This window comes from Aliterella atlantica CENA595, from assembly GCF_000952155.1.
GTDB classification, from domain to species: domain Bacteria; phylum Cyanobacteriota; class Cyanobacteriia; order Cyanobacteriales; family Chroococcidiopsidaceae; genus Aliterella; species Aliterella atlantica.
The window spans coordinates 1-57,671 of sequence record NZ_JYON01000021.1 but is presented as its reverse complement, the minus strand read 5'-3'; the positions used below and the strand labels follow the sequence as shown (position 1 = coordinate 57,671).

Here is a 57,671-nt window from a genome sequence, read left to right as displayed (position 1 = left end):
CGATAGCGATCGCGGACGCTATTACCCACCTAACGATCCTAGTACCCCCGCCGCTTGCAAGCGTGTAAATGCTGCAGGTAGCGTTACGGCTACAGGCGCAGCCGCTAATACCGATGGCGCGATCGTTGTCAACATAGTTTCCGGCACAACTCAATTGCCGTCAGCAACTACAGCAGGAAACCCAACTAATTCCTACGGTTTTGTGCGCTTCAAAGCTAGAGTAAAATAACTTACATTAGAGTTGGACTTAGGCAAGTCCAACTCTACCCCTAGCGCAAATCCTGAAAAATTTCAATCTTTACCGCCATATCTAAATCGCGTATAGTCTTAATCTATCCCCAAAAACCACGACTTTTTTTATGGTGAGAGATTTAGAGCGGGTTCAAAACAGTAGCGAATTTCCTGAAACTGCCCCTGCTGGCTTACCTGTATTTTTTCGGACTTACAGCCGCCGCACAGCAAAAGGAAGGGAAACTTGGCAGCAAGTATGCGATCGCACTCTCCAAGGATTAACTCGCTTAGGCAAGCTAACCACAGAGCAAGCTGCTCTAATCGCTCTGATGCAGCAACAGCTAAAATCTCTTTCTTCCGGTCGTTGGCTGTGGGTAGGAGGCACAGAATGGATCGAAAAGCCAGAAAACTTCTCTGGCGCGTACAACTGCACCAGTACCAACGTGGTAGACTGGCGCTCTTTTGGTTTAATGATGGATTTGGCAATGATGGGCTGCGGTACGGGTGCTGTCCTCGAACCAAAATATATCAACCAACTGCCACCGATTCGCAATCGCCTAAACGTCACGGTACAAAGGGAAATTGGTGCTACTCCCGCCAATTTGCGCCGCCAACAAACAGAAGTTGCGATCGCAGGTAACAATGTCACAATTTATGTAGGCGACAGCCGCGCTGGTTGGGTAAAGTCTTATCAAACGCTTTTAGAATTTTCTAGTGACGAGCAATTTACTGATGCAGTAAATGTTTGCATCGATTTAAGAGATGTCCGCGCTGCTGGAGAGCTTTTAAAAGGCTTTGGCGGCGTTGCTAACCCAGTCAAATTACCCGAATTATACGATCGCGCTAGCGCTATCCTCAACAAGGCTGTAGGGCGACAATTAAATTCTGTAGAATGCTGCTTGTTAATAGACGAAGCGGCTGTAGTAGTCGTGGCTGGAAACGTGCGTCGTAGTGCCGGAATGCGCCAAGGAACAAGCGAAGACGAGTTATTTGCTAACGCTAAAGGTAATTTATGGCATCAAGATGAAAACGGCAACTGGCGGATCGATCCCGAACGCGATGCTTTGCGGATGGCTAACCACACGCGGGTATTTCATCGCAAACCTAGTTTAGAAGAATGTATTGATGCAGTCAGACAGCAGTATTATTCAGGAGAAGGCGCGATTCAATGGGCAGGAGAAGCGATCGCAAGAGCAAATGCAGATATCCTGAATACAATAGAACTAAAACAAGATTTTCTCAAAACCTACGCCAAATCTGAAGCAGAAGCACGTTTGTGGCTGCAAAATCATTCTTCCCAAATGCCAGAAGCAGAAATAGAACATCGCCTGTCTAGATATGCCCTAAATCCTTGCGGAGAAATCATCGGCGCTAACTTCCACTGTGTTTCTGGAGACACTTTATTAATTACCCGCGACAGCATCCACAAAATTAAGGATGTAGTAGGAGAAGAAATGGAAATTTGGAACGGTAAGCGCTGGAGCAAAGTAATTCCTTTCCAAACAAATACGGGACAAAAATTATATAGAGTCCGCTTCACTGATGGCTCTTACTTAGATGCAACAGAGTATCATCGTTTCTTTGTCAAAGATAGATTTGGCAAAGAATATCAAGAGGTACAAACAAAAGACTTACTAAATCGCAGCAAATACAGCATTCATACTGAACCATTTGTAATTGATTATCAAGATGGTGTTGCTGTCGATTCAGCTTATGCCTATACTCTAGGGCTAGCTGTGGGTGACGGAACTTTAGATAGTAATGGTAAGGCTAAAATCCGTCTTTATGACAAGAAAGCCAAACTTTTAGTTGCTGGGAAAAAGTCGCCGGAAAGAAACTATGGCTATCTACCATCATTTGTAGATGCTACAGATTTAGGGTTTTCAGGGGAACTGTTGTATCGCTTAAAGAACGATGCAGATGCGTTAAATGCGATCGCAAGTTGGAACAGACAAGCTATTCTTGCTTTTATAGCTGGACTAGCTGACAGTGATGGTTCTAATACCAGTAGCTACGGCATCAGAATATATGTTTCCGATTACCAAAGAGCATATCGTTTGCAACTACTCTTAGCTAAATGTGCCATCAGGTCGTCAGCAAATATCATGGCACGTCAAGCAGGGACAACAAATTTAGGTAAAAGAGCTAAAGACCTCTATTATCTGCAAATTACTGATTGCGCGGAGATTCCCTGTCAGCGTCTAGATACAAGCAAAGGACATCAGCCAACTGCAAAAGGTAAATGGCAAAACATCCTAAGTGTGGAAGAATTACCAGGACTGCACGACACTTATTGCTTCAACGAACCAGAATTCAATAAAGGTGTATTTGGAAATACGCTGACTGGAAATTGCAATTTGTCTGAGGTTCATATCAATCAAATTGACCCGCACAACCATCAAGAACAAGTAGATGCATTCACAGCCGGAGCATTATCTGTTGCCTCTTTATTGAACCATCAATTCCAAGAAGAAAGATACCAACAATCGCGGGAATTAGATCCAATTGTTGGCGTATCTTTTACAGGTTTATTTGACTTTTTTGTTAATGCTTTTGGTACTGAGTGGCTGCGCTGGTGGGCAGCAGGAAGACCGCATACAGTCCAAGGAATTGAATTTAAGCAACAAGAAGAAGCATATTTGACTAAATGGAAAGATATTGTGCATCAAGTAGTATGGGAATACTGCGACACGCATAATCTCAAACGTCCCAATCGTTGTACGACTATTCAACCATCGGGAACAAAATCTCTTCTTACAGGCGCATCCCCAGGCTGGCATCCCCCCAAAGCGCAACGTTTTATTCGCAGAATCACTTTCCGCAAAAATGACCCTGTAGCCCTAGCTTGCATCGACTATGGCTATAACGTTGTACCGTCGCAATCAGACAAAGACGAAAACGGTAACTTATTAAACGATCCTTTTGATACTCGTTGCACCGAATGGCTAGTAGAAATTCCTGTAGCTGTACCTTGGGCTGATTTGCCAGGAGCAGATGAAATTGATATTAGTCAATTTAGCGCTGCATCTCAAATGGACTTCTATATGCAAGTGCAGAAATTCTATGTAGCTCACAACACCAGCGCCACTATTGAGCTAAGAGAGAACGAAATTGAAGCATTGGGAAACCGGATATATGAAGCTATCCGCGATGACGAAGGCTACATCTCTGCCGCCCTCCTTGCTCGATTTGACGCGCATCAAACCTTTCCCCGCTTGCCATTTGAACCAATTAGCAAAGAAACTTACGAGCAAATGATGCAGGAAGTGAAAAAGCACAGGCAAACTGAAGACTTCTATGCTGCTTTGAGTCGTTACGATTCTGGTGAATTATCCGAAGCTGGACCCGCAGGCTGCGACTCAGATAAGTGTTTGTTCTCCTCGGAAAGTAAGTAAGAGACAAGGGGACAAGAGTTACTACAGGGGGATGCGCTACAATCCCAGTGAAGGTTATTAACAATAGGAAATATTACATTATGTTCGTTGATGAGCTAACCCCAATTTTTAAAGAATTTGCCCAGCATCCAGTTTCATTTTTAGGTGGACTTTGTTCGGGATTATTGCGCCTTAACTTAAATGACGATCCTGTGAAAAGCTGGATTCAGCAGCAAGGTGGCTCCACTTTACCAAGTACCTCGACTGCAAATCAGAACAATAACGGTAGAAGCAGCGGACCTCAGTCTATCTCCATTGATTAATTTTTGTAGGGCGGTTGGTAATAAGCTAACCGCTACAAGTAAAAGTTTTGTAATCCAGATGACCTTTGAACTTAATGGAATGAGCTATGATATGACGTATGCGTAAGTTCACTCCTGTTTTTGGTAGAAATGGCGCTGCTGGCATTACAGTTAGCAAAATTTTACTACCATCGACAATTCAGATAAGAGCTTGCTTGCTAGCAATGTTCGCTATCCGTCTGGCTTAAAACTTTCGCACCTTGTCTAGACTTAATGCGATCGCTATGACTATTTACGTTGGAAACCTATCCTACCGCGCTACTGAAGAAGATTTAAGAGCAGTATTTGCTGAATACGGCTCGATCAAAAGAATTGTTTTACCTACAGACCGAGAGACCGGACGGATGCGGGGTTTTGCCTTTGTTGATATGACAGAAGATGCCCAAGAAGATACAGCTATTACCGAATTAGATGGCGCTGAATGGATGGGTCGCCAGCTAAGAGTAAATAAAGCCAAGCCCAGAGAAGATAATCGGCGCGAAGGCGGTGGCGTTTCTAGGAGAAATGAGTATTAATTAGCCCCAACAATGACCGCAATTACTCTCTAGTTCTCTCAAGCAATCAATCTGGTAGAGAACTAACAAATATTGGTATATATCCGGCAAGTTATGACAATTCTTAGCAAGGTCATACTTAGTCGGCATTTTTATTGTTTGTAAACTAGGTACAAGCGATCGCCAAAACGCGGATTCTATAGTTTATCTAAAGTCGGATTTCACTTATCAATTTCCCTCTCTAAGATAGAAACATAACCAACTTATACGCCAGCGTGCGGATCGTTAAGCGTTCCACTCAAGCGGGAGGACGAAAATAATGGCAGACGTGCAACCAACAGAAGATCGGGAGTACGCTTTAGAAAGAGACTGTACTACCTTATCGCGCCACGTCTTAGAGCAACTGCACAGCTTTGGTGCAGAAGCACAGGATCTTAGTGCTTTGATGAATCGGATTGCCCTTGCAGGCAAGCTAATTGCGCGACGGCTAAGTCGTGCGGGGTTAATGGCAGGCGTACTTGGATTTACTGGAGAAACCAACGTCCAAGGAGAATCTGTAAAAAAGATGGATGTCTATTCCAACGATGTATTTATTTCAGTATTCAAGCAAAGCGGGCTTGTATGCCGTCTAGCATCCGAGGAAATGGAGAAACCCTACTACATCCCGGAAAACTGCCCTATCGGTCGTTATACCCTGCTCTATGACCCGATAGATGGCTCCTCCAATACTGATATTAACCTGACCTTGGGTTCTATTTTTGCCATCCGGCGACAACAAGGAGATGATGTTGATGGTTCGGCGCAAGATTTGTTGCAAGATGGTCATCAACAAATTGCCGCAGGTTATATTCTTTACGGACCTAGTACGATGCTGGTCTACTCTATCGGCAATGGAGTTCATTCCTTTACCCTTGACCCCAGTTTAGGCGAGTTTATTCTAACTGAGGAAAATATTACCATTCCCAATCATGGAGCAATTTATAGCGTCAATGAAGGAAACTTCTGGCAATGGGAGGAATCTTTTCGAGAATATATTCGTTACGTTCATCGTACTGAGGGTTATACCGCTCGTTACGGTGGAGCAATGGTAGGAGATATTCATCGTATTCTGGTGCAAGGAGGAGTCTTTCTGTATCCTGGTACAGAGCAAAAACCAGAAGGAAAATTGCGATTGCTGTACGAGTCTGCACCTTTAGCTTTTTTGATCGAACAAGCAGGCGGTAGAGCTAGCACCGGAAGTGGCGAAATTATGGATGTAGTACCCGAAAAACTCCATCAGCGTACGCCTTTAATTATTGGCAGTAAAGAAGATGTTGCCTTGGTAGAGTCTTTTATCGAGCAACAGGCACAAAGAAAACAAATGGAGAGATCGCGCGTACCGCAATAAATTTTAGCTTTTATGTGCCTTTAGTTTCAAAACTTTAAGCAACTAATTGTTACCGTAATAACCAAAATAGGAGTTAAAGATCGTGGCAACTAACCATTTACTAGAAATCAAGCAGTTCGGTCAAAGTATCTGGATGGATAACTTAACTCGCGACTTAGTTAAGTCAGGCGAACTTAAGGATATGGTGACAAATCAAGGCATCTGCGGGATCACCTCAAACCCAGCTATCTTTGAAAAAGCGATCGCAGGAAACGTCATTTACGATGCAGATATAGAAGCAGGCGTTCGTCAAGGATTGCCAACTTACAAAATCTACGAATCGCTAGTATTTGACGATATTCGCAACGCCTGTGACATTTTGCGCCCCGTTTACGACTCGTCAGATGGATTAGATGGCTATGTGAGTATTGAAGTACCGCCGACAATCGCCCACGATACCGAAGCAACAATCAAAGAAGCTAGGCGCTACTATCAAGAAATCGGAAGGGATAACGTCATGATCAAAATCCCTGGTACGAGCGCAGGTTTACCAGCAGTAGAACAGGTAATCAGCGAAGGAATTAACGTCAACGTTACTTTGCTATTTTCTGTAGATAGCTATGTGGAGTCAGCCTGGGCTTACATTCGCGGCTTAGAAAAACGTGCCGCAGAAGGCAAAGATATTAGCAAAATTTCCTCCGTTGCTAGTTTCTTCCTCAGCCGCATTGATAGCAATATTGATGGCAAAATCGATGCCAAACTTAAAGGCATTGATGATGCGAACCTAGCAGCAAAACTAACCGCAGTTAAAGGCAAAGTAGCGATCGCCAATGCAAAAATAGCTTACCAAGAGTACAAAAAAATTACTCAAAGCGATCGCTGGAAAGCGTTATCAGCCAAAGGTGCAAACGTACAGCGCCTATTGTGGGCAAGTACCAGCACCAAAGATCCTAGCTACAGCGATGTTATGTACGTCGATGAATTAGTTGGTCCCGACACTGTGAATACACTACCACCAAGCACCATCGAAGCTTGCGCCGACCATTGCGACGTAGATAATCGGGTAGAAACAGGTGTAGAAGAAGCTTATCAACTCATCGAAAGCCTCAAAGATCCAGATATCAACATTGACATAGACAAAGTAATGGATGAGTTGTTAGTCGATGGGATTGATAAATTTGTTAAACCTTTTGAATCTTTAATGCAATCTCTAGAAGAGAAAGTAAACAAGTTATCACCCGTATAAGCAGTGACCAGTGACCAGTGACCAGTAACCAGTTATAGACGATCTAGTTACTAGCGATGATTGTCAGTTAAAGTCTCTATCTAATTAATCGCCAAACTCTGTCAATATTTACTGTAAAAACTGGTCACTGTAAAAACTGGTTGTTGATTTAAATCCAATAGTTACTCAAAACTCAAAACTACTATCTATGGTCAAGTTGCTAGAAAATCCTTTGCGTATAGGGTTGCAACAAGAAAAGCTACCCGAACCTCAGATTATCGTTATCTTTGGCGCTTCAGGCGATTTGACACAGCGCAAATTAGTTCCAGCACTTTATAAATTGCGCCGCGAACGTCGCATTCCACCAGAAACTACCATTGTTGGCGTAGCGCGGCGAGAATGGACTCACGAATACTTCCGCGAACATATGCGCGAAGGAGTCGAACAATTTTCCGATGGTATCGGCTCGGAAGACTTGTGGCAAGACTTTTCGCAGGGAATATTTTACTGTTCGGGTGATATTGATAACCCAGAGAGCTACCAGAAACTCAAAGACTTTTTAAGCGAACTTGATAGCAAACGCAGTACGCGCGGAAATCGGATGTTTTATTTATCCGTCTCTCCGAAGTTTTTTGCCGAAGCAATCAAGCAGCTAGGAACAGTAAAAATGCTGGAAGATCCCCTAAAAAGTCGCTTAGTAATTGAAAAACCTTTTGGACGAGACTTAGGTTCGGCGCGGATTTTAAACCGAGTAGTGCAGCAGGTATGCAGAGAAGAACAAGTCTATCGCATCGATCATTACTTAGGCAAAGAAACCGTCCAAAACTTGCTAGTTTTTCGCTTTGCTAACGCCATCTTTGAGCCGTTGTGGAATCGCCAATTTGTCGATCACGTCCAAATTACTGTAGCAGAAACGGTTGGAGTAGAAGATCGGGCAGGTTACTATGAAAGCTCTGGGGCGTTGCGCGATATGTTGCAAAACCACTTGATGCAACTCTTTTGCCTAACAGCAATGGAGCCGCCCAACTCTCTGGATGCCGATAGTATGAGGACAGAGAAAGTTAAGGTAATTCAGGCAGCACACCTAGCAGACTTGCAAAATTTACAGCGATCGGCAGTACGGGGTCAATATAGTGCTGGGTGGATGAAGGGCAAACAAGTTGCAGGTTATCGCCAAGAACCAGGAGTCGATCCCAATTCAACTACGCCGACTTACGTAGCAATGAAGTTTTTGATTGATAACTGGCGCTGGCAAGGTGTGCCTTTCTATTTGCGGACTGGGAAACGATTGCCGAAAAAAGTTTCGGAAATTTCAATTCACTTCCGCCAAGTGCCTCACACGATATTTCAATCGGCAGCGCAACAAGTTAATGCAAATGTTTTAGCAATGCGGATTCAACCCAATGAAGGTATATCTTTGCGCTTTGAGGTAAAAATGCCTGGTTCTTTTGTCAGCACTCGTTCTGTTGATATGGACTTTAGTTATGGTTCTTTCGGCATTCAAGCGACAGGCGATGCTTACGATCGCTTATTATTTGATTGCATGATGGGCGATCAAACACTATTTACCCGCGCGGATGAAGTAGAAGCAGCTTGGCAATTAGTGACGCCAGCTTTGAGCGTTTGGGATGCGCCTTCAGATCCAGCATTAATCCCTCAATACGAAGCGGGTACTTGGGAACCTGCAGAAGCCGAATTATTGATCAATCAAGATGGTCGGCAATGGCGCAGATTGTAAAGAAGGGCATCATTTGTAAATGTGGTTTGAGTTTTGGTTAAGAAGAACAGTTTTAAGTTAGAAGTAGAAGAAAAATGAACTAGAACTGCTGCTAATAGTCCAAAACTCAAATAGCGATCGCTAATAAAATCTCAATAACTATATATGACTACCAAATCTGCCCCAATAGTCTCCCTGCAACCGCCCAAAGACGTTTCTCTTAGCGAAATTGAGGCGGAACTCAGTCAAATTTGGCAAAGCTATGGCATGGCTGGTGACAACGCTGGATTGCCGCCAGCTACTAGAGCAACAACATTTAGTCTAGTAGTTTACGAACCAGAAGAAACGCAACATTTACTAGCAGCATTAGGAGTTTATAGCGGTCCTATTGATGGCATTCCTGGACCGCAGACTGAATCTGCATTGCGGGAACTACAAAAAAAATACGGTTTGCCTGTAACTGGAACAATCAACCCCGAAACGTTGCAAAAGTTACGTGAAGAAGTCGCAAAACGTGGTGGTATTAGCTCCGGCGATGGCGGTAATGGTGCTAACAATTTCTCTTACCTAAACGACCAAAATCCGCGAATTGCTGATGAAATCGCTTTGCGTAATCCTTGCCGGATTATAGCTTTATGTCCGATCGCTGGTGAAGATGAAGGCGTAAAAGTGCAAGTTTCGGCTTATTGCCCGTTGCAAAAGCAAGCATCAAATACCCTAATCTGCTGCGAATACATTACGCTCAGAGGTACAGCCACCGCTTTAGAACGAGTTGGGGGGTTAGTTTCAGCATTATTGATTGGCGACTTGCCTAAATTCTTGTGGTGGAAAGCAACACCTGACCCTAATAACGATTTATTTAAACGACTAGCTGCTGTTTGCAATTCTGTAATTGTTGACTCTAGCGGCTTTACAGAAACAGCAGCTAATTTATCAAACCTGCAAGCATTAATAGAAGCAAAAACCCCTGTTGCTGACCTGAACTGGCGGCGCTTGGCAGCTTGGCAAGAACTAACTGCTGAAGCTTTCGATCCTCCAGAACGCCGCGTTGCACTTAAAGAAGTTGACCGAGTAACAATTGATTATGAAAAAGGCAACTCCGCTCAAGCGTTGATGTTTCTAGGCTGGTTAGCAAGTAGGCTAAAGTGGCATCCTACTCAGTATCAAGAAGAAGGAGGAGATTACGACCTCAAACGCATTCATTTTATTACTCAAGACCAACGCCCAGTTGAAGCAGAGTTAGCAGGAGTACCGATTACTGATTCAGGGCAAATTCCTGGAGATTTGATTGCTTTGCGCCTTGATTCAACTAATAAGGACGCAAACTGCTGTACTGTTTTATGTTCGGAAACAGGCGGCTGTATGCGGATGGAAACAGGCGGCGGCGCTCAATCTTGCCGCTTTCAGGAGGTATCATCTCTAGCTGACCAAAAACCGGAAGTCCTACTCAGCCAGCAATTGCAACGCTGGGGTAGCGATGCGCTCTATGAAGAAAGTATTGCGGTTACGGCTCAGATTTTGGCTCTGGGCAACCAACACGCAGGCGAATAGAAGCGATATCACTCTTGTATGGTAGTCATTGCCGGAGAACGTAGCGGGGTAGGCAAAACAACGGTAACGCTTGCCCTGCTTGCTTATTTGTGCCGCCAAAAGTTGCGGGTACAATCTTTTAAGGTGGGACCTGATTATATCGATCCCATGTTTCATCAATACGTTACTGGGCGCTCTTGTCGCAATTTAGACCCAGTGTTAACGTCAGAAGCTTATATTCAAGAATGTTTTACTCGGCATACTCAGCAAGTAGATGTGGCTGTAGTAGAAGGAGTAATGGGTTTATATGATGGCGCTAGTGCTACAGATTTTTTTGCTAGTACCGCTCATGTTGCTAGATTGTTAAATTTGCCAGTTTTATTAGTTATTGATTGCAGTCGCTTGTCTGGTTCGGTAGCAGCGATCGCTCACGGCTATAGATCCCTAGATCCGCGCCTGCAAGTGGCTGGAGTAGTGTTGAATAGAGTAGCAAGCGATCGCCACCTGCAACTACTGCAAGAGGCTCTAGAGCCGCTAAATTTGCCAATTCTGGGCGTTCTTAGGCGGCAAGATGATGTATATATTCGCGATCGTCATCTGGGTTTAATACCTGCAGCCGAACTTAGTCAATTAGATAGCGTCATAGATCGTTTGGCAACTTTGGGTGAGACTTGCTTCGATTGGGAAAAATTATTACCAATTCTAAAATCCCAATTTTCTATTGCAGGCGTGCAGACGTTGCGTGCAACGTCTCTACATTCCCCTACACGCATCGCTGTCGCCCGCGATCGCGCTTTTAATTTCTACTACCAGGACAATTTAGATATTTTGGTAGAACTAGGCGCAGAGTTGGTTTTTTGGAGTCCTTTGAGCGATGCTGCTTTGCCTGATGACGTGCAAGGCTTGTACTTTGGCGGTGGTTTTCCCGAAGTTTTCGCTCAAGAGTTAGCAGCAAATCATTTAGTTATTGCTGCTGTTAAACAGGCGATTGGTGTGGGAATGCCTACTTATGCAGAGTGTGGCGGCTTAATGTACTTGTGCCAGCAGATTGTAGATTTTGACGCGCAAGCTTGGCAAATGGTGGGAATTATCCCTGCTGATGCTGTTATGGGTGCGCGGTTAACTTTGGGATATCGTCAAGCAGAAGCTTTGCAAGATTCTCCCCTGTTAGCGAAGAATGCAGTAGTGTGGGGGCATGAATTCCATCGCTCTAGTTTATCTGTCCCATCTGTGCCGGAAAACTCCTTGTTTCCCCTATTTCAGGCACAAAACTACGATCGCCAATCTCCCTTAGTTACCGAAGGATGGCGATCGCCTACTCTCCATGCTTCTTATATTCACTTGCATTTTGGTAGCAATTTAGAACTGCCACAGCGTTTTCTGCATTACTGCCGCTCCTCTCAATTTTCTCAGTAATTTATTTACTGTAAGGTTTTCATGTTTTTTCGCTAACTTTCCTAAAGATATAGCGAGTTTTTCAGTTCGCTCTCCGAAATCTGTAATGCGTCGATTGTATTACTGGGTAGGGTTTGAGCAAAAAATCGCTGTTTAAATCGAGCGCGATCGCCTGCTGAACTTTAGCTGATTTTCGTTATAAATGTACTGTTAACCTTACATAGATAAACGCAAATCAGTGTAAAATTATTTACACAAAATTGTGGAATGAATTTCTACTTATAAGTAAAAAATAACTGAAAAATGAATAATTCAATTCTGGTTGTGGGCAGTAATGAATTTTACCAAGCACTCCCAGAGCAAATTCGTGATGGCAGAAGTTTTATTGTCGAGGTGGCTAATAACATCGATGAAGCATCTTCATGGGTAGAAATTCGTCCGCCGGATATTTTGCTAGTGCAAGCAAGCTTAGATGATAGTCAAGAATTTTGCTTGTGGCTCAAAGAACAAGTAACCTTAAGCTGGCTGTATTGCATTTTAATAGAAGATCGAGCCGAGAAAATTGCCCAAAATCGAGTTAGTAGCAGTTGGGAGTTAGCCGCCGCCGCCTTAGAAGAAAGTGCGGATGCTTATGTTTGGTTTGGGCTGTCAGCAGGTGATGAGGCGCAAAAGGATGGAACTCATCGCCTCATATTGGCGCATATCCAAGCAGGCGTTAGGAAAATCAAGAAATATCGAGAATTACTAGAAAAAAACAATCTGCTATCGGCGATCGCTCTTGCCGATCCATTAACAGAATTAAACAATCGTCGAGCTTTGGATTGGAATCTACCAGAGCGCATTGCGACAAGCCGCAACCACGACACACCGTTGAGTTTGATGATTTTGGATGTAGATCGATTTAAAGCAGTAAACGATACCTACGGGCATTTAGTAGGCGATCGCATTTTGCAGTTACTCAGTTCGCGGTTGAGACATAATCTGCGCTTTCAAGACACTCTATTTCGCTATGGCGGGGAAGAATTTGTAATTATTTTGAGCAACAGTGATTGTGAAGAAGCATTATTTGTTGCTAATCGGCTGTGCAGCATAATTAGAGAACAAACCTTTGCAATCAGTTCGACGCTGACAATTGATATGACAATTAGCATCGGGGCTAGTTGCTTGCAAAATTTGGATGACGATCGCGGAGTTAGCTTGCTCGATCGCGCCGATCGCTATTTGTTGCAAGCTAAAGCTGCTGGGCGCGATCGGGTTATGGGTTGCGAAGAAAGATACTGTCTGGAATCGAAAGCTGAATATATACCCGCTTAGTTGGTTGTAGAGGAAAATTAAACTTGTTGATAGAACTTTTGATTAGGAACGCAGATGCACGCAGATAAACGAGGCAGTGCGTTGGGGAGACAGCGCTGTGGGCGGGTTTCCCGACTTGAGGCGACTGTCGTCGGCTTTGCCGACTTGTAGCACCTGCCGTGCAGATGTAAATCCAAGCTAGTTGCACTGGTTAGACTTTTGGATTATGGGCTGGGAGATGTTTCTAGATCGGGGGATGGTGAAGTCGTTTCAGGCTCCGTTACTTCTGGGGTAGTATTCTCTACATTCAAAGCTAATTCATAGTTTTTAGTTGCAGATGCATTGGAGACGACTACTATTTCATAAAACCCATCTTCTTGTAGAGTCCCTGACCAAGTGCGACTTGTAGAATCTGCTAGTAAGACTTTACCTGTGGGCGAATATATGGAAATTAGTAGTTGAGGCTCTGCTTTGAGGTTAATTTCCGTCTTTTGCTGTTGCTGCAAGTGCGCTATATACACTTTGCCCTCTCCTGGAATGAGACTACCGCTAAGTTCTGTACCAGTAGTTCCAGGTGCAAAAGCAATCTGTTCGTAATTCTTTTTATTGGTAATCTCACTAGCTTTATCAACTACGATCGCATTCCAAATTTGCCCTATAGGTAGATTAATAAACTCTTTACCTCGCTGTTCGGGAAATAACTCAAAAAAGGCAGCATCAGCTAGATCGTACAAAGAGCGACTACCGACATAAACTTGACTAATTGCCGTTACAGAGCGATCGCGATCGGCTGCTGTATATTTACCTAATTTTTGCCGCCCTGTCTGGCTCAGTGTTTCTAGTTTACTTAATAAATCTTCCGCAAATTCGTACCACTGCGATCGCCCTTGGGCATCTTTTGGTTCGTTTGTGAGCTTGCGCCCTTGATATTGCGGGTATTTTGCCCAAAAAAGCTGATTCATGACACTAAAGTAAAAATCATCGTCAATGCCTAGATTTCTTCTTTGGTCAGTTATAGTTTGTGCTTGAGCTTGTTCTGCTGCTGATAGCTGCGGCGGTGGTGATGGTGATGGAGTAGGTGTAGTTGAGGGGCTAGCACTTGCTATAGGTGAAGGAGTTGTTTCTTCTATTACTGGCGGATTGGAGGCAGTTTGCAAGTATGCGCTTATTCCCCAAAAAGTTGCCCCACCTAAACCCAATAATATTAACGCGCCTAGTAAGATTTTTCCTAACGGAGATTTTTCTGGTTGGGGAGTGTCAATATTAACTGGTGGTTGATAGTGCATCACAGAAGCCCCTGTATATGCAGGAGCGGCAAAAGTAGCCTCATGAGCAGAAACATTTATAGCTTGCCAAACTTGACGTGCATTTTGGTAGCGATCGCTCATGTTTGGCTGCAACATTTTATTTAAGACTGTAGTTAAATTGGGGCTGACATTAACTTCTTTTTCCCATTGCCAAGATAACGTGCGATCGTCTATCAAAGCTTGGGGATGCTTGCCTGTCAGTAAAACTAATATAGTTACAGCTAAAGCATACAAGTCACTGTGAGGATATACTGCTCCCGTACGCATTTGCTCGTTGGGGGCGAAGCCTACTTTTCCTAATAGGGTTGGGGGTGCGGTTGCTTTACCTGCTTGGGCTTGTTCTAACTGCGATACTGTTGCGGCTACTTGTTTGACACCACCAAAATCGATCAATACTGGCAGCGAGTCTGAAGCGCGTAAAATTAAGTTATCTGGAGAAATATCGCGGTGAATTACGCCTAGTGAGTGGATGTATTCTAAAACAGGCAGAATATTTAGCAATAACTCCCTAACTTCAGTTTCGCTAAAACGTTGCGGTTGATGAGCCGCTAATACTGAGTAGTAATTTTGTCCTTCTACATAGTCTTGGACTAAAAATAAGTAGCCTTTGCCATCTACACTGACGCGGAATAGTTCGCGGAAACGAGGAATTTGCGGATGTTGCAGTTTGTAGAGAACTCCTGCTTCGCGGGCAAATAATTCTTCAGCTTTTTGCAATACGGCATTACTTTGTACTTGAGGTGCAAATTCCTTGAGAACGCACATTTCACTAAAGCGGTTGATATCTTCAGCTAAATAAGTACGTCCAAAACCACCTTGCCCTAGTTGCTTAATAATGCGATAGCGATCGCCTAAAATTAGTCCTGAATATATACCCTGTTGTTTGGCTGCTAGTGTGAGTTGTTCGCCGCACTGAAAGCAAAAGCGACTGTTAGAGGCGTTTTCATGTCCTTGAGAGCAATATATAGGATTCATGGGCATCAGGCAGGAGGTAGGGGGTGCAGGGGAGGGTACGAGCGCAATGCATTGCGCCCGTACTGCTTAAGAGTTCTTCAACACAGCGATCGCTAATTTCTCTTTTCTAGCTGACTGACTCGTTCGGCGGCTAGGGCATACCAAATTTGTTTGTAGGTTTTTTGGTTGAGTGCTTTGCCCTGTTGGCGGGGAAATAACTGATAAAACTGGCGATCGGTTTGCTCTATTATTTGCTTGCTTTCGACTTTTGCCTGCCAAATAGCGCGATCGCTGCTACTATATTTGCCTAGTTTGCTTCTTGCTGCGGGAGTTAGGTTTTTTTCTAGTTTATTGAGCAGATCGTTACCTATTTTGTACCAATCTGCTCTTAAATGCTCGTCCCCGCGATCGCGTTTGATGCTTCTGCCTTTCAATTCTGGATGCTGTTGGTAAAAAGCTTCATTGACTGCAAGGTTAAAAAATCTTGATGACACTTTTAGTGCTTGGCGACGACTTACCATCGCCTCAACTTGAGCATCGCTAACAGTAGCGCTAGGTAGTTTAACTGTTGGGATTGTCTGCAATAGCGAACTAAACCAGGGTAAAGCGTTCATCCCGATATATACAACCAACGCCGCACCGATAACTTTTGTCGCCGCGCCTCGCAACCAGCCTAATTTAATCGTAGGGAGGGCTATTTGCTGCTTTACTTGAGGCTGTTGCTGGTTAATTTCCCCGACAACATTAACTGTAGTTAGGCGAGAAATATTAGTTGGCGCTGATGGGATAATAGGCGATCGCAAATCGGCGAGTACCGCCTTTGCTGTTTGATAGCGATCGCTAGGTTTGTAAGCTAGCATCTTTTTCAATACTTTTTCTAGTTGATGGCTAACTCTAATTTCTTTACGCCACAACCAAACTCCTTTACGAGCGTCGTACAATTCTTCTGGGGGTTTATCTGTTAGCAATACTAGCGCCGTTACTGCTAAGGCGTACAAATCGCTGCTTGGCGATACTTCTCCCAAACGCATTTGTTCTTCTGGCGCGTAGCCTTGCTTGCCTAACCTAGTTATTACTTGCCCGCGTCCGTTGAGACTGCTAGTAACTAGCTGCTTGACACCGCCAAAATCAATCAAGACTGGTTCGCGATCGCTACTGCGTAAAATCAAGTTATCTGGAGAAATATCGCGGTGAATTGTTCCTTGAGCGTGAATATAATCTAAAACTGGTAATAATTGGCAAACTAGCGTAGTAACTTCGGCTTCGCTTAGGGGTTTAGGCAAATCGCTGTAAGTTTTACCTTCAATATAATCTTGCGCCAAAAACCAGCCGCTAATCATACCTAAGTCTACAGTAAAAAACTCGCGAAATCCTGGTAATTGGGGATGTTTTAAGCGATAAAGGGCGCTGGCTTCACGGGCGAATAAAGTTTTCGCTTTTTCTAACTGGCTAGGATTTTGCTCTTGGGGGGCAAATTGTTTCAGCACGCAACGCTCGTTAAAACGATGCAAGTCTTCTGCCAAATAAGTACGTCCAAAACCACCATGTCCAAGTTGTTGGACGATGCGATAACGGCTAGCAAGGATGTATCCTTTAGGCAGCCAGAGAACTTCGCCACAACTGGTACAAAAGCTGCTCCCGTTTTGATTTGCGTGGTTTTTGGTGCAATATAAAGGCATATACAGAAAAATAAGTTTAGGCAGCCCCGTAAAGTAATTTTAAAATGCTATGAGACAGGAACAGCGTCAAAAGTCGCTTCAGGCATTTCAAGACTTTTTAACTACACCCTTGGAGGCGCAACTAGAACAACAGCATACATCGCCCCAATCAAATGTTTTAGCTCTGTTTCATGATGTTGCCGCCAATGTACCAGCCTACAAGAGATTTTTAGCAGAAAATAACATTAATCCCAACTCCATCCAAACTTATGCAGATTTTCAAAAGTTACCACTAATTACTAAAGATAACTATTTGCGGCACAATACACTGCCAGAATTGTGTCGCGATGGAGAGCTAACTAAGTGTGACGCGATCGCTGTTTCTTCAGGTTCCACTGGTAAGCCGACATTTTGGGCGCGATTTATTACCGATGAGTTGCAAATAGCTACGCGCTTCGAGCAAATATTTCATGACAGCTTCTATGCCGATACTAAATCTACTTTAGCTGTAGTTTGTTTTACTTTAGGCACTTGGGTAGGTGGAATGTACACGACTAATTGCTGTCGTTACTTAGCTAGCAAAGGCTATCCACTAACTATTGTTACTCCTGGCAACAATCAAGCAGAAATATTTCGTGTAATTGCAGAAATTGGCAGTTTTTACGAGCAAGTTGTACTGCTTGGCTACCCACCATTTCTAAAAGATGTCATAGATAGCGGTATTCGTCAGGGTGTGGAGTGGCAAAAGTATCAAATAAAATTAGTCATGGCTGGAGAAGTATTTAGCGAAGAGTGGCGCAGTTTAGTTGGGGAAAGAGTTGGCGCAAAAAATCCTTGTTATGACTCTGCTTCGTTATACGGTACTGCTGATGCGGCAGTTTTAGGCAACGAGACACCTTTAAGCATTTGCATCCGCCGCTTTTTAGCAGATAATGCCGATGCAGCAGTTGAGTTATTTGGCGAATCGCGTTTGCCTACGCTCTTACAATACGATCCTTACAGTCGCTTTTTTGAAACTATTGACGGCACGCTACTTTTTTCAGGCAATAATGGCATTCCGTTAGTGCGCTACCATATTGCCGATACTGGGGGAATTATCGCTTACCAAGCGATGCTGGAATTTTTGGCTAAATGGGGATTTAACCCGCTAGAAATTCTACAAGGTAAACGAGGAGTGAGATCGCTACCTTTTGTTTATGTATTTGGACGTTCTAACTTTACCGTCTCCTACTTCGGCGCAAACATCTATCCTGAAAACGTCACAGTAGGCTTAGAACAAGGTGCAATTAAAGACTGGGTGACAGGTAAATTTGTCTTGCAGGTACGAGAAGATGCAGATAAAAACCGCTATTTAGCGATCGCGGTAGAATTAGCACCAACAGTAGAAGCAAGCCAGCAGAAGGTAGATGCGATCGCAAGTTCCATTCAATCCCAATTACTGCGTCTAAACAGCGAATTTGCCAACTACGTTCCCACCCAATATCAAACGCCCCAAATTACATTAAAACCCACAGGAGATCTGGAATATTTCCCCATCGGCGTAAAACACCGTTACACCCGAAACAATGTAGAGACGTAGCAGTGCTACGTCTGTCTCACCCATCCACGCCACAAATCCAGATTGTATTTCACCAAGTTATTTAGATTTAGATCGATAATATGGGATGAATATTTTTAGTATCCCTGCGCGAAGATGTAAAGCGATCGCAGCATCAAGGCAGATATTTAGTAGATAAAAGTTATGGCGCTTATAGTTCAAAAATACGGCGGTACTTCAGTAGGTTCAACAGAACGCATTTTAGCAGTAGCCAAACGCGCGATCGCCACAGTTAATGCTGGTAATTCATTAGTGGTAGTAGTCTCAGCAATGGGCAAAACTACTGATGGATTGGTGAAATTAGCCCAAGAAATATCTACCAACCCCAGCCGCCGCGAAATGGATATGCTGCTGTCTACTGGCGAACAAGTATCGATCGCTTTACTTGCTATGGCGCTGCAAGAATTAGGGCAACCAGCAGTATCGCTAACAGGCGCTCAAGTAGGGATCGTAACAGAAGCCGAACACAGCCGAGCGCGAATTTTGCACATCAAACCTGAAAGAATCGATCGCCATTTGCAAGATGGTAAGGTTGTTGTTGTTGCAGGTTTTCAGGGTATTAGCAATACCTCAGAGTTAGAAATTACAACTTTAGGGCGCGGCGGATCTGATACTTCAGCAGTTGCTTTAGCTGCGGCTTTAAAAGCTAGTTGTTGTGAAATTTATACGGATGTGCCAGGAATACTCACCACCGATCCGCGCCTAGTACCCGAAGCGCAATTGATGAGCGAAATTACCTGCGATGAAATGCTCGAACTTGCTAGCTTGGGGGCAAAAGTTTTGCATCCCCGCGCTGTAGAAATTGCCCGTAACTATGGCGTAGAGTTGGTAGTACGTTCTAGCTGGAGTGACGAACCTGGTACGCGGGTAGTGTCTCCCTCTGTACCAGAGCGAAGTTTGATAGATTTAGAAATAGCCCGTCCAGTAAGTGGGGTGGAATTAGATAGCGAACAAGCTAAACTTGCTTTATTGCGCGTACCCGATCGCCCAGGCGTAGCAGCTAGGTTATTTGGCGAAATTGCCAGGCAAAATTTGGATGTAGATTTAATTATTCAGTCAATTCATGAAGGCAATTCCAACGATATTGCATTTACTGTCAGTACGCCAATGCTCAAACGTGCTGAAGCAGTAGCAGCAGCGATCGCCCCTGTATTGCGTTCTAGTGATTCTGCCCCAGATGAGGCTGAAGTGATGGTACAGCCGCAAATAGCTAAAGTAAGTATAGCTGGGGCAGGCATGATCGGTCGTCCTGGTGTTGCCGCTCAAATGTTTGCTACTTTGTCTGCGGCGGGAATAAATATTCAAATGATTTCCACTTCTGAAGTCAAAGTTAGTTGCGCCATTGATGCAGTAGATGGCGATCGCGCGGTTGAGGCTTTGTGTGCAGCGTTTGAAGTTAGTAGGGGAGTAATGCCTAGCACTCGTACAGAGGCAGCAGAGGAGTTATTAACCCCCGTACGCGGTGTTGCCTTGGATCTCAATCAAGCAAGGCTAGCGATTCGCCAAGTACCCGATCGCCCAGGAACGGCAGCTAAGTTATTTGGGCTATTAGCAGAGCATAATATTAGCGTGGATAGTATTATTCAATCTCAGCGCTGCCGGATAATAGATGGCGTTCCCAAGCGCGATATTGCTTGTACTGTGGCGCAAATTGATGCTGAAGCGGCGCGAAATACCTTAGCACAAGCTAGCAGCGATTTTGGTTGGGGTGAAATAGTTGTCGATACTGCGATCGCCAAAGTTAGTATTGTCGGTGCGGGAATGCTAGGGCATCCAGGCGTGGCGGCGAAAATGTTTGCAGCCCTAGCCCAGCACAATATTAATATTCAAATGATTGCTACTTCAGAAATCAAAATTAGCTGCGTTGTACCGCAAGCAGATGGAGTTACGGCTTTAAAAGCAATTCACGCTGCTTTTGGACTTGCAGGCACAGGTAAAATTCAAGTACCTGCGTAATTTTTAATAAATGGATATATATGCGTGTAGGGGCGCAATGCATTGCGCCCCTACCTACCAATCGTCCTAATTAGGCAAGACGAATGCCTTAAGCTGCTACAAAGCCGTAGATCAAGTTACTGACAATAGACAAAGCCAAAGCGCCGATGATGGCACTCCAGACACCTTGACGCAGGCGAAAACCACTTACTAAAGCTGCTGCTATACCAAAAGCGATCGCAGCAATAATAAATGTAACTAATCCAGACAACAAACCAAAAGTTAACAAATTAGGGATAAAAAATAGTGTCTTCAAAATTGGGTTGACGATCGCAGCGACAATCCCCAATACTGCGGCTGAAGTATAAGCTTTTACTGGGCTATCAATTTCTACCCCTGTAGGTAGTTTAGTCACAATTAGCAAGCTAGAGGCGCTTACTAGCCATGCAATCAAAAGGTCTACAAAGTTAAAGTGCATAAATTTTAACTCCCTATCTAGTCCTAGGTTTAGTTTGTAAAAAATCTCTCTTCCTTACCTAGTAAACTAATTAGCAGCTTAAATATTCATCTGTAAATTGGCAGAACTTCGTCTCATCTTTGGGGAGACGCTGTAGGTTGATTGCTAGGCGCATTAGGAAATACAGGAATATTCGTTCTACTAGGAGTAGTTGGCGCTGGGGCAGCATTAGGCAAAGGGCTAGAATTAGGTGCGGGTAATGTGCCAGGATTAACAGGATTGCTAGCAGGTGGTACAACTGCGCCAGGAGTTTGTTCGGAAGCAGGTAAAGTAGATAAAGATACGCGATCGCCTCCTACTTGCCGCATTGTATCTAATACTTGCACCACATCTTCATAACTAGCTGTACGCGAGGCATTTAATACCATTGTCGCGGTAGGATTTGCCCGAAAGTAACTTTGTAAAGTCCCAGGTAAGCGATCTAAGTTGATTGGTTGCTGTTCTACATAAATTTGCCCGACTGGATCGATTGTGACAATCAAACGCTGTTGTGTTAAGGGCGTTGTGCTAGTAGTAGCTTTGGGCAAGTCTACATTAATTGCTTGTTGTCTAGTAAATTGCAAAGCTGCTAGCAAGAAGAATGTCAAGATACAAAAGATCACATCAATCAGCGGAATAATTTGAATCTGGACTTCCTCAATGGGCGAGTGCAAATTAATTTTCATGGCGGTTGGTTGTAAAAGACAAATGTGGGGAGCAAAACTGGCTACTGTTTAAAATCCAGAAGGATTGGAGTTATCGCGCCGATTGTCTGCATCTGGCGGTAAATTGTTTGTTTCCTCAATAGGAGAAATTATTTGGGTTGTGTCTTGAATTGTAGTCGGATTGTCAGTTGGCTGGGGGCGATCGCTTGATAAGTCGTCTGTGCTGATAATAATGCGATCGTGACTTTCGCCTACATTCGGTTGTACTGATTCTGGCTGAATTTGGGTAGTTGGTTCTACAATCGTTTTGGTTGGTTCGGCGGGCGCACTAGGTAGATTGCCTGCTAGCGGTGCAATGCGATCGGGAGGTATATTTTGCCAGTATTGACGATAAAGCAATTCTAAATCGCTGCCTGCTCTACGAAATACTTTTACTTGGTTGACGACAAACCCTTGAAATAAGCGGTAAAATACCAAACTGGCGATGGCGACAATTAGCCCTGTTGCCGTACTAATTAACGATTGTCCAATGCCTAAAGGTACGCCTGCGGCGGCTGAAGTGCCTAAATCTCCCAAACGAATTGAACTTAGAGATTGAATTAAGCCCAATACCGTACCTAATAAACCTAGTAATGGCGCTAAGGCAATTACTGCTTCTAGCACTTTTTCCCCTTGGCGCATCGAGGCTAATTCATCTTCTGCTGTTGCCTCCAAGGCAAGGCGAAATACTTCTGGATCTGGTCTTGACAGGCGCAAGGGGGCATAGAGAAACCTCCCGATGGGTTGGTTGGTTGCGCGTTTGGCAAGGTCGGTAGCAGACCCCCAATTGGCGCTAGCGGTATTCAATACGCGATCGACGATTTCTCTTTCTTGAGTTAGAATTCTTACCCAGAACCACAAGCGTTCAATAATTACGCTTAAAGCTAAAATCGATAAAGCCAGTAACGGCCACATCGCGGGTCCGCCAGTGCGAAAAATCTCTACTACATCCACGATTTTTTATTTCCTCCGTCCATTCCTCAGCCCCATATTTAAGCACAGTTATTTAAAACTCGCTTGAAGCACTTTAATTTTAGAGATTATCAGCTATCTTGCCAAAGATCCCCTTACTTCCCTGCAAATGTAGCAACCTCCGCACTAAGTTTGGGCGGTTATTTACACCCAGGCTGAATTAGAGATTTGTCACAATTAAAAGTAACTGGAGGTTGAACAAATGAACTTTTCAATTCAAGCGGTTTATACCTGGTATCGCAATCTGTTACGCAATCCTAAATATCGCTGGTGGGTGATTTTGGGTACAGCACTTTATTTCGTTAGCCCGATTGATATTGCTCCTGACTTTTTGCCTATTGTCGGACAGCTAGACGATGTGTTTTTATTGACACTGCTAGTTTCGGAAGTTTCCCAAATGGCAATTGAAGGCTTTAAAGCGCGTAAGGGCTACTCGGATAGTGCTGATGCTAGCAGTACCGATGCTACAACTACTGCAAAGACTGTTGATGTCGATGCTATGCCTATTAAGTAGTCAGTTGAAGATTTTGTTTATAAGCGATCGCATTTGCTGGATAGGAAAAGCGATCGCTATTAATTACTAATACCAAGTGCCGCCTGTAATCAAGATACAAGCGGCACTACTAAATATCAGGGCGAACGAGGGGACTTGAACCCCCGAATGGTGGAACCACAATCCACTGCCTTAACCACTTGGCTACGCCCGCCATCGCATTTGTTATGGTAGCATCTTTTGGTGCTGATGCGCTACTCAATCCCAAACTAATATATTTCTGTAATTTAAAAATTGTAAATAACTGTTACAAGTTATAATGTAAATAGATTTTGTAGCTATTCCTACAAGCGTGTCAAATTAACCAGTAGCAAATTTTATATGATTACTCAGCCTCAGCCTACAGTTCAGCCTAAGTTGCAGCAGCCTAAGTTTGGCTTCAACGAATATGCAGAGCGATTGAATGGTAGAGCCGCTATGATAGGCTTTGGTTTGATGCTAATTATTGAGTATTTTACCAATCAAGGTGTTTTAGGTTGGTTGGGGTTGAAGTAGCTGGGGCAGACGACGGATACAGTTACTTATGCTAATATTTTGCCAGAATACTAGCGTAACTGCGGTTTTAAGCAGTATCTAAAATTGAATGTGAATCTATATGTAATTAAGCGCTGTTTTTTGTGAGAAAACAATTGCTTTTACTAACCCTAATAAATTCAAACAATCAGATTTGCGATGAACGCTATATTACCAAGATTTTTAAGGTCAGCATACCGAAAAGAGCCTATACCAAGTTTTCTGATTACTATTGGTGCGGTTGATGCTCTAATTGGTGGTGTTGGCGATCGCTGGGTTTTATTTGGTTTTGGTATAACTACAGTAGCGATCGCTTTTGCTTTACGCTGGTGGTTGCTGCAACAAAATAAAGTTGAACCACTAGAGCCAGTTAGACAACAGCGATACTTACCTCCTTATTCTGCTGATATTTTACCCACATTAGCAGCTAATAAAAAGAATTCACGCCGTTAGATGTAGCATTTAGAACTGCGTCTAAGGGTTAAGTAAATGGTTTATCAGGTATCTCTGCACTCTTAGCTTCCCTAAACACTTAATTAACAAGTAATAATCTTGTCTCATACATTTAGCTTCATGCTGATATTTAGAGCGGGAGACGTTACGAGCTATACATATCTAAGTTACTTAATAAAATAGCAATTTCTACTCAATGAGCAGGTTTATCTCTGTCATAAGATGTAATCCGAAGTCTGCCTATTTGTTAAATTAGGAACAGTAAGGCTTAAACCAAATCAGTTATATTTCGCAATATAACTATCGTCAATTGGCTCCGAGCGGGCAAAAATTGAAATTGGAATTACTTAACAAGCACTTATGTATAAAACTTTGCGGCAAAACAAAAAAATTTTTGCCAATAAATAATGTAAAATTTTTGTAAGTAACAACTTTAATACTACAATTAGTAATTTTTAAAACTTTAAGTAAATTTTTGAGGTGAAATTTGAATTTAAATTCTTTTGTTAAACAGGTAGAAAGCGTACATTTACGCTTAGATGAACTGTACAAAGATGCAAGCGTTTCATCTGAAACAATGTCAGCAGATTTGTTGCCTATAGCATTCAAAGAACTAGGGGTAGTCTCGGAAGAATTGCAGGTTGCTATAGAAGAATTGCAAAGACAAAATGAGGACTTGCAAATATCACAAGCATTACTAACAGCACAAAGCTTACGATACCAGGAACTATTTGAATCTGCACCTGAAAGTTACCTATTAACTGATGGTGAAGGCAAAATCCAAGAAGCTAATAAGTTAGTTGCTACATTACTAAATGTCTCCCAACGTTTTTTGATTGGCAAGCCTTTGAGTGTTTTTGTTGCCGAAGAGGATATGAAAACATTTTATAGCAAACTCAATCAACTATGCAGTAGCGAACAAGTTCAGCAAAAGTGGAATTTACAAATTGCACCTCGCAATCTCAAGCCTTTTGAGGCGACGCTAACTGTAGCAAAAGTTAAAGATTGGCAAGGTAATACATCTAATCTTCGCATCCTCATAAGCAATAACAATCAAAATAGTGGTGAATCGCGTTTAGAATCAACAGAGTCAATTAATTTAGAGCGTAATAGTTCTCGTACTCAACAATCTTCCAAACAAACCTTTCTCAAAGGTGAAATTATCCCAGTTAAACCCCAAATAATTTGGCAAGTTTGCAAAGGTGTAGTTAAATTATCTACTGTATGTGAAAATGGCGAAGAAGTATTAGTAGGTTTGGTAAGTTCAGATATGCTTTTCGGTGCAGATTTGACATCGCTACCAACTTACCAAGCTACAGCTTTGTCAGAAGTGCAATTAGTATCTATTTCACCTGCAGAGATAGCAAATTCTCCCGATATTGCTCAGGTAGTTTTTACTCAAGTTAGCCAACGTTTGCGACAAACAGAGGCTCTTTTAGCGATATCAGGACAAAGAAGAGTAAAAGATCGCTTTTATCAGCTATTATCTTTGTTAAAGCAGGAAATTGGGCAAACAGTAGAGCTAGGAACGCGTTTGAGCGTTCGTTTTACTCACCAAGATTTTGCTGATTCTTGTTCTACTACTAGAGTGACAATTACTAGGTTGATGGGAAAATTGCAGGATAAAGGTGCAATTAAAGTTGATACGAAAAACCACATTATCATCATCCATCAAAAGTTTGAAGAAGCTTGTAAATGAAACATTGTTTAGCTAGGGGTGCAATGATATTGCACCCGTATAAAAAATGCAGTTTTATATTGTTGATGTATTTGCGCAAGCGAAATATAACGGTAATCAATTAGCAGTAGTTACCAACGCCAACACGCTTGCTGACGAACAAATGCAGCGCATTGCTAGAGAAATAAACTATTCAGAAACAACTTTTATTGTTTCTAATGAGATTCGTGAAAATGGCTACGACGTGCGGATATTTACACCAGCACAAGAAATTCCATTTGCTGGTCATCCCACATTAGGAACGGCGTATATAATTCAAAAAGCTATTATCAGTCAACCTGTAGAAACTATTAATTTAAATCTGAAGGTTGGACAAATACCTGTGAATTTGCATTATTACAACGGTGATGTAGAACTGTTGTGGATGCAGCAAAAAGCTCCTACATTTCACAAAAAGTTAGCAGCAGATGCGATCGCTCCCATACTAAACTTAAATCTAGAGGATATAGATACTAATTTCCCTATTCAAGAAGTATCTACAGGTTTACCGTTTATTATTGTACCTTTGAAAAAGTTGGCAGCAGTAAAGCAAATTAAGGTCAATAAAGAACTATATTTTAATTTAGTAAATACGACAGAGGCAAAATCAATTTTAGTATTCTGCCCAGAAACTTATAAGCTAGAAAATAACTTGAACGTGCGTGTATTTTGCGACTATTTGGGAGTACCAGAAGATCCAGCGACAGGGAGTGCAAATGGCTGTTTAGCTGGGTATTTAGTAGAGTATAGCTATTTTGGTACGGATACAATTGATATTTGCGTAGAACAAGGTTATGAAATTGGTAGAGATTCACTTTTACTACTAAAAGCACAGAAAAAAGATTCAGAAATTCAGGTTTTTGTCGGTGGTAAAGTGATAATGGTAGCTAAGGGTGAATTTGTTTAACTATCTACTAAATAAAAACTTACCTTGGATCTTAAAGAACTTTTATACAATCATCTCACTCAATTGGTACGCGATCGCGATCCTTATTTCGCTACCGCTGGACATTTTTTCGTACAGCAGTATATCTACCAGCAATTGCAACAGTGGGGAAATGTAGAAACTCATGAGTTTCTTGTCGGTGGGAAGCCACACCAGAATTTAATTTTGCATTTACCAGCCGCTAGTAGCAGCCAGAAGCCACCTATTTTGATTGGCGCACACTATGACGCTGTACCAGGAACTCCTGGCGCTGACGACAACGCTACAGGGGTTGCAGCTTTATTAGAGTTAGCGAGAATATTTGCAACTGAACCGATTAAGCATCCACTCCAGTTAGTTGCTTTTGATATGGAGGAATACGGATTAGAAGGAAGTAGCGCGTATGCAGCTAAATTGCACCAACAACAGCAACCGCTACGATTGATGATTTCGTTAGAGATGTTGGGATATTGCGATGCTACTCCTGGTTCGCAACGCTATCCATCACCTTTAGAGAAAATTTACCCAAATACAGGCGATTTTATTGCTTTAATTGGTAATTTACCGACAATTCCTGACTTACGCTGCCTCAGCAGAATAATGCGTAAAAATGGTACAGCTTGTCAATGGCTACCCGCACCCAATCGCGGTTTAATTGTACCGCAGACGCGCTGGAGCGATCATTCGCCATTTTGGGATCGCGGTTATCGGGCGATAATGGTAACGGATACAGCTATGCTTCGCAATCCTCATTATCACAAACAAAGCGATCGCATTGAAACTCTAGATTTAGATTTTATGACTGGCGTTTGCGATAGTTTGGCTAAAGCAATTCGATTACTTTAGGAAGTCAAAAGTTAAAAGTCAAAACAATGATATTTAGTTTAGAACACTTTTAAATACTAGATAGCATCTTGAATTTGACAATAGTTGATATATGATTACTCTTCAACTTCTTCTTGCTTGACTGTCAATCGCCAACTATTAGTTACTTCTTCTTGTACTGGTAGTTGCTCTAATATTTCTGCTAAATCTTTTTGCAGCTTTTGCGTTAAAGTTATAGGTAAATCTAGCTGAATACTATTTGCTTGTATTACTTCTGCTAGCTGGTTAAATGCTACTTTCAAGGTTGTTCGGCTTACAGAAGACAATTTAATCTCAGAAGTTTCGACTATATTTTGAGCTTGCATAGCTGCTTTTATTCTAGCTTCAACATGACTAAGTTCTGACTCAACTATTTGCAGTTGTTGCTTTAATTTTAAATAATGTTCAGTTAGCAGTGTTATGTCTTCATCAACTGGATTAGGATTAGTAGATGCTTGCAGGTGTAATAGTTTTTGATGCACCATATACAAGTAAACTGGATCTAATTTGGCATAATTTAGCTGATTTTCATTTAAAGGTCTTTGTCCCCAATCACTAGCTTGCTGAGTTTTATCTACTTTGGCAATATTACATAACGACTCTGCTAAAGTTTTCAAAGATAAGTTGGGTAGTGGTAGTAAATAATAAGGAATCTTCTTCGCCATTTCTAGCGTGCAAGTAACATTCTTAGCTTTAGTTTTTCCTAAAAACTTGAGATCGTATTTAGCATTGTGAAATACTTTCTCAATCGCTGGGTTGAGCATAATACTCTCGATAAAAATATCTACAACTTCTGGCTGATGCAGTACATCCAAAATTACTACATTTGTTTCTGGTTGTTCGCCAGTATCTAAAACTTGAATTAACGATAACTTGGGATTACGAGTAGTAAAATCAGCTACTTCAGTATCCAGCCATAATATAGGCGATCGCGTGTATTTTTCGATTAAAGATATGATATAATTGCTGTCTGCAAAATAACGCATTACATATAAATATCTAAATTAGCTCAATTATAATTACTAACACTAGGAGTCAGGCTAGTTAAATCCTCAATATTCAGCAGCATTGTATTACAAATAGCATCTAGAGGTAGATCGTTAGAATCGTAGCCAAAAGGATTTTCAATTTGAATGCCGATTTCTTCGATACCTAATAGTGTAAAACTTACTAAAGCTACAATTGCACCAGTCCACCAACCTAAATTATCTACCAATTGAAAAGGCAATAATAAACAGTAAATTAGCAGCAATTGTTTTAAATGAATTGCATAAGCTAAAGGCATAGGTGTTTTCAATATTCGTTCGCAACCACCTAAGTCATTAACCATTTTAGTTAATAATTCTTGCATCGCAGTTAGTTGGAAAATATGCAAGCGATCGCATTTATATTGATATTGCAAATAATCGCCGATCCAAAAAGCAATTTCTAAAGGTGGATTGTTCATTGTCTTCAAAGTCAAGTATTTATAGGAAGACATCAATTCTTCTAGTTCGGTATTTACACTTTCTCCTCTTAGGTGCAATTTAGTAGCTACAGCAAAAGCAACTAATAAGCGCATATTAATAATTTTATTAGCTCGATCTTTAGGTTCGCACTCTTCAACAGTTAGCCATATTTGTCTAGCTAGGTTGCGAACATTATTGACTAAACTTCCCCAACATTTACGCCCTTCCCAAAAGCGATCGTATGCCGTATTAGTTCTAAATACTAATAATAAGCCCAAAACTATACTAGGAATTACATTTTCTAAGATAGGTTGAAAAACTGGAAATCTAAAATAATGCAAAAGCGAAATAAAAACGCCGAATAAGCCACAGTACAAGACGCGATTGAAAATAGCCGGAAATACAGAAGCTTTATACTGAAAAGCCAATCGAAACCAGTGGAATTTTTCCCGATGCATGAGTTAAGGCACAGCAGAATCTAGCTAACATAAGAAACTAGCACAACTTACGCCCAAAGACTTAGCTTATGGCTGCTGATACTCGCTGGCAATTTTGGATCGATAGAGGCGGTACGTTTACAGATATTGTGGCGCAGCGTCCTGACGGGCAGTTAATAATTCATAAGCTGCTGTCTGAAAATCCCGATCGCTATACGGATGCACCGATCCAGGGAATCCGCGAAATTCTGGGTATTCCAGCTAATGCACCGATTCCCACAGAGCAAATTTCTGTAGTCAAGATGGGAACTACAGTAGCTACAAATGCTTTGCTAGAGCGAAAAGGCGATCGCACTTTACTAATTATCACTAAAGGCTTCGGCGATGCGCTGCAAATTGGCTATCAAAATCGCCCTAATATCTTCGCCAGGCAGATTGTTTTGCCCCAAATGCTATACGAGCGGGTAATTGAGGTAGAAGAACGCTACAGCGCCCAGGGACAGGTGTTAGTAGAGTTAAATACCCAGGAGTTAATTCCCCAACTGCAAGCTGCGTACGACGATGGGATACGTGCTTGCGCGATCGTTTTGATGCATGGCTATCGCTATCCAGCGCACGAGCAGGAGATATCCACCATAGCACTTGACATTGGTTTTACCCAAGTCTCAGTATCGCACAAAGTTAGCCCTTTGATGAAGTTAGTTAGTCGGGGATATACTACGGTAGTTGATGCTTACTTATCCCCAATTTTGCGTCGTTATGTAGAGCAGGTATCCGGTCAAATTAGCGGTGTATCCTTGCAATTTATGCAGTCTAATGGCGGGCTAGTTGATGCTGACAAGTTTCAAGGCAAAGATAGTATTTTGTCTGGTCCTGCTGGCGGGATTGTTGGGGCTGTGCAAACAAGTTTAAAGGCTGGGTTTGAGCGGATTATTAGTTTTGATATGGGCGGAACTTCAACAGATGTTGCTCATTATCATGGCGAATACGAACGCACTTTTGAAACCGAAGTTGCTGGGGTAAGAATGCGATCGCCAATGATGGATATTCATACTGTCGCGGCTGGCGGAGGCTCGATTTTACACTTTGGCGGTGCGCGTTATCGCGTAGGTCCTGAGTCGGCAGGAGCAAATCCTGGTCCCGCTGCTTATGATAAGGGTGGTCCGCTGACGGTAACTGATTGCAATGTGATGGTGGGTAAGTTGCAGCCTGAGTTTTTTCCGCGCGTGTTTGGGGTAAATGGCGATTTGCCTTTGAATGTGGAGGTTGTAAGGCGCAAGTTTGCGGCTTTGGTAGCGGAAATTGGCGATAATCGTACGCCGGAACAGGTAGCTAGTGGGTTTTTAGCAATTGCCGTAGAGAAGATGGCTAGTGCAATTAAGAGGATTTCTTTGCAGCGCGGCTACAATGTGTCAGATTATACGCTTTGTTGTTTTGGTGGAGCGGGAGGGCAACACGCTTGTGCGATCGCTGATGCTTTGGGGATGAAACGAGTGTTTGTTCATCCTTATGCTGGGGTGTTGTCAGCTTATGGAATGGGATTGGCTGATGTCAGGATGGTGCGAGAACGGGCTGTAGAAGCGAAGCTAGGCGAGGTGAATTTAAATAGGGTATTTGAGGAGGAAACAAGTCGTGCAGGCGCGCAGGAAGGCGGACTAAGGGGGATCTTCCGTAGGGTGCATTTGCGCTATGAGGGAACTGATTCAACTTTGGTAGTTGGCTTTGATGGAGAGCAGGCGATGCGACAGGCTTTCGCAACGTTACATCGTCGGCGTTATGGGTTTGTGTCAGATAAGGCGTTGATTGTAGAAGCGATTGAGGTTGAGGTAGTAGATAAGCAAGCTGAGGTTGACGAGCAAGCAGTTGTCGCAGCTAGAGGGGGGGATTTGGCTGAAGTCGCTTGCGTGCAATGTTTTATGGCTGATGCTTGGCGGGATACTCCAGTTTACAGGCGGGAGGATTTGGTAGCAGGCGATCGCATTTTTGGTCCAGCTATTGTTGTGGATGATACGGGAACTAATGTAGTTGAAATTAATTGGCAAGCAGAAATTGGCGATCGCAATGAGCTAATTTTGCAGCGGCGAGAGTCTGAGGGCTTTAACTCAAACCTCAAACCTCAAACCTCAAAAATACTCTCCCCCGATCCGGTATTGTTGGAAATATTTAATAATTTGTTTGGGGCGATCGCCGAGCAAATGGGTGTTACGCTACAAAATACCAGTTCTTCTGTAAATATTAAAGAACGACTAGATTTTTCTTGTGCGATTTTTGACTCTGAAGGGCTGTTGGTAGCTAATGCTCCTCATATTCCAGTGCATTTAGGTTCGATGAGTGAAAGTGTTCGTGCTTTGATTGCTGCTAAGGGTAATACTATTAAGTTTGGAGATGTTTTTGTTTCTAATAATCCCTATAATGGCGGTACTCATTTGCCGGATATTACTGTTATTACTCCAGTATTTAAGGATAATACAGCTTCAGAAATCTTGTTTTATGTAGCTTCGCGCGGTCATCATGCAGACATTGGTGGTATTGCGCCTGGTTCTATGCCTCCTAATAGTAAATCGGTAGAGGAAGAAGGTGTATTAATTGATAATTTGTTATTGGTAGATAGAGGAATTTTTCAAGAAAAAACAATATTGAAAATTTTTACAAACAACTTGTATCCTGCTCGCAATCCTCAACAAAACATAGCCGATTTAAAAGCTCAAATTGCTGCAAATGAACGTGGCGTACAAGAACTTTATAAGATGGTGACACAGTATGGGATTAATACTGTAAAGTTTTATATGGGTTTCGTTCAAGATAATGCTGAAGAATCTGTACGACGAGCAATTGATATTTTGAAGGATGGCAAATATAGTTATGAGCTTGATAATGGTAGTAGAATTGAGGTAGCAATTACTATTGATAAATATACTCGAAGTGCTAAGATTGACTTTACAGGTACTTCGCCTCAACTAGATAGCAACTTTAATGCACCATCGGCTATTTGTAAAGCTGCAGTTTTATATGTATTCCGTACTTTGGTAGATGATGCAATTCCACTTAATGCTGGTTGTCTCAAACCTTTGGAAATTATTATTCCTGAAGGCTGTATGTTAAATCCTCATTATCCTGCTGCAGTTGTAGCAGGGAATGTAGAAACTTCTCAGGCGATTACTGATACTTTATATGGTGCTTTGGGAATAATGTCAGCTTCTCAAGGAACGATGAATAATTTTACTTTTGGTAATGACAAGTATCAATATTACGAAACTATTTGTGGTGGTTCTGGTGCTGGTGCAAATTTTGCTGGTACAGATGCAGTGCAAACTCATATGACAAATTCCAGGCTTACAGATCCAGAAGTATTAGAATGGCGTTTTCCAGTGGTATTAGAAAGTTTTGCCATTCGCCTTCACAGTGGTGGTAAGGGATATAAATATGGGGGTAATGGTACTATTCGCCGCTTGCGTTTTCAAGAGCAAATGACAGCAGGAATATTGTCAAATCGCCGGGTTGTTCCTCCCTTTGGCTTACAAGGTGGTGAAGCTGGTGCGGTAGGCAAAAATTATGTGGAAAGAAGTAATGGAACTGTAGAAAAGTTGAATAGTACAGCTACAGTAGAAATGGGTAATGGTGATGTATTTGTAATAAAAACTCCAGGTGGTGGAGGATACGGTACTTCAATTTAATGGTTTGTATTTGCACGAATTGATATACACACTATAAGTGAAAGTTATGACTTTACACTTGTATAAATAGACTGAATAGTTTGCCGAGCTAATTTTTAAGATTAATAAAGGAGAAAGCTATAAGGATTTATTTTTTAACAAAGATCTGATATAGATTTTTGAATAAGTTTTCTTTAGCGATCGCGAGGTTATAAGAGCATGAAAAATCATCAAATGGTTACAAAGCTATATACCTCAGCAACCAAAAACATTTTATTAGGAGTTCCAATAATACTGTTATTTGCAGTTCGTGGAGTAGATATAGATATTAGCGATCGCTTCAATATTCACTCTGCTAAAGTTCTCGCTCAAACGCCATCAAAAATAGCTGCAAAATCATCCTTGGCAAGTCAAATCATAATTACAGAAGTTTTGTATCATGAGACAGGTCAAGGTGCAAGTGGAAATGATGAATTTATAGAAATTTATAATACCTCTTCATCTGCTGTAAATTTAAGTGGTTGGAAGCTTGGCAATAGTAACTTAATTGCAAATGTTAAAGATAGCACAGGTGGCATAACTGGAAACGCGAGTAGTCCAGCTTATATATTCCCGAAAGATACCGTCCTTAGACCAAAAGAATATGCAGTAATTTGGATTGGTAACAATACACCACACCATCAAGCAGATGATGCAGCTTGGCAAATCTGGTTAGGGCAAAGACCTAAGTTAAATAATGATGGAGATGATATATGGTTGTATGATGAGCGATCGCAAATTGTTGATTATATAGCGTATGGAGCGGGTTTAGCGATCGATACACTTCCAGCAGCTTCTCTAAACTTATGGAATAATACTTATCAATCGTCTTTAACAACAGACAAGGGTCAGTCTATTAGCCTGGCAAATATTGTAAGCGATCTTAATTCTAGTGCCTGCTGGGAACCGACTAATAGCGCACGCAAATCGATTAGCAGTATTGCAAGCAATCGCTGCCCAAACTATACAAAACCAGTAGACACCGACGATAGAGGAAATACACTTACAAGTGCTGGTAAGAGTAACTACAATATAGCCCTTAATCCCTCGCCGTCACCACAACCGCAAGCAACAGCAACGCCTACTTCTACTCCTCAACCCTCACCAGAAACAGCAGCAACGTCTACTCCTCAGTCATCTTCCTCAGTCATCACCGCAAGCAACATCTAACACTGAAACATCACCAGAAATAACAGCAACACCATCATCCGAATCATCGTCGGAAGCAACCCCATCACCACAAGCAACAACAACGCCGACTGATGAATCATCACCGCAAGTAACAACACCTACTTCTGAATCATCGCCGCAAGCAATAGCAACGCCTACACCCACTCCCCAACCATCTCCCGAAGTAACTGCATCATCCCAGCCATCATCAGAAGCAACAGCAACCCCTACACCTACTCCTGAATCTTCATCGGAAAATACAACAACGCCATCAACAGAAGTAACACCTACTCCTGAATCATCGCCGCAAGCAACAACAACGCCTACTCTTACATCTCAATCGTCGCCAGAAGTAACAGCAACGCCATCACCAGAAGCAATAGCAACCCTTACTCCTACTCCCGAATCATCGCCGGAAACAACCACGACACCTACTCCTCAATCATCCCCAGAAGCAACAGCAACACCTACGGGTGAATCATCTCCAGAAATAACAGCAACGCCTCAACAGTCACCAGAGACAACCCCATCACCGGAAGCAACCGCGATACCTACTCCTACTCCTCAATCATCACCGGAAGCAACTGCGACACCTACTCCTCAATCATCTCCAGAAATAACAGCAAACCCATCACTCCAACCATCACCGGAAGCAACTGCGACACCTACTCCTCAATCATCTCCAGAAATAACAACAAACCCATCACTCCAACCATCACCGGAAGCAACTACGACACCTACTCCTCAATCATCTCCAGAAATAACAGCAAACCCATCACTCCAACCATCACCGGAAGCAACGCCATTACCTCAATCATCACCGGAAGTAACGGCTACATCTACTGGCGAATCATCTCCAGAAATAACAGCGAACCCATCACCAGAAACAACCACGACACCTACTCCTTAATCATCCCCAGAAGCAACAGCTACATCTACTGGTGAATCATCTCCAGAAATAACAGCAACGCCTCAACAGTCACCAGAGACAACCCCATCACCGGAAGCAACCGCGATACCTACTCCTACTCCTCAATCATCCCCAGAAGCAACAGCAACACCTACGGGTGAATCATCTCCAGAAATAACAACAAACCCATTACTCCAACCATCACCGGAAGCAACACCATCACCTCAATCATCACCGGAAGTAACAGCCACAGTACCTACTCATACTCCCGAATCGGCGCTTCAGCCTTCATCTGAGACAAAGCCATCGCCAGAAGCAACTGCAACGCCTACTTCTAAACCATCACCGCAAGCAAATACAACGCCATCGCCAGAGGTAACAACAAAGCCTACTGGTGAATCTGCACCGCAAACAACAGCATCTCCATCACCTCAATCATCGCCCCAAGTAGTAACACATACTCCCAAACCGACTCCCGAAATAACAAGTCCATCACCAGAAACAGTATTAACTCCATCACCTCAACCATCGCCGCAAGGAGTAATACCTACTTTACAAGCTACTTCTCAACCAAAAACGCCTACTGGTGAATCTGCACCGGAAGTAATAGTAAAGCCATTACCCCAACCGTCGCCGCAAGTAGTAACACCTGCTCCACAAGCTACTTCTCAACCAAAAACGCCTACTGGTGAATCTGCACCGGAAGTAATAGTAAAGCCATTACCCCAACCATCGCCGCAAGGAGTAACACCTACCTCCAAACCGACTCTTGAAACAGCAAATCCATTTCCAGCAACAGTATTAACTCCATCGCCTCAACCATTACCTATACCTACTTCACAAGCTACTTCTCAACCAAAAACGCCTACTGGTGAATCTGCACCAGAAGTTACAGCAACGCCTCAACCATCGTCGGTAACAAAACCAACACGCACCCCTGAAGTAACACCTGCTAGCGAACCTATATCAGAGACAGCACCTCAACCATCATCGGAAGCAATAGCAACGCCTAATTCTCAAACTTCACCTGGGATACCAGCAACGCAGTTACCTCAACCAACACCCACTTTAAAACCTTCGTCTCAGCCATCGCCAATTAATAATCCATCAGCAACGCCTATTCCTGAAACTGTCAAGCCTAAACCTCAAATAAATGCAAAGCCGCGTGGTAAGCTAACTCGTACTCCAATACTGATACCTAACATTCCTTCAGTACCAGTAAACAAACCAACCTCAAGCTCATTACCTAAACCAAATCCAACACCCGCATCATCTGCAACACCATCGCCGCAAAGTTCTCAAGCATCTACGACAAATACTCAAGCAACTCCACCAACTAAATCTCCTCAAAGTACGCAGTCTCCACTACTTCCTAAACCTGCACAAACTGCAATAGTTAATCCGTTAACTTTGCCTACAAACGTTCATTTTGCGTTTAACCGCAGTGGAACTAGCCCTGCTAGCATACAAATTTTGCAGCAAATTGTCGCAGTTCTAAAACAATATCCGCAGATAAATATAGAACTTGGCGGACACACAGATACTATTGGTAGCGATCGCTATAATCTAATATTAGGCAGACGACGTGCTAATTCGGTGAGAAACTACTTGTTGCGTCAAGGTATAGCCAAAGAAAGGATTGTTGTGCGCTCTTGGGGTGAAGCTCAACCGAAGATTTCTAGTAAAAATTCTATTAGCCGCGCCCGCAATCGGCGTGTTAATTTCGCTTTCAGAAATTTGAGCAACTTAAATATTCAGTTAGTCGAGCAGGAAAAAGACTTGCAACCATAGCATAGAATTGGGCTAGTGCGCTAAAAATACTCACAACGTATTTATAGCAAGATAAGCTAGGGTTTAATAGACAAATTTATTAATAACCCTGTATCTGTACTATCAGTCAATTTATGGCAGCAGCAAATAGTTCTAATAATTCCCCAAAAAAACGCCTAGTTTATCAAGAGTTCGGTAACGAGAATTCAGCAGCGGTAGAAAGAGCAACCCCCGATTTACCTCCCGCGCAACAAAATTTGCGGATTCAAGCTTCGCGTAAAGGACGCAAAGGCAAAACTGTCACTGTAATTAGTGGATTTCAATCCTCGCCAGAAACTTTAGCAGCACTTGTAAAACAGTTAAAAAGTCAGTGCGGTACTGGTGGAACGCTTAAAGATAATGAAATTGAAATTCAAGGCGACCATACTCAGAAATTATTGCAGATTCTAACTCAACTAGGCTACAAAGCTAAGATTAGTGGCGGCTAATCTACCTACATAGAGATGGCACAGCTAAAGTTATAAGTCAGTATATATGTATAAAAATAATCTAGCTGCGATCGCTTAATACACGCGAGAACAGCTAAACGGAGGTTTATATGGATATTATTCGTCTTATAGCAGCAATTTTTATTCCACCCTTGGGAGTCTTCCTACAAGTTGGATTAGGAAGAGATTTTTGGATTAATATTCTGCTAACGATCTTAGGATACGTACCTGGGATAGTCCATGCTGTATATATTATCTTAACTAGAAGATAAGCAACTGCTAACTGGGCGATCGCCTTTCTGGTCAAAGATAAAGCGATCGCTCTCTAATTTATCAAACTAAGCTTTCTTAATTGCAAATAATTCGGCAAAAAACTGGCGCATATCTGCAAAAGAGCGTCTATCGGCTGTAGCGTTATATGCAGCACCTTTGGAGGCATCATTGCCAGCTTCAGGATTGGTGAAGCTGTGTACTGCACCGCCATATTTCACCAATTCCCAATTAACGTTAGCTTGACGCATTTCATTTTCAAAGGTATCGACTTGTTCTTTGGGTACTAAAGGATCGTCTGCACCGTGTAGTACCAATACTTTACCCTTGATATTTTTCGCGTCTTGGAGATTTGGCGTATCTAAGTTACCGTGAAAGCTAACTACACCTGCAACATTGGCACCATTGCGGGCTAATTCTAATACAGTAGTACCACCAAAACAATAACCGATCGCAGCAATTCGATTTTTGTCTGTGAGTTTATTATCTTGCAAAACCTTCAATCCGGCAGCAGCGCGATCGCGCATTAGTTTACGATCTGACTTATATATAGTTGCTTGCGCTGCTGCTTCTTTGGGATTTTTTGGTCTAATTCCTTTACCGTACATATCCACAGCAAAGGCGACGTAACCAAGTTTTGCTAATTGTTCGGAACGCTGCTTGACATAAGGTCCTAAACCCGTCCATTCATGAACAACCATTACCCCTGGGCGCTGCCCTTTAATTGCGTCGTCGTAGGCTAAATAGCCTTCTAGGACAGTATTACCATGTTTGTATTCAACAACTTGCGTTTGTACTTTTGCATAAGCAGCCGTCGAACAAACTAAGGCAGCAACAGGCGCAATCAGTAGTAATGACGATTTCATGGGACGAGAATAAGATATCTAATGAGCCACATTCTAGCGCGGGTTAGCGATCGCTAACTATCTCTACAGCATCAGAACTAGCCAAAGATGGGGCTGAAATAGTAGTTGCGTACAAACTTGCTGGTTGTTGTTGAGCAATTACAGGTAGAACGTTACGTACTTGAGCAGCAACCGCTACAGTCTTGACATCGTAAACCTGCGTTACTACTTTGGGATACAAGCCGATTCCGATGATAGGTAGGAGCAGGCAAGCTGTAATCAGCATCTCGCGGGGCTTGGCATCGCCCAAATAGCTTTCGATTACTATGCCAGAATTTTGCTGTCCGTAGAAAGTTTGGCGCAACATCGAGAGTAAGTAAATTGGCGTGAGAATCAAGCCTACAGCAGCTAGCAGTACAACTACCACCTTGAAGCTATTACTATAGACATCGCTTGTCGCAATCCCCAAGAACACTGTAAGTTCGCCTACAAAACCACTCATTCCAGGTAGCGCTAAAGAAGCCATTGAACCTGCGGTAAATAAAGCGAAGACTTTAGGCATCTGCTGCGCCATCCCACCTAACTTTTCCATCGCCAGGGTATGAGTACGTTCGTAAGTTACGCCAGATAAGAAGAACAAACTAGCAGCAATCAAACCGTGAGAAACCATTTGCAGTACAGCGCCGCCAATCCCAAGTTCGGTAAATGAGGCAATACCAATCAACACAAAACCCATGTGAGCGATAGAAGAGTACGCCAGACGCTTCTTCAAATGATCTTGAGCAAAAGCAGCTAAAGAACCGTAAATAATATTGACTACACCCAAAATTACCAGCACTGGGGCAAAGTAAACGTGAGCGTTAGGCAGCATCTCAATATTCAGGCGAATTAGTCCATAACCGCCCATCTTCAACAACACACCCGCCAAAACCATCGAAACTGGCGCTGAAGCTTCGCTGTGAGCATCAGGTAGCCAAGTATGTAGGGGGAAGATTGGTAGCTTTACACCAAAAGCAATCAAAAATCCTGCATAAACTAAGACTTCAAAGAATTTGGGATATTCCTTCAAGCCCAAAGTAGTCATGTCAAATGTAATAGTTTCGCCGTAGAAAGCCATTGCCAAGCCTCCTACCAAAATAAATATAGAAGCTGCGGCAGTATAAAGAATAAATTTAGTAGCGGCGTAGCGGCGTTTTGCCCCACCCCAAATCGAGATTAATAGATAAACCGGGACTAACTCTAGTTCCCACATTAAGAAGAACAACAGCATATCTTGAGCGACAAACACGCCAATCTGAGCGCTATACATTGCCAACATCAAGAAATAGAACAGCTTAGGCTTAGTTTCCACCTTCCAAGCGGCAAGCATTGCCAAGGTTGTAATCAAGCCCGTCAGCAACACCAAAGGCATCGAAAGTCCATCAACAGCAACAGACCATCTCAAGCCTAGCTGAGGAATCCAAGCATAGCTGTCATACAACTGAAAAGTAGACTCTTGTAAATCGTAGCTAGAGCTAAAACAGTAAATCATCAAAGCTAGGTCAACAATGCCAACACCTAGCGCATACCAACGCACAAGCTTACTTTTGTTGTCAGGAAACAAAGGGATGGCGAAGGCAGCCACCAAAGGCAACAAAAGAATTGTAGTCAACCAGGGAAATTCGGTGCTCATCATCGTTAAGGATTTATACCTATTACCTATGTTTATCATTGTATTAAGATAAATGAACTTTTGAAAAGGTCTTTATCAAAAAAATAAAAAATGGTGACAGTAGATGAAGTCTATAGCTCCAAAATCTACCACCACCGTTAGTATGCCCAACTAAAAACCTAAAGTTATATTAAGCAGGAAAATTATTTCGCACCTTGGGTATCTATAGAAAGCGATCGCACATCAGCCATCACTCCAGTAGAATGCCAAGCAGCAGCCATTGACTTCTCTACACCAGCAGCTTGCGCCTTATCCACCAAAGCAAGCAAAGTAGGTCCCGCACCGCTAATCACCAAACCCCAAGCCCCCGCCTCCAAAGCCGCACCCTGCACTAAATCAAAGCCGCGAATCAGCCCTTGACGATAAGGTTGATGCAACCGATCCTGCAGTGCAGCCTTTAACCAATCACCATCGCCAGTCTGCAAAGCTCTAATTAACAAGCCCAAATGAGCAGCATTAAAAATCGCATCAGCCCGACTCACCTGTGTAGGTAAAACCCGCCGCGCCTCAGCCGTAGAAAGTTCAAAATCAGGAATGGCAACTACAGGCACAATTGATTCATGCCAAGGAATATCGCAGATTGCCCAGTTTTGCTCGTAGGTTGCTGCTAGCCTACATCCACCTATTAAGGCAGGAACAACATTATCAGGATGTCCTTCAATAGCGATCGCTAAATTCATCACATCAGCTTCACTGACAGGCGAACCAGCCAACTTATTAGCCCCCACCAAGCCGCCCACAATAGCTGTAGCAGAACTTCCTAAACCCCGCGCCAAAGGTACGCCTAATTCAATGCCAATACGTACGGGAGGAGGCACTTGTCCGATATGTTCATACAACTTAACAAAAGCCTGATAAGCCAAATTACTCTCATCAGCCTTAACCCGTTCGGCTTCCGCACCTGTAACGTAAAAACTTAATTCTTTCGCTTTTGTAAAACTAAACTTGTTGTAAAGCGTCAAAGCCGCCCCTATACAATCAAAACCCGCCCCTAAATTTGCAGTAGTGGCGGGAACAGTAACATTAATAGTAGTCTCAGCCATGAATAGTTCCTATACGCTTACCTTAGCCATCGTATAAGCATCGATGTACGCACCATCGCGAAACGCATTGTTTCTCAAAGTCCCTTCTATTTCAAAGCCAAACTTCTCATACAGACGAATAGCACTAGGATTATCAGTATTCACTTGCAACTCTATACGCTTCAAATTCAACCAATTTTCAGCTAAGTCTATAATCGCCGCCATTAACAGCGAACCAATACCGCGATTTTGGTAATTGTCATGCACAAATATACCTATCGATCCTACATGAGCGCGGCGATCGCGAAATGGCTGCAAACTCACAAACCCCACAGCCTTCTCGTCAACAACAGCCACTAAACGACGCATTCCCACAGGGGGATTTGCTAATTTGTGCTGAATGTCATCGCGAGATTGATAAGGCATTTGCAAAGTTCCAGCCCGACAATTAGGCAAGAGGAACAGTACGGCTACATCTTCCCAATCAGCCATTGCAAAAGCTCGAATTGTGACTTCGCTCATTTAGAAATTGCTATACTCAGCGATCGCTACTTTTAACTTCTCTATTACTTCTGTTAGGGGAATTGTCCCCAGTTCGCCAGAAGCGCGGGTGCGGATGCTAAGGCTGTTTGACTCAACCTCTTTTGCTCCTACTACAGCCATTACAGGTATTTTGTCTTTTTCAGCGTTGCGGATAAGTTTACCTAGTCGTTCGTTACTGGTGTCGGCTTCAGCGCGAATACTAAGCGATCGCATTTTTGCCGCTACATCATTAGTAAAGTCCCGTTGCGCTTCACTTACAGGTAGTAATCTTACTTGTACGGGCGCTAGCCACAAGGGAAAATCTCCTGCATATTCCTCAATTAATATACCTATCAATCTTTCCAAAGAACCAAATGGAGCGCGGTGAATCATTACAGGGCGTTTGCGGCTACCATCTTCCGCCACGTATTCTAAATCGAAGCGTTCGGGTAAGTTGTAATCTACTTGTACCGTCCCTAATTGCCATTCTCGATCTAAAGCATCGCTGAAAATAAAGTCTAGTTTAGGACCGTAAAATGCAGCTTCGCCAATACCTTCAAAATGCTCCATTCCCAAGTTTTCTACAGCACGACGAATTGCGCCTTGGGCTTTTTCCCACGCTTCATCTGAGCCTATATACTTATCTGAATCTGGATCGCGGAAACTAAGTCTAGCTTTAAAGTTTTTTAGTTGCAAACTCTTAAACACCGACAAAATTAAATCCACTACTTTGAGAAACTCATCATCTAATTGTTCTGGCGTGACAAATAGATGAGAATCATCAACAGTAAAACCACGCACCCGCGTTAAACCGCCCAATTCTCCCGATTGTTCGTAGCGGTAAACTGTACCAAATTCAGCTAAACGAATTGGCAGTTCGCGATAGGAACGCAATTCACTTTTATATATCTGAATGTGAAACGGACAGTTCATCGGCTTGAGAACAAAACCTTGTTCCGCTGCTGCGGCTTGTTCGTCATCAGACATCAGCGGAAACATATCTTCTTTATATTTCTGCCAATGTCCCGAAGTTTTAAATAAATCTACTCTGGCGATGTGGGGTGTTACTACTGGCTGGTAGCCGCGTTTGAGTTGTTCTTCCTGCAAGAATTTTTCTAAAGTGCTACGTAGTAGCGTTCCTTTAGGTGTCCATAAGGGCAAGCCAGGTCCTACTTCGTCGGAGAAGATAAATAAGCCTAGTTCTTTACCTAATTTCCGGTGATCGCGTCTTAAGGCTTCTTCTTTACGCCGCTTGTATTCTGCTAGCTGTTCTGGCGTTTCCCAAGCTGTAGCGTAAATTCTTTGCAATTGCGCTTTGGTTTCGTCGCCGCGCCAATACGCGCCCGCCACGCTTTCGATTTCGATCGCTTTTGGGTTCAATTCGCTGGTATTTTCGGTATGAGGACCAGCACACAAGTCCCACCATTCATTGCCTAAATGGTAAATTGTAATCGGCTCTTGAATACCTTCTAATATTTCTAACTTGTAAGGCTCGTTGATTTCCTTAATCCGGCTAGTTGCTTCTTCACGGCTGACTTCTTCGCGTACTACAGGCAACTTGCGATTAATAATTTTCACCATCTCTTTTTGGATGGCTTTGAGATCCTTTTCTGTAAATGGTTCTGGGTTGTCAAAGTCGTAATAAAAACCATTTTCAATCCAAGGTCCGATCGTCACTTGCGCCTTGGGAAACAGCTTTTGCACTGCCATTGCCATAACGTGAGAAGCAGTGTGGCGAATTTTTTGTAATGCTTCTGATTCGCTGGTACGTGGCAAATACATTTTTTCGGGTTTCTCTGGTTGTGCGGACGATATTGAGGCTGACATCGGCGGTTTGGTTAATAAAGCTTCTAGCTTATACAGTTTTTGACTTTGGCGATCGCTTGCCTAAATTTCCCAGTCCATAGCACTGAGCTAAAAAATTTAGGTCTATTGCTGCGATCGCACTATTTTATTTTATCTATCCGCCGATCTTAGCGCGATCGCTCCTCCCAAATTAAAAACCTTCTTTCCTTCTACCTCTTGTAATTACACGCTGGGATCGCTGTCGTCTGCCTCAATTTAGTTGTTGTTTGTAAAGAAATGTAAAGTAAGTTAATATTAGAATGTAAAGTAGCCATCAATTTTCTTATTCATGCTGAACTCCAACTTACCAGAGTCAGAGTTGCTCAAAACGTTGCTAAAGCCACTCTTACAAGACTTTCAATACTGGTTTGGCAGATCGCGATCGCTATTAGAGACAGAGACTATTAATTTTTTGACTGCTGAGGAACAGGCAAATTTATTAGAACGGATTAAGCAGGCGCAGCAGGAAGTAAATGCAGCGCAGATATTATTTGAAGCCACAGGAGAACAAGTCGGGATTGAAATGGCAGTCCTTGCACCTTGGCATCACTTAGTAACCGAATGCTGGAAAGTAGCAATGCGACTACGCTTGCAACAATCCCAAACTAGATTAGAAAATTAAATAAAAATAAAACCTTAGACATTCAACAAACAAATCGTTGAATGGTAGATAAGTTAATAAGCCCTTAAAAACCTTTTAATATGCCTGCTTGGGAGGAGAACGCGATGTTACAACTGCTTTACATTTTGGCTTTTACAATTCTTGCTTTGATTGCCGTCAGCAATTTGATCCGCAACTTAATTATGTTTAGTTTCGAGCGCGATCGCGTGTATCCAAGCGGGACCATGACTGCTCGTACAGTACCGCACCCAGAACTATTAGATAGCACAGGCAGAATAATCAAAGATCCATTATTAGTTATGCGATCGATTGACGTAGAAGATGCCCGCGAACAATTAAATGCCTTATACGAAGCTTCTCCCAATTACAACAGCGAAGTCGATAAAGAAATATAAGCCGCAAGGCAGCAATTCGTAATTCGTAACTGAAGTCTGTAATTACGAATTACGAATTACGAATTATCTAAACGGCAATAGGCAAGCAAACGATCTGGCTATCAGCTAAGAGCGCAGTCAAATCGTGCCAAGATACTTCCGCTAGATCGTCGCAAATGACATGAGCGGCTGTAAAGCGCTCGGTAGGACCAAGCCCAACAACCCACATTCCAGCATTTAAGCCAGCTTCCACACCAGCAGCCGCATCTTCTACTACCAAACAATCAGCCGGATCTAGTCCTAACTGCATAGCAGCATGAAGGAAAACGTCGGGCGCGGGTTTGTGGCGTTCGACACTGTAGCCGTCAGAAATGGCATCTAAGCGCTCGCTAATGCCCAATAACTTAGTTACAAGTTGAGCATTTTTACTGGAAGATCCAATCGCAATTTTTATCCCAGTAGCTTGCAATTCATCTAACAGCGGTAGTACCCCAGGCAGTAAATCATCAGCAGTCAAGGTTTGAATAAATTGCTCGTAGTAGCCATTTTTACGCATCATCATTTCTTGAATTTGCGCTTCTGTGACTTGGCGATCGCCTAGTAAATGCAGCAACGAATCGCGCCGCGCTAAACCGCGCATTGATTCGTTAGCTTGGCGATTGAAAGCAATACCTTCCTCATCCGCCAATTGTTGCCAAGCCCGATAGTGGTGTTCGGAAGTATCAGTAATTACGCCATCCAAATCGAAAATGACACCTTTAATTGGCATTTCTGTAGCAGTAGGTTTTATAGATAAATCCATAAACGTCTCTGGCAACTTTTCTGTATAGAGTGTTGGTACTTCGCTATTATTGATAACTCGTACCTCTGTTACTCCATTTGTACTCGATATATCAAATTCGTAGCACTGTTTTTGCCAGTGGAGTTTAAAGTTCAAGCGCGTCCAACCAGGCGGTAAATGAGGTGTATCTACAATTGGTCCAGTTTCAGTCAACCGCACGCCACCAAAACCAAATACTACAGCTTGCCACGAACCACCTGTAGAAGCCGCGTGAATGCCCTCGTGAGCGTTACCGCGTACGTCTTTGAGGTCTACCAGTGCCGCCCGCATAAAGTGTTCGTAGGCTTCATCACTCTGGTCTAAATCGCAGGCGAGGATAGCGTGAATAGCCGGACCTAGAGAAGATCCATAAGTATGATCGGTGCGCGGCGTGTAGTAATCCCAGTTAGCGCGGAGAAGTTGCAGATCTTCGCGATTTGCCCAAGGTGTTTTTAATGGCGATTGACGTAGCATATACAGAAGCATCAATACGTCTGGCTGCTTGAGAATTTGCCTTTGGTTAGTTTCCTCAATACCGAGGATTGCTTGCATAGATTTGGTGCGTCCCTCGTACTCGGACAAATCTACGTCTATGAGGTTAAAGAAGCCCTCATATTGCTCTATTATTCCTGTTTCTGGGTTGTGGAGAATTAGTAGATGTTGAGCAATATGACTCCAACGCTGCAAGCGATCGCCCGTTAGATCGAGTTGGGCTGTAAGCGCCGTTGCTTTTGCTGGATGATGCTGACGCAGCCAATCTAATACGGCAATAGCAGTTTCCATGTGCCATTGCACCATGCGGTTAGTAAAAGTATTGTTATCTACGTGTTCGTGGTTTTCGTCAGGACCAATTACATCGCGGATTTCATAGCATTGGCGATCGCTATTCCACTCGGCGCGGCTACCCCAAAATACTGCTGTATCTAAAATTATCTCCGCCCCTTGTTGCTGCATCCATTCATCGTCGCCTGTAGCCTGCCAATACTGCCAAACGCCATAAGCTACATCTGTGGTAATGTGCAGTTCGATATCGCCGCACCAAATCCGTACCGGATGACCATCAGCACCCGTTACCCAGCGGGGAGTTACTTCATCTCCAGTGCTGGCACTTTCCCAAGGATACATTGCGCCTTCGTAACCAGCTTCATGAGCTTTTCTTCTTGCACCGTCTAAGTTGTAGTAGCGGTAAGACAGCAAGTTACGGGCGATTTGCGGCTGAGTCAAAGTTAGGAAGGGAACGATAAATATTTCTGTATCCCAAAATACGTGACCGCGATAAGCGTAGCCAGTCAGAGTTTTAGCTGGAATGCTGACTCGATCTTCATGACGTGGTGCAGCAATTAATAATTGAAATAAGTTATAGCGGATCGCTAATTGCGCTGTCGAATCGCCTTCAATAACAACATCGCAATCTCTCCATAGTGCGTCCCAAACTGCGCCGTGTGCGGCAAGCAACGTTGTATAGCTAGGTAAACTAACTAACCGCTCTTGTGCTACTTGTGCGGGGTGGCTGACTTGCCGTGAGGTAAAAACAGTAACAATTTTTTCTACAGTAACAGTTCTACCAGTTTGGGCTGAATATTTAGCGCTCAAAGTAGGATTGCCGTTGACATTTGCGGATGTGGCGATCGCATTTTCCGAGCAAGTTAGCTGTGTTGCCATTCCTAGCTCAATTTTTGACTTGAGGCAGCCTAGTTGCAGCCAAGCACTGTTATCTGTATCGCCCGCGTTTAAATGTTCCCAGTGCTTAACGCCTTGATTGTCTACGTTTGTATCAATGCTAGCTATAACCTCAATTTCGCCTGCAAAATCTATTGGTGTAATTTGGCAGCGGACTATTAATACGTGTTCTTCTGCCATACTTGTCAGGCGATCGAAGCGTAAGTGTAGCGTCTGACCTTTAGGACTGCGCCAAACTACGTCTCTGCTTAATATCCCCCAGCGCAAGTCTAGTTGGCGCTTGTACTCTAATACTTCACCGCGATCGAGACTAAATACTTCACCATCTACAGCAATTTTTAGGGGCAACCAGTTGGGACAATTAACCAGTTCGGTATATACCACAGGAACGTCATCGTAAACACCATGAATAAAAGTAGTGGCGTTTTCCCCAGGGTATCCTTCTTCAAATGTGCCGCGCGTGCTTAAATAACCGTTACCTAGCGCGAACATTGTTTCTTTGTGGTGTAGTTCCGCAGGTACGAATTCTGTTTCAATAACGTTCCAACCAATCTGGTTCATGATTTATATATCTCAACTTAAATAATGTGTTTGCTTCAAAAATTGCTCATTCTAGCATTCCCACAGCGCTAGATTTATTGGCAATTGTTACGTGAACGATACAAAACTTAATAGATGCGGTAGGGGCGCGACGGCATTGCGCCCCTACGTTGCGCCCCTATTGTTACGCTTCAATGACAACGCGCAAATTTCCGCGTTTTTTTGCTACCCGACAAGCAGTAGTAGTCCCCGAACGTTCAAATTCTAGGTTAAGCAAGGTCGTACCAACGCGCAAATTGTGCAGCGATAAGCGCTCGATAGATTCTGGTAGCGCTGGATCGATAATTCGCAAACAGTTATTAGCGGCATCAGGTACTAAATTCACCATCATTTGCAATAACTGAAAAATACTACCTGTAGCCCAAGCTTGAGGAGTACAAGCGACGGGATACTGTACTGGGGAACTGTCGCCGTTGCGCTCGTAGCCGCAGAATAATTCTGGCGGACGTTGATAGGGTTGAGCTAGCGTCATATCGAGCAAGCCTTGGCAAACTTCTAATGCTTGATCGATTAGTCCCAAACTCCTCAATCCCATGCCGATTAATGAGTTATCGTGAGGCCATACCGAACCAATGTGATAGCCCATCGGATTGTAGGCGGGCGATAAACTACTAAGCGTGCGAATTCCCCAACCGTTGAACATATCGGGCGCTCGCAGTCTTTCGGCTACACTGTAGGCTCTTTCTGGATAGAGAATGCCCAAGTGCAAGCAATGACCAGGATTTGAGGTAATGCTATCTACTTGTTTGCCATCTCCATCCAATGCCAAAGCACAAAAATGTCGCTCTTCCATCCAAAAGTCGCGGTTGAATCGCTCTTTGAGTTCTTTGGCTTCTTCTTGCCAACGATCTGCTAAATCGATCCGCTTTTTCATCCGCGCAATTTCTGCTAGGCGGATTTTTGCCGCATAAACGTACGCTTGGACTTCGGATAAAATAATTGGTCCTGTGGCTAATTCTCCTTTACTGTTGACTATACAATCGCCAGAATCTTTCCAACCTTGGTTAGCTAAACCGCGTTGGGATTTACGCAAGTAGCCGAGGTAGCCTGTTTCTTTGCTATTGCGATCGATCCAGTCCATCGCGGCTAAAGCATTAGACCACAGACGGTCTAATGTTTCAAAGTCATACGTCCAGGCGTAGTATTCGGCATACAGCATCAACCACAAGGGAGTAGCATCAATTGTGCCGTAGTAGGGCGTATGGGGAATTTCATGACAGCGTGCCATTTCTCCCAAGCGCAATTCATGGAGAATTTTTCCTGGTTCTTCTTCGCGCCAATCATCGTCTGTTTTGCCTTGGTAAAGCGCTAACAGTGTCAGGGTTTCTCTGGCGATCGCGCTATTGAGCATTAAAGTCTGAGAAGCAGTAATAATCGCATCTCGTCCGAATAATGTCGAATACCAAGGTACTCCCGCCGCCACAGTTTTATGTTTGCCAAATGACTGCCTCAGCAAATATAAATCTTGCTCGGCTCTGTCTATGACACGGTTAAAAGTAGCTTTGTCAGAGCGAATTCGGGTAATTTGGTCGCACCAACGCTGTTCTTCGGCAAATTCCGCTGCTTTGGCTTGTCCCAAGGTTGACGGAGCGCTAATTGCTGATGCCGAGCGATCGCTTGCGAGCAATTCTAGGCGATAACCCAACTTTTGCGTTTCGCGCGATTTGAGGTCTAGCTGCCATACTGCTGTATAGCCTTTAAAACAAGTTGGCTGACAATGCTGAAACTCGATATGAGACTGCATTATCAAGTTATCTAACCCCTGATAGGCAAGGATTAGCGGCTCGTTGCGCGGGTTGGGTGGTAATTTACCGTTTTGTTCTGATTTGACGCGTAGGAGCCTGCCTTGTTTTTCCCGATGGGAACCACGAATTTCAAATAAATCGACAAAATCAGCATTAAAACTCAGACTAATTTCGACGCTGACTGTACTGGTGCTGTAATTAGATATTGCTATTTCTTCAAACAGCGCTCCCGCCAGAGCAAGTTCGCGGCGGATGCCCAAGGTATCGGGTTTTAAGCGATCTTCAATATTTGGATTCGTACATAGAACTGATAGTAAAAATCCTTTTTCAGCGGTACTACTGAGTAATACAGGCGATCGCCCTTCGATTTGTAATTCTAAACGGTTGAGAAACCGCGTATCGCTGCAAAACAACCCCATACTAGCTGTAGCATCTTCAGCCAAACAGCCAGAAATATTCCCTAGAGTATCTGTAACCAAAAAGATGTCATCATCTTTTATCGTTAACGTTGGCTGCGGTCGTTCGCTAATTACACAGGGCCATTCTGTAATTGGCGCGTCTTCCGCAGGAATAAATTCGATTCCATTGGCAGCAATTCGATCCGGTGTCATAAGCGTATCCGCTGTCATTGCCAAGATTTCTACTTTCTAGGGTTTATTTCTAACACCATACGAGCGCTTTTGGTTTTTTAGCCTTGACGACTCGGTGGAAGTAAAAATACTGATTCTAGTTGTGAAAAGCGATCGCTAGTTTGAGTATTTCTACTTCTTCAAACAAACTCAAAAATCTACAAGTTTTTTCATGACGAAAGTTTTAGTTTTTGAATATTTGCTACAAATTTTTTTACTACTCGTATTGAATATTCAGTCTTTTACTTTACTTTAGTCCATACTCTTAACTGAAAGCCTATAAACTATTGTAAACATCCTTAATAGTTATACACAACTCGTTAATTTTATATAGATAATCGAGAGTCAAACCGCTTCGCCAAAGTCAAAAGGCAAAAAAATAAGCTAGGAAGGCTAAATAATCTTACTTCCTAGCTGCTAGCCACTTATAATATAGTTGCCCAAATTCTAAGTTAAGACTATACCAAAAGCTCTCAAATACTCATCAGTCATTGACTTGACGCTAAAGTTACTAACTACATAATCGCGACAAGCTTGCCGATCCAACTTAATCGCGGCGGGAACAGCCTCAATCATTTTTTCTAGAGAATGGCAAACAAAACCAGTTTTACCGTGATCGATCACTTCAGGTACAGAACCAAGCGCCATTCCTACAACAGGCGTACCTGCCGCCATCGACTCAATCATTACTAATCCAAAAGGTTCGCGCCAAGTAATCGGGAACAAAGTAGCTGTAGCACCACCTAAAAGCGCTACCTTTTCTTCATGGGAAACTTCACCTAGATACTGAATGTGTTCGCCATCAATTTCCTGTTCCACCTTTTCCTTGAAGAAAATGCGATCTACAGCATCAATTTTTCCTGCCATTTTTAGCGGTAAACCACTAGCACGAGCAATTTTAATTGCTTCAATTGGTCCTTTTTCTGGCGAAATTCGACCGACAAAAGCCAAATAAGCAGGTTGACTGGGCGTAGGAGAAAACGGATAAACAGAAGTATCAATACCATTGTAGACAGTATGAATATAGTTCAAACCTAAACGCGGTTCTCTTTGCGCTTCGCTAATGCTGATATACGGCTGCCAAGCAAACTGACGAAACATCTTTTCATTATCTGGGGTAAAAACTCCATGCATAGTATGCACCGTTGGAGTTTTCACAAAACGACTGTAAGGCAGCGCCGCACAACCAACATGAGAATGAATAATATCGAAATGATGGGCTTGACCGTACACATCAGAAAGCATCATCTGTTCGTAAAGCCCTGCTTCCTTAATAGTAGGATCGAGGCGCAGCGCTTGGTCGTGTACCGATTTGAGTTTAGCAGTAGTAATTGAGTCGCCAGAAGCAAATAAAGTAACTTCGTGACCCCGACGGACTAACTCATCTGTAAGTAGGCTAACAATTAGTTCGATTCCGCCGTAGCGAAAAGGAGGAACACGCTCCCATAATGGAGCAATTTGGGCAATTTTCATATTTTCAAGTCAGAGAAAATTATTTAGCAATTAGCTGTGGGCAAGGGGTTAAATCCAATCGGGGTTAAGACACAACGGTACTAATAAACTAGAGTGACGATCGCTAATTTGCTGCGATCGCTCCTTATAGCACCCCTAAGCATATACCGATTTTTTGCATCCTCGATCCATTTTTAGTCAGTGCCATACAGAAGATATAACATTTGACGGGCGATCTCAGTACACTATTTCGCGCTCAAGGCAGCAAATTTAGCAAAAGCGATCGCAATGCTCGGTAGGATAAGTTTATAAACATTATTTTTATGGCATCACTACCCAAGCGATCGCCACAATTAATCTATATAGCAGTGCTAAAACACCAGTTTCAGATGCCTATACCGAGTGCTACTTGCGCTGTAGACAGCAAGCAACTGGGGTGCAACGACTCTAAAAGACAGCCATGAGCATTTCTACGGTTTCCGTACTTAGCGATCTTCTCGAAGCTTTACCACACCTAAGACCTCAGCTTTATTTCAAAGCTTCCTTAACCGCGCTATCTCACGCGATGGAAGATCAAGTGCTAGCTTCTAATAGCGACCGCCCTTTGCTAATTGCTAGTTTTCAGCGCGAACGCTACTATCGCCAAGAGGCTCATCGTTACAGGCGACTTGCCCAACGTACCGACCAAGTTTATGTTTTGTCTGCCCTAGAGACTGATTTTGCTAACGCTTCTGGTTTCTATGAGACGATCGCTTTCGACTTAGAAGATGCTCTAAGTCAAGAATGGCATTTAATCGTCATCGGTAAGCAGTACGCAACTTGCTTGGTGTGTAGAGAGCGATTTATGAATGCAGGCAAAAAGAAGCCTTCTTTACCTAATAATTTCGATGTCGATCCATCGCGCCAATTTGAGGGGATATGGACGAGCGATCGCCAAGTTGCTTTTAAAGCCGCAGAATTACTATTAGAGCGAGTATTAAGTTATCGACCAGAATTAAGCAATAAAGTTGAGCAAGCACGAGCTTTTTTTGGCATTAACCGCCCAAATAAGCGTAAATCTGCAAAAAATACTTCAAAAGCCCCAGAACAAGGATTTTCTAACATCGATCCCAATCCGTTTGTGCAGCGGTTAGTTACTTATTTGCAAGCAGGACAGTACAAATTACTCAAAGCTTACGGAGCGATCGCCGAACAAGAACTTAAGGAACGCTTAGTCAACTCTATTACAGCAGCAATCCGCCGAGGCAGCACTGGCGGACAACCTCTATACCCCCAAGAAATTCTTAAAGTCGCAGTCGAAGAATTAGGGCAAGCTTTATCAGCGTGTCGCTGTTTAATTTATCGCGCTGGCATAACTGACGAAACTGCAACAATTAGCCACGAGTATTTAAATTCAGCAGTAACATCGGTGACAGGGCAAGCTTTGCCCTTAGAAGAACATTTATTGTTTCAAGCGGCAGTTCAACAACAAGAAAGCATCTATATCGCTGACACGCACGCCGACGAGCGTATAGCTAATTCTGCGGCATTGCAAGCCATTGTTAACCGCTTTTTCATCCGTTCGTGGCTAATAGTACCTGTAACGTATCAACACCGCTTGCTGGGCATGATAGAGCTACACCACTGCGGCGCTGTACCTCATCAGTGGCAAGTAAACGAAGTCGGTTTAGTAGAAGCGATCGCAACTCAAGTAGGCGCAGCTTTAATTCAAGCAGAAGCTTACGCCAACTTAGAAGACCTCAACCAGCAACTAGAAGCTTTAGATCGTACGCGTAGCAACTTAATTGCCATTACAGGTCACGAACTGCGTACGCCTTTATCAACCATTCAAGTTTGCTTAGAAAGTTTGGCAACAGAGCCAGATATGCCCTTAGAGTTGCGTCAAGTAATGCTGAATACCGCATTAGCCGACTCAGAGAGAATGCGAAAACTGGTACAAGATTTTCTCACGCTGTCATCTTTAGAAAGCGGACAAGTGCAATGGCACGTTGAATCATTATCGTTAGAAGAATGCGTAGAATTAGCTTTAAGCCGAACTAGGACTCGCACTGCAAGCGAATCTCAGCCTAAAATTATTACTCAATTGCCAGAGCATTTACCTTTAATTAGAGCCGATGGCGATTGGTTAGTTGAAGTTATATCTAAACTGCTAGATAACGCAGGAAAATTTACTCCTCCCCAAGGGCAAATTGCTATAGAAGCTCATTCTAACGGCGATCGCATGGTGGAAGTGACTGTAGCCGATAATGGGCGGGGAATCGAACCCAATCGTTTGGAAGTAGTATTCGATCGCTTCTACCAAGAAGAAGGCTCTTTGCGGCGCACTGTAGGCGGTACGGGTTTGGGATTAGCAATCTGTCGCCAAATAGTTAACGGCTGGGGCGGTCAAATTTGGGCAGAATCAGACGGCAAAGATCGCGGCAGCAAATTTCATTTTACGATTCCAACGGCAATAAACATTGGGTAGACGTAAATATTGTAGAGACGTAGCACTGCTACGTCTCTACGCGCCCGATTTCCCACGCCCAAAAGAAGAACTGTTACAGTTCCTAACATAGACGTAATATATGCGCGATCGCGGTGATACGATGCCCTAAAAACCGTTGAGAGAGTAATTTATGGCAGAAGAACTTTCTGGACAAACTCCTATATTTGGTGGCAGCACTGGCGGCTTGCTTACCAAAGCAGAAAGAGAAGAAAAATACGCTATTACCTGGACAAGCCCCAAAGAACAAGTATTTGAAATGCCAACTGGTGGTTCTGCCATCATGCGGCAAGGTAAAAACCTTTTATACTTGGCTCGGAAGGAATATGGTATCGCGCTAGGCGGTCAGCAACTACGCACTAAGTTTAAAATCAACGATTATAAAATCTACCGGATTTATCCTAGTGGCGAAGTTGAATACTTGCATCCAAAAGATGGCGTATTCCCAGAAAAAGTAAATGCAGGGCGCGAAAAAGTCCGTTACGTAGACCGCAACATTGGCAGAAACCCCGATCCTGCTAAGTTGAAGTTTAGCGGCATTTATACTTACGACGCAGAACAGCCTAAGTCTCCCGAAGCGAAAAGAACTGAAAAATAGTTAAAACTATTTCTATTCCCGCTGCGAGTTATATGGTACAAAGTTAGTCTCGGTTGGTTTGTACTACCGAGGCTAATTTTTTTAGGAAAAGTGCGATCGCGCTGACGACAGATTTTATAGGTATCTTTATTTGCAATCAAAGTTGTGATTTACCCCGATTTTTCCCAATTTTCAACACTGGCGAAACAAGGCAATTTTGTTCCGGTGTATCAAGAGTGGGTAGCAGATTTAGATACCCCTGTTTCTGCTTGGTACAAAGTTTGCGCTGGGCAACCTTATAGTTTTTTACTAGAGTCGGTAGAAGGCGGCGAAAATATTGGGCGCTACAGTTTTTTAGGCTGCGATCCTTTGTGGATTTTAGAATGTCGGGGCGATCGCACGTTGCAAATTCACCGCGATGGGACAACAAATGTATTTACAGGCGATCCGTTTGTAACTTTGACAAGTTTGCTGCAATCGGTAAATCCAGTTAAATTACCGCAGCTACCGCCTGGAATTGGTGGTTTGTTCGGGTTTTGGGGTTATGAGTTGATCCGCTGGATCGAACCGCGCGTTCCTGTATATCCAACAACAGAAAGCGATTTACCTGATGGATTGTGGATGCAGGTAGACCAGATTTTAGTATTTGACCAAGTAAAAAGGAAGATTTGGGCGATTGCTTATGCCGATTTACGCGATGCTAATGTAGATTTACAACAAGCGTATCAGCAAGCGTGCGATCGCGTAACTGCCCTTGTAGGCAAGCTGCAATTACCTTTATCTAGCCAAGATACAGTTTTAGAATGGACTCCACCTCAAGAGTCATTGCCTGCTGCCGAATATACTAGCAATATTTCTAAGCAAGATTATTGTACTAGCGTCCAAAAAGCCAAAGACTACATCAAAGCTGGCGATATTTTTCAAGTAGTGCTTTCCCAGCGTTTAGAAGCAGAATATACAGGCGATCCTTTTGCTTTGTATCGTTCCTTGCGCTTAATTAATCCTTCGCCTTACATGGCATATTTTCAGTTTAAAGACTGGCAAATTATTGGTTCTAGCCCAGAAGTAATGGTTAAAGCAGAACGAGATCCTGTAGATGGAACATTAGCAACATTACGCCCAATTGCTGGAACTCGCCCGCGTGGAAAAACCCATCAAGAAGATGTAGCGCTAGCTGAAGATTTGCTACACGATCCTAAAGAAATTGCCGAACACGTCATGTTAGTAGATTTAGGGCGCAATGACTTGGGAAGAGCCTGCGTTTTTGGTACGGTAAAAGTCGATGAATTAATGGTCATCGAGCGCTATTCGCACGTTATGCACATTGTCAGTAACGTTATTGGTAAATTAGACCCTAAACGTACTGCTTGGGACTTGCTGAAGGCTTGTTTTCCTGCGGGTACTGTTAGCGGCGCACCGAAAATTCGGGCAATGGAAATTATTAACGAGTTAGAAACTTGTCGGCGGGGCGTGTATTCGGGGGTTTATGGATACTACGATTTTGAAGGACAGTTAAATAGCGCGATCGCCATTCGGACAATGATACTACGCGATCGCACTGTGAGCGTTCAAGCTGGTGCGGGAATAGTTGCTGATTCCGACCCACAAAAAGAGTACGAAGAGACTTTAAATAAAGCTAGAGGGCTGTTGCAGGCGATACGATGTTTGAAGCGCGATCGCTCCGAATAAGTTTATGCAGCGTTTCAAGCCTTTCTTACGTTGGTTAATTCTGGGCGGCGTACTATTTTTTCTCGCTCAAGCCCTCAAAGCTAATTGGCAAGAAGTAGCAGCAATTCAAATTAAGGCAACAGGCTGGGCTTATCTGGGCGGTGCTTTAGCTGTAACGTTACTTGCTCATATTTGGACTGGGTGGGTATGGGGTTGGATTCTACAGTTTCTTAACTACCCCGTAAAAGGTAGTTGGGCTATTCGCGTTTACCTAAAAACTAATATTGCTAAGTACGTACCAGGAAATGTTTGGCATTTTTACGGACGAATTAAAGCAGCTACAGCAGCCGGAGTTTCTACTAGCATTGCTACTTTGAGCGTTTTGCTAGAACCATTACTAATGGCAGCAGCAGCGTTAGTTTTAGCATTATTAGGCACTCAACAAGCAAGTTGGGGTTGGCAAGTTTTAGGTTTAGCAATAGTTTTAATCGCCATTCATCCAGCAATTTTGAATCGAGGACTTAAGCTTATAGGCAAGATGAAGGGGAAAGATGAATCTACTAGCCAACAGATGTTAAAGCAATATCCTCTTTTGCCCTTATTAGGAGAACTAGGATTTTTAGGACTGCGAGGCGCTGGATTTATCTTGACTGTATTAGCGCTATATCCTGTAGAGCCTAAGCAAATTCTGATATTACTGAGTGCTTTTAGTTTAGCTTGGTTGCTCGGTTTAGTTGTTCCAGGCGCACCAGGGGGAATTGGCGTATTTGAAGCAACAGCGATCGCGCTTTTATCTCCTGTATTATCTCCAGGTATTGTGCTAAGTGCTGTGGCTGTTTATCGCTTAATTAGTATCCTCGCTGAAGCTGTAGGGGCGGGAATAGCTTGGATTTGGGAATTAAAAGCAGCTACTTAGTTTAGGTGTATTAGTTGCGATGCCTTTTATAAAAGTAGCGCTTACCGAACGCAGATCATCTTTGCATCTCAACCGATTATGTTTATCAATTCCATTACAGCGCGGTTCTTATGCTGCTATTCGCTTTGAAACGAAAAGACAGCATCCCCGAATAGCATCGGAGCAATTTGGGCTGAGGATTTAGTTCTAATCACAACTTCTTGAATCCGATTCTTATACCAATTTAATGTGAAGATAAACTTAATACAGCATCAGTAATAAACTCCCAACCTGTAAGCGAAGCAATCAATTCTGGAGTTAAGTCTTTGAGAATGTCAGACAATCTCCGTCGCAATTGT

At 43.1% G+C, this 57,671-nt stretch carries 48 protein-coding genes and 1 tRNA gene (1 of these 49 running past the window's edge); 31 read left to right on the top strand and 18 right to left on the bottom strand.

Annotation, left to right across the window (positions count from 1 at the left end; genetic code table 11):
- From UH38_RS17495 to UH38_RS17450, 11 genes are all read left to right on the top strand, one after another.
- Positions 1 to 229 carry the end of a GEVED domain-containing protein gene (locus UH38_RS17495; protein WP_045055972.1) on the top strand. Its footprint begins 3,914 nt before the window's first position, so the window shows 229 of its 4,143 coding nt (coding positions 3,915-4,143); the start codon falls outside the window, past its left edge; its stop codon occupies positions 227 to 229.
- A gap of 130 nt (positions 230 to 359) precedes the next feature.
- Positions 360 to 3,626, top strand: coding sequence for a ribonucleoside-triphosphate reductase, adenosylcobalamin-dependent (gene nrdJ, locus UH38_RS27715; RefSeq protein ID WP_045055971.1), 3,267 nt, complete (start codon positions 360 to 362; stop codon positions 3,624 to 3,626).
- A gap of 80 nt (positions 3,627 to 3,706) precedes the next feature.
- Positions 3,707 to 3,928: a hypothetical protein gene (locus UH38_RS17485; RefSeq protein WP_045055970.1), complete on the top strand. Its 222-nt coding sequence runs from the start codon at positions 3,707 to 3,709 to the stop codon at positions 3,926 to 3,928.
- 98 nt (positions 3,929 to 4,026) lie between these two features.
- Positions 4,027 to 4,155, top strand: a complete 129-nt coding sequence (locus UH38_RS27935; protein ID WP_268748898.1) for a hypothetical protein — start codon at positions 4,027 to 4,029, stop codon at positions 4,153 to 4,155.
- A gap of 36 nt (positions 4,156 to 4,191) precedes the next feature.
- Complete coding sequence (locus tag UH38_RS17480; protein ID WP_045055969.1) at positions 4,192 to 4,482, top strand: RNA recognition motif domain-containing protein; 291 nt, start codon at positions 4,192 to 4,194, stop codon at positions 4,480 to 4,482.
- 298 nt (positions 4,483 to 4,780) lie between these two features.
- Positions 4,781 to 5,848, top strand: a complete 1,068-nt coding sequence (gene fbp, locus UH38_RS17475; protein ID WP_045055968.1) for a class 1 fructose-bisphosphatase — start codon at positions 4,781 to 4,783, stop codon at positions 5,846 to 5,848.
- A gap of 82 nt (positions 5,849 to 5,930) precedes the next feature.
- On the top strand, positions 5,931 to 7,073 hold the full coding sequence (gene tal / locus UH38_RS17470; protein WP_045055967.1) for a transaldolase: 1,143 nt from the start codon (positions 5,931 to 5,933) through the stop codon (positions 7,071 to 7,073).
- A gap of 187 nt (positions 7,074 to 7,260) precedes the next feature.
- Complete coding sequence (gene zwf, locus UH38_RS17465; RefSeq protein WP_045055966.1) at positions 7,261 to 8,790, top strand: glucose-6-phosphate dehydrogenase; 1,530 nt, start codon at positions 7,261 to 7,263, stop codon at positions 8,788 to 8,790.
- A gap of 144 nt (positions 8,791 to 8,934) precedes the next feature.
- A complete protein-coding gene (gene opcA / locus UH38_RS17460) occupies positions 8,935 to 10,320 on the top strand; it encodes a glucose-6-phosphate dehydrogenase assembly protein OpcA (protein WP_045055965.1) in 1,386 nt (461 codons plus the stop codon).
- Positions 10,321 to 10,338: 18 nt separating this feature from the next.
- Positions 10,339 to 11,715: a cobyrinate a,c-diamide synthase gene (locus tag UH38_RS17455; RefSeq protein WP_045055964.1), complete on the top strand. Its 1,377-nt coding sequence runs from the start codon at positions 10,339 to 10,341 to the stop codon at positions 11,713 to 11,715.
- 282 nt (positions 11,716 to 11,997) lie between these two features.
- Positions 11,998 to 13,008, top strand: a complete 1,011-nt coding sequence (locus UH38_RS17450; protein ID WP_045055963.1) for a GGDEF domain-containing protein — start codon at positions 11,998 to 12,000, stop codon at positions 13,006 to 13,008.
- Between the two features lie 203 nt (positions 13,009 to 13,211).
- Here the strand turns inward: UH38_RS17450 and UH38_RS17445 are convergent, their stop codons facing one another.
- Positions 13,212 to 15,269: a serine/threonine-protein kinase gene (locus tag UH38_RS17445; protein ID WP_045055962.1), complete on the bottom strand. Its 2,058-nt coding sequence runs from the start codon at positions 15,267 to 15,269 to the stop codon at positions 13,212 to 13,214.
- 92 nt (positions 15,270 to 15,361) lie between these two features.
- Positions 15,362 to 16,927 (bottom strand): serine/threonine-protein kinase, encoded by a 1,566-nt coding sequence (locus UH38_RS17440; protein WP_045055961.1) that lies wholly within the window; start codon positions 16,925 to 16,927, stop codon positions 15,362 to 15,364.
- A gap of 49 nt (positions 16,928 to 16,976) precedes the next feature.
- Between UH38_RS17440 and UH38_RS17435 the strand changes: the two genes are divergently transcribed.
- A complete protein-coding gene (locus UH38_RS17435) occupies positions 16,977 to 18,485 on the top strand; it encodes a phenylacetate--CoA ligase family protein (protein ID WP_045055960.1) in 1,509 nt (502 codons plus the stop codon).
- A gap of 162 nt (positions 18,486 to 18,647) precedes the next feature.
- On the top strand, positions 18,648 to 20,459 hold the full coding sequence (locus UH38_RS17430) for an aspartate kinase (protein WP_045055959.1): 1,812 nt from the start codon (positions 18,648 to 18,650) through the stop codon (positions 20,457 to 20,459).
- Positions 20,460 to 20,547: 88 nt separating this feature from the next.
- Here the strand turns inward: UH38_RS17430 and UH38_RS17425 are convergent, their stop codons facing one another.
- The 3 genes from UH38_RS17425 to UH38_RS17415 all read right to left on the bottom strand — a co-directional run bounded on the left by UH38_RS17425 (position 20,548) and on the right by UH38_RS17415 (position 22,592).
- Entirely contained in the window at positions 20,548 to 20,916 is a 369-nt protein-coding gene (locus UH38_RS17425) for a phage holin family protein (protein WP_045055958.1), read from the bottom strand.
- Positions 20,917 to 21,029: 113 nt separating this feature from the next.
- Positions 21,030 to 21,620, bottom strand: a complete 591-nt coding sequence (locus UH38_RS17420; protein ID WP_045055957.1) for an ExbD/TolR family protein — start codon at positions 21,618 to 21,620, stop codon at positions 21,030 to 21,032.
- A 48-nt stretch (positions 21,621 to 21,668) separates the two neighbouring features.
- Positions 21,669 to 22,592: a MotA/TolQ/ExbB proton channel family protein gene (locus tag UH38_RS17415; protein ID WP_082065424.1), complete on the bottom strand. Its 924-nt coding sequence runs from the start codon at positions 22,590 to 22,592 to the stop codon at positions 21,669 to 21,671.
- A gap of 220 nt (positions 22,593 to 22,812) precedes the next feature.
- Here UH38_RS17415 and UH38_RS17410 point away from each other — a divergent pair, with 220 nt between their 5' ends.
- The gene (locus UH38_RS17410; protein WP_045055956.1) at positions 22,813 to 23,124 is read left to right on the top strand and encodes a YkvA family protein; all 312 of its coding nucleotides are present in this window, start codon (positions 22,813 to 22,815) and stop codon (positions 23,122 to 23,124) included.
- Positions 23,125 to 23,244: 120 nt separating this feature from the next.
- On the opposite strand, the gene UH38_RS17405 is transcribed toward UH38_RS17410, so the two are convergent.
- A tRNA-His gene (locus UH38_RS17405) sits at positions 23,245 to 23,317 on the bottom strand.
- 167 nt (positions 23,318 to 23,484) lie between these two features.
- On the opposite strand from UH38_RS17405, the gene UH38_RS26850 reads away from it, so the two are divergent.
- The 5 genes from UH38_RS26850 (at position 23,485) to UH38_RS17380 (ending at position 27,617) form a co-directional block, all read left to right on the top strand.
- Positions 23,485 to 23,658 (top strand): hypothetical protein, encoded by a 174-nt coding sequence (locus UH38_RS26850; protein ID WP_160295985.1) that lies wholly within the window; start codon positions 23,485 to 23,487, stop codon positions 23,656 to 23,658.
- A gap of 177 nt (positions 23,659 to 23,835) precedes the next feature.
- Positions 23,836 to 24,129 carry a hypothetical protein gene (locus tag UH38_RS17395; RefSeq protein WP_045055955.1) on the top strand — a complete coding sequence of 98 codons (294 nt, stop codon included), beginning with the start codon at positions 23,836 to 23,838 and terminating at the stop codon, positions 24,127 to 24,129.
- Between the two features lie 487 nt (positions 24,130 to 24,616).
- Positions 24,617 to 25,828 (top strand): PAS domain-containing protein, encoded by a 1,212-nt coding sequence (locus UH38_RS17390; protein ID WP_045055954.1) that lies wholly within the window; start codon positions 24,617 to 24,619, stop codon positions 25,826 to 25,828.
- A gap of 46 nt (positions 25,829 to 25,874) precedes the next feature.
- On the top strand, positions 25,875 to 26,753 hold the full coding sequence (locus UH38_RS17385; RefSeq protein ID WP_045055953.1) for a PhzF family phenazine biosynthesis protein: 879 nt from the start codon (positions 25,875 to 25,877) through the stop codon (positions 26,751 to 26,753).
- Positions 26,754 to 26,777: 24 nt separating this feature from the next.
- Positions 26,778 to 27,617 (top strand): M20/M25/M40 family metallo-hydrolase, encoded by an 840-nt coding sequence (locus UH38_RS17380; RefSeq protein ID WP_045055952.1) that lies wholly within the window; start codon positions 26,778 to 26,780, stop codon positions 27,615 to 27,617.
- Positions 27,618 to 27,712: 95 nt separating this feature from the next.
- Here the strand turns inward: UH38_RS17380 and UH38_RS17375 are convergent, their stop codons facing one another.
- Complete coding sequence (locus UH38_RS17375; protein WP_045055951.1) at positions 27,713 to 28,621, bottom strand: ribonuclease D; 909 nt, start codon at positions 28,619 to 28,621, stop codon at positions 27,713 to 27,715.
- 23 nt (positions 28,622 to 28,644) lie between these two features.
- Positions 28,645 to 29,541 carry a bestrophin family protein gene (locus UH38_RS17370; protein WP_045055950.1) on the bottom strand — a complete coding sequence of 299 codons (897 nt, stop codon included), beginning with the start codon at positions 29,539 to 29,541 and terminating at the stop codon, positions 28,645 to 28,647.
- Between the two features lie 68 nt (positions 29,542 to 29,609).
- Here UH38_RS17370 and UH38_RS17365 point away from each other — a divergent pair, with 68 nt between their 5' ends.
- Both UH38_RS17365 and UH38_RS17360 read left to right on the top strand, forming a co-directional pair.
- Complete coding sequence (locus UH38_RS17365) at positions 29,610 to 33,194, top strand: hydantoinase B/oxoprolinase family protein (protein ID WP_045055949.1); 3,585 nt, start codon at positions 29,610 to 29,612, stop codon at positions 33,192 to 33,194.
- Positions 33,195 to 33,392: 198 nt separating this feature from the next.
- Positions 33,393 to 34,382: a lamin tail domain-containing protein gene (locus UH38_RS17360; protein WP_045055948.1), complete on the top strand. Its 990-nt coding sequence runs from the start codon at positions 33,393 to 33,395 to the stop codon at positions 34,380 to 34,382.
- Here the strand turns inward: UH38_RS17360 and UH38_RS17355 are convergent.
- The gene (locus UH38_RS17355; protein WP_045055947.1) at positions 34,356 to 34,547 is read right to left on the bottom strand and encodes a hypothetical protein; all 192 of its coding nucleotides are present in this window, start codon (positions 34,545 to 34,547) and stop codon (positions 34,356 to 34,358) included. The two genes, UH38_RS17360 and UH38_RS17355, sit on opposite strands and share 27 nt — an antisense overlap.
- A gap of 1,133 nt (positions 34,548 to 35,680) precedes the next feature.
- Positions 35,681 to 35,809, bottom strand: a complete 129-nt coding sequence (locus UH38_RS27930; RefSeq protein WP_268748897.1) for a hypothetical protein — start codon at positions 35,807 to 35,809, stop codon at positions 35,681 to 35,683.
- A gap of 893 nt (positions 35,810 to 36,702) precedes the next feature.
- Between UH38_RS27930 and UH38_RS26845 the strand changes: the two genes are divergently transcribed.
- From UH38_RS26845 to UH38_RS25520, 3 genes are all read left to right on the top strand, one after another.
- A complete protein-coding gene (locus UH38_RS26845; RefSeq protein ID WP_045055946.1) occupies positions 36,703 to 37,083 on the top strand; it encodes an OmpA family protein in 381 nt (126 codons plus the stop codon).
- Positions 37,084 to 37,196: 113 nt separating this feature from the next.
- Entirely contained in the window at positions 37,197 to 37,550 is a 354-nt protein-coding gene (locus UH38_RS17345) for a translation initiation factor (RefSeq protein WP_045055945.1), read from the top strand.
- 110 nt (positions 37,551 to 37,660) lie between these two features.
- Entirely contained in the window at positions 37,661 to 37,822 is a 162-nt protein-coding gene (locus UH38_RS25520; RefSeq protein WP_045055944.1) for a YqaE/Pmp3 family membrane protein, read from the top strand.
- Positions 37,823 to 37,888: 66 nt separating this feature from the next.
- Here the strand turns inward: UH38_RS25520 and UH38_RS17335 are convergent, their stop codons facing one another.
- From UH38_RS17335 to thrS, 5 genes are all read right to left on the bottom strand, one after another.
- Entirely contained in the window at positions 37,889 to 38,686 is a 798-nt protein-coding gene (locus tag UH38_RS17335) for a dienelactone hydrolase family protein (RefSeq protein ID WP_045055943.1), read from the bottom strand.
- Positions 38,687 to 38,729: 43 nt separating this feature from the next.
- Positions 38,730 to 40,337 carry an NAD(P)H-quinone oxidoreductase subunit 4 gene (locus UH38_RS17330; RefSeq protein WP_200892497.1) on the bottom strand — a complete coding sequence of 536 codons (1,608 nt, stop codon included), beginning with the start codon at positions 40,335 to 40,337 and terminating at the stop codon, positions 38,730 to 38,732.
- 182 nt (positions 40,338 to 40,519) lie between these two features.
- On the bottom strand, positions 40,520 to 41,419 hold the full coding sequence (gene thrB / locus UH38_RS17325) for a homoserine kinase (protein WP_045055941.1): 900 nt from the start codon (positions 41,417 to 41,419) through the stop codon (positions 40,520 to 40,522).
- A gap of 9 nt (positions 41,420 to 41,428) precedes the next feature.
- Complete coding sequence (locus tag UH38_RS17320; protein ID WP_045055940.1) at positions 41,429 to 41,920, bottom strand: GNAT family N-acetyltransferase; 492 nt, start codon at positions 41,918 to 41,920, stop codon at positions 41,429 to 41,431.
- A complete protein-coding gene (gene thrS / locus UH38_RS17315; protein ID WP_045055939.1) occupies positions 41,921 to 43,747 on the bottom strand; it encodes a threonine--tRNA ligase in 1,827 nt (608 codons plus the stop codon).
- A 307-nt stretch (positions 43,748 to 44,054) separates the two neighbouring features.
- On the opposite strand from thrS, the gene UH38_RS17310 reads away from it, so the two are divergent.
- Together UH38_RS17310 and UH38_RS17305 are read left to right on the top strand one after the other, a co-directional pair.
- Positions 44,055 to 44,387, top strand: a complete 333-nt coding sequence (locus tag UH38_RS17310) for a DUF2605 domain-containing protein (RefSeq protein WP_045055938.1) — start codon at positions 44,055 to 44,057, stop codon at positions 44,385 to 44,387.
- A gap of 104 nt (positions 44,388 to 44,491) precedes the next feature.
- The gene (locus tag UH38_RS17305; protein ID WP_045055937.1) at positions 44,492 to 44,782 is read left to right on the top strand and encodes a DUF2973 domain-containing protein; all 291 of its coding nucleotides are present in this window, start codon (positions 44,492 to 44,494) and stop codon (positions 44,780 to 44,782) included.
- A gap of 67 nt (positions 44,783 to 44,849) precedes the next feature.
- Here UH38_RS17305 and pgmB read toward each other — a convergent pair whose 3' ends face one another.
- The 3 genes from pgmB to UH38_RS17290 all read right to left on the bottom strand — a co-directional run bounded on the left by pgmB (position 44,850) and on the right by UH38_RS17290 (position 51,708).
- On the bottom strand, positions 44,850 to 47,822 hold the full coding sequence (pgmB, locus tag UH38_RS17300) for a beta-phosphoglucomutase (protein ID WP_045055936.1): 2,973 nt from the start codon (positions 47,820 to 47,822) through the stop codon (positions 44,850 to 44,852).
- A 163-nt stretch (positions 47,823 to 47,985) separates the two neighbouring features.
- A complete protein-coding gene (locus UH38_RS17295; RefSeq protein ID WP_045055935.1) occupies positions 47,986 to 50,235 on the bottom strand; it encodes an amylo-alpha-1,6-glucosidase in 2,250 nt (749 codons plus the stop codon).
- 447 nt (positions 50,236 to 50,682) lie between these two features.
- A complete protein-coding gene (locus tag UH38_RS17290) occupies positions 50,683 to 51,708 on the bottom strand; it encodes a glycosyltransferase family 4 protein (protein ID WP_045055934.1) in 1,026 nt (341 codons plus the stop codon).
- Positions 51,709 to 52,010: 302 nt separating this feature from the next.
- Between UH38_RS17290 and UH38_RS26840 the strand changes: the two genes are divergently transcribed.
- The 5 genes from UH38_RS26840 to UH38_RS17270 all read left to right on the top strand — a co-directional run bounded on the left by UH38_RS26840 (position 52,011) and on the right by UH38_RS17270 (position 57,333).
- The gene (locus tag UH38_RS26840) at positions 52,011 to 52,151 is read left to right on the top strand and encodes a hypothetical protein (protein ID WP_160295984.1); all 141 of its coding nucleotides are present in this window, start codon (positions 52,011 to 52,013) and stop codon (positions 52,149 to 52,151) included.
- Complete coding sequence (locus UH38_RS17285) at positions 52,148 to 54,154, top strand: DICT sensory domain-containing protein (RefSeq protein WP_045055933.1); 2,007 nt, start codon at positions 52,148 to 52,150, stop codon at positions 54,152 to 54,154. The genes UH38_RS26840 and UH38_RS17285 overlap by 4 nt, the downstream gene beginning before the upstream one ends.
- A gap of 151 nt (positions 54,155 to 54,305) precedes the next feature.
- Positions 54,306 to 54,770 (top strand): photosystem I reaction center subunit II PsaD, encoded by a 465-nt coding sequence (psaD, locus tag UH38_RS17280; RefSeq protein WP_045055932.1) that lies wholly within the window; start codon positions 54,306 to 54,308, stop codon positions 54,768 to 54,770.
- Positions 54,771 to 54,914: 144 nt separating this feature from the next.
- Positions 54,915 to 56,438: an anthranilate synthase component I gene (trpE, locus tag UH38_RS17275; RefSeq protein WP_045055931.1), complete on the top strand. Its 1,524-nt coding sequence runs from the start codon at positions 54,915 to 54,917 to the stop codon at positions 56,436 to 56,438.
- 4 nt (positions 56,439 to 56,442) lie between these two features.
- Positions 56,443 to 57,333: a lysylphosphatidylglycerol synthase transmembrane domain-containing protein gene (locus UH38_RS17270; RefSeq protein WP_045055930.1), complete on the top strand. Its 891-nt coding sequence runs from the start codon at positions 56,443 to 56,445 to the stop codon at positions 57,331 to 57,333.
- Positions 57,334 to 57,671 lie beyond the last annotated feature (338 nt).

Coding starts and splice junctions, on each gene's coding strand:
- nrdJ (WP_045055971.1), top strand. CDS start 360: ATGGTGAGAGATTTAGAGCGGGTTCAAAACAGTAGCGAATTTCCTGAA.
- UH38_RS17485 (WP_045055970.1), top strand. CDS start 3,707: ATGTTCGTTGATGAGCTAACCCCAATTTTTAAAGAATTTGCCCAGCAT.
- UH38_RS27935 (WP_268748898.1), top strand. CDS start 4,027: ATGCGTAAGTTCACTCCTGTTTTTGGTAGAAATGGCGCTGCTGGCATT.
- UH38_RS17480 (WP_045055969.1), top strand. CDS start 4,192: ATGACTATTTACGTTGGAAACCTATCCTACCGCGCTACTGAAGAAGAT.
- fbp (WP_045055968.1), top strand. CDS start 4,781: ATGGCAGACGTGCAACCAACAGAAGATCGGGAGTACGCTTTAGAAAGA.
- zwf (WP_045055966.1), top strand. CDS start 7,261: ATGGTCAAGTTGCTAGAAAATCCTTTGCGTATAGGGTTGCAACAAGAA.
- opcA (WP_045055965.1), top strand. CDS start 8,935: ATGACTACCAAATCTGCCCCAATAGTCTCCCTGCAACCGCCCAAAGAC.
- UH38_RS17455 (WP_045055964.1), top strand. CDS start 10,339: ATGGTAGTCATTGCCGGAGAACGTAGCGGGGTAGGCAAAACAACGGTA.
- UH38_RS17450 (WP_045055963.1), top strand. CDS start 11,998: ATGAATAATTCAATTCTGGTTGTGGGCAGTAATGAATTTTACCAAGCA.
- UH38_RS17445 (WP_045055962.1), bottom strand. CDS start 15,269: ATGAATCCTATATATTGCTCTCAAGGACATGAAAACGCCTCTAACAGT.
- UH38_RS17440 (WP_045055961.1), bottom strand. CDS start 16,927: ATGCCTTTATATTGCACCAAAAACCACGCAAATCAAAACGGGAGCAGC.
- UH38_RS17435 (WP_045055960.1), top strand. CDS start 16,977: ATGAGACAGGAACAGCGTCAAAAGTCGCTTCAGGCATTTCAAGACTTT.
- UH38_RS17430 (WP_045055959.1), top strand. CDS start 18,648: ATGGCGCTTATAGTTCAAAAATACGGCGGTACTTCAGTAGGTTCAACA.
- UH38_RS17425 (WP_045055958.1), bottom strand. CDS start 20,916: ATGCACTTTAACTTTGTAGACCTTTTGATTGCATGGCTAGTAAGCGCC.
- UH38_RS17420 (WP_045055957.1), bottom strand. CDS start 21,620: ATGAAAATTAATTTGCACTCGCCCATTGAGGAAGTCCAGATTCAAATT.
- UH38_RS17410 (WP_045055956.1), top strand. CDS start 22,813: ATGAACTTTTCAATTCAAGCGGTTTATACCTGGTATCGCAATCTGTTA.
- UH38_RS26850 (WP_160295985.1), top strand. CDS start 23,485: ATGATTACTCAGCCTCAGCCTACAGTTCAGCCTAAGTTGCAGCAGCCT.
- UH38_RS17395 (WP_045055955.1), top strand. CDS start 23,836: ATGAACGCTATATTACCAAGATTTTTAAGGTCAGCATACCGAAAAGAG.
- UH38_RS17385 (WP_045055953.1), top strand. CDS start 25,875: ATGCAGTTTTATATTGTTGATGTATTTGCGCAAGCGAAATATAACGGT.
- UH38_RS17375 (WP_045055951.1), bottom strand. CDS start 28,621: ATGCGTTATTTTGCAGACAGCAATTATATCATATCTTTAATCGAAAAA.
- UH38_RS17370 (WP_045055950.1), bottom strand. CDS start 29,541: ATGCATCGGGAAAAATTCCACTGGTTTCGATTGGCTTTTCAGTATAAA.
- UH38_RS17365 (WP_045055949.1), top strand. CDS start 29,610: ATGGCTGCTGATACTCGCTGGCAATTTTGGATCGATAGAGGCGGTACG.
- UH38_RS17360 (WP_045055948.1), top strand. CDS start 33,393: ATGAAAAATCATCAAATGGTTACAAAGCTATATACCTCAGCAACCAAA.
- UH38_RS27930 (WP_268748897.1), bottom strand. CDS start 35,809: ATGGAGTTAATACTGTTTCTGGTGATGGACTTGTTATTTCGGGAGTCG.
- UH38_RS17345 (WP_045055945.1), top strand. CDS start 37,197: ATGGCAGCAGCAAATAGTTCTAATAATTCCCCAAAAAAACGCCTAGTT.
- UH38_RS25520 (WP_045055944.1), top strand. CDS start 37,661: ATGGATATTATTCGTCTTATAGCAGCAATTTTTATTCCACCCTTGGGA.
- UH38_RS17335 (WP_045055943.1), bottom strand. CDS start 38,686: ATGAAATCGTCATTACTACTGATTGCGCCTGTTGCTGCCTTAGTTTGT.
- UH38_RS17330 (WP_200892497.1), bottom strand. CDS start 40,337: ATGAGCACCGAATTTCCCTGGTTGACTACAATTCTTTTGTTGCCTTTG.
- thrB (WP_045055941.1), bottom strand. CDS start 41,419: ATGGCTGAGACTACTATTAATGTTACTGTTCCCGCCACTACTGCAAAT.
- UH38_RS17320 (WP_045055940.1), bottom strand. CDS start 41,920: ATGAGCGAAGTCACAATTCGAGCTTTTGCAATGGCTGATTGGGAAGAT.
- thrS (WP_045055939.1), bottom strand. CDS start 43,747: ATGTCAGCCTCAATATCGTCCGCACAACCAGAGAAACCCGAAAAAATG.
- UH38_RS17310 (WP_045055938.1), top strand. CDS start 44,055: ATGCTGAACTCCAACTTACCAGAGTCAGAGTTGCTCAAAACGTTGCTA.
- UH38_RS17305 (WP_045055937.1), top strand. CDS start 44,492: ATGTTACAACTGCTTTACATTTTGGCTTTTACAATTCTTGCTTTGATT.
- pgmB (WP_045055936.1), bottom strand. CDS start 47,822: ATGAACCAGATTGGTTGGAACGTTATTGAAACAGAATTCGTACCTGCG.
- UH38_RS17295 (WP_045055935.1), bottom strand. CDS start 50,235: ATGACAGCGGATACGCTTATGACACCGGATCGAATTGCTGCCAATGGA.
- UH38_RS17290 (WP_045055934.1), bottom strand. CDS start 51,708: ATGAAAATTGCCCAAATTGCTCCATTATGGGAGCGTGTTCCTCCTTTT.
- UH38_RS26840 (WP_160295984.1), top strand. CDS start 52,011: ATGGCATCACTACCCAAGCGATCGCCACAATTAATCTATATAGCAGTG.
- UH38_RS17285 (WP_045055933.1), top strand. CDS start 52,148: ATGAGCATTTCTACGGTTTCCGTACTTAGCGATCTTCTCGAAGCTTTA.
- psaD (WP_045055932.1), top strand. CDS start 54,306: ATGGCAGAAGAACTTTCTGGACAAACTCCTATATTTGGTGGCAGCACT.
- UH38_RS17270 (WP_045055930.1), top strand. CDS start 56,443: ATGCAGCGTTTCAAGCCTTTCTTACGTTGGTTAATTCTGGGCGGCGTA.